The organism is Anabaena lutea FACHB-196, assembly GCF_014698305.1.
GTDB classification, from domain to species: Bacteria; Cyanobacteriota; Cyanobacteriia; order Cyanobacteriales; family Nostocaceae; genus Anabaena; species Anabaena lutea.
In genome coordinates this window covers 56981-114651 of record NZ_JACJST010000014.1, presented here as the reverse complement: position 1 = coordinate 114651, position 57671 = coordinate 56981, and the positions used below count along the sequence as shown (strand labels likewise).

General features: G+C 39.4%; 57 protein-coding genes, 1 tRNA gene and 1 pseudogene (2 of these 59 running past the window's edge). 30 read left to right on the top strand and 29 right to left on the bottom strand.

What is annotated here, in order from left to right; genetic code table 11:
* Positions 1 to 104 carry the start of a peptide ligase PGM1-related protein gene (locus H6G59_RS16165; protein ID WP_190716128.1) on the bottom strand. Its footprint begins 1492 nt before the window's first position, so only the first 104 of its 1596 coding nucleotides appear in the window; its start codon is at positions 102 to 104; its stop codon lies beyond the left edge, outside the window.
* An 824-nt stretch (positions 105 to 928) separates the two neighbouring features.
* On the opposite strand from H6G59_RS16165, the gene H6G59_RS16160 reads away from it, so the two are divergent.
* Complete coding sequence (locus H6G59_RS16160; RefSeq protein WP_190716127.1) at positions 929 to 1786, top strand: SDR family oxidoreductase; 858 nt, start codon at positions 929 to 931, stop codon at positions 1784 to 1786.
* A 158-nt stretch (positions 1787 to 1944) separates the two neighbouring features.
* Complete coding sequence (locus tag H6G59_RS16155) at positions 1945 to 2202, top strand: hypothetical protein (RefSeq protein WP_190716125.1); 258 nt, start codon at positions 1945 to 1947, stop codon at positions 2200 to 2202.
* A gap of 158 nt (positions 2203 to 2360) precedes the next feature.
* On the opposite strand, the gene H6G59_RS16150 is transcribed toward H6G59_RS16155, so the two are convergent.
* The 3 genes from H6G59_RS16150 to H6G59_RS16140 all read right to left on the bottom strand — a co-directional run bounded on the left by H6G59_RS16150 (position 2361) and on the right by H6G59_RS16140 (position 5537).
* Positions 2361 to 3908, bottom strand: a complete 1548-nt coding sequence (locus tag H6G59_RS16150; RefSeq protein ID WP_190716123.1) for a mercuric reductase — start codon at positions 3906 to 3908, stop codon at positions 2361 to 2363.
* A gap of 160 nt (positions 3909 to 4068) precedes the next feature.
* Complete coding sequence (locus tag H6G59_RS16145; RefSeq protein WP_190716121.1) at positions 4069 to 4731, bottom strand: TVP38/TMEM64 family protein; 663 nt, start codon at positions 4729 to 4731, stop codon at positions 4069 to 4071.
* A 116-nt stretch (positions 4732 to 4847) separates the two neighbouring features.
* Positions 4848 to 5537 (bottom strand): TIGR04283 family arsenosugar biosynthesis glycosyltransferase, encoded by a 690-nt coding sequence (locus H6G59_RS16140; RefSeq protein ID WP_190716119.1) that lies wholly within the window; start codon positions 5535 to 5537, stop codon positions 4848 to 4850.
* A gap of 1 nt (position 5538) precedes the next feature.
* Here H6G59_RS16140 and H6G59_RS16135 point away from each other — a divergent pair, with 1 nt between their 5' ends.
* From H6G59_RS16135 to H6G59_RS16125, 3 genes are all read left to right on the top strand, one after another.
* The gene (locus H6G59_RS16135) at positions 5539 to 6156 is read left to right on the top strand and encodes a hypothetical protein (protein WP_190716117.1); all 618 of its coding nucleotides are present in this window, start codon (positions 5539 to 5541) and stop codon (positions 6154 to 6156) included.
* 82 nt (positions 6157 to 6238) lie between these two features.
* Complete coding sequence (locus H6G59_RS16130; RefSeq protein ID WP_190716115.1) at positions 6239 to 7936, top strand: protein kinase domain-containing protein; 1698 nt, start codon at positions 6239 to 6241, stop codon at positions 7934 to 7936.
* Between the two features lie 434 nt (positions 7937 to 8370).
* Positions 8371 to 9207, top strand: coding sequence for an SDR family oxidoreductase (locus tag H6G59_RS16125; RefSeq protein WP_190716113.1), 837 nt, complete (start codon positions 8371 to 8373; stop codon positions 9205 to 9207).
* Positions 9208 to 9239: 32 nt separating this feature from the next.
* On the opposite strand, the pseudogene H6G59_RS27370 reads toward H6G59_RS16125, so the two are convergent.
* Both H6G59_RS27370 and H6G59_RS16120 read right to left on the bottom strand, forming a co-directional pair.
* Positions 9240 to 9320: pseudogene (locus H6G59_RS27370) on the bottom strand (site-specific integrase); the annotation flags it as partial.
* 17 nt (positions 9321 to 9337) lie between these two features.
* On the bottom strand, positions 9338 to 10363 hold the full coding sequence (locus H6G59_RS16120) for a S66 peptidase family protein (RefSeq protein WP_190716111.1): 1026 nt from the start codon (positions 10361 to 10363) through the stop codon (positions 9338 to 9340).
* A gap of 330 nt (positions 10364 to 10693) precedes the next feature.
* Here H6G59_RS16120 and H6G59_RS16115 point away from each other — a divergent pair, with 330 nt between their 5' ends.
* The 3 genes from H6G59_RS16115 to H6G59_RS16105 all read left to right on the top strand — a co-directional run bounded on the left by H6G59_RS16115 (position 10694) and on the right by H6G59_RS16105 (position 12442).
* A complete protein-coding gene (locus H6G59_RS16115) occupies positions 10694 to 11059 on the top strand; it encodes a Lin0512 family protein (protein WP_071191916.1) in 366 nt (121 codons plus the stop codon).
* 128 nt (positions 11060 to 11187) lie between these two features.
* On the top strand, positions 11188 to 11526 hold the full coding sequence (locus H6G59_RS16110) for a hypothetical protein (protein WP_190716109.1): 339 nt from the start codon (positions 11188 to 11190) through the stop codon (positions 11524 to 11526).
* A gap of 382 nt (positions 11527 to 11908) precedes the next feature.
* Complete coding sequence (locus H6G59_RS16105) at positions 11909 to 12442, top strand: hypothetical protein (protein WP_190716107.1); 534 nt, start codon at positions 11909 to 11911, stop codon at positions 12440 to 12442.
* Positions 12443 to 12825: 383 nt separating this feature from the next.
* Here H6G59_RS16105 and recA read toward each other — a convergent pair whose 3' ends face one another.
* Positions 12826 to 13902, bottom strand: coding sequence for a recombinase RecA (recA, locus tag H6G59_RS16100; protein ID WP_190716103.1), 1077 nt, complete (start codon positions 13900 to 13902; stop codon positions 12826 to 12828).
* A gap of 294 nt (positions 13903 to 14196) precedes the next feature.
* On the opposite strand from recA, the gene H6G59_RS16095 reads away from it, so the two are divergent.
* Positions 14197 to 15735, top strand: a complete 1539-nt coding sequence (locus tag H6G59_RS16095; protein WP_190716101.1) for a thymidylate synthase — start codon at positions 14197 to 14199, stop codon at positions 15733 to 15735.
* A 72-nt stretch (positions 15736 to 15807) separates the two neighbouring features.
* Here the strand turns inward: H6G59_RS16095 and H6G59_RS16090 are convergent, their stop codons facing one another.
* The 4 genes from H6G59_RS16090 to H6G59_RS16075 all read right to left on the bottom strand — a co-directional run bounded on the left by H6G59_RS16090 (position 15808) and on the right by H6G59_RS16075 (position 17574).
* The gene (locus H6G59_RS16090; protein WP_190716099.1) at positions 15808 to 16200 is read right to left on the bottom strand and encodes a hypothetical protein; all 393 of its coding nucleotides are present in this window, start codon (positions 16198 to 16200) and stop codon (positions 15808 to 15810) included.
* Positions 16193 to 16537 (bottom strand): hypothetical protein, encoded by a 345-nt coding sequence (locus H6G59_RS16085; RefSeq protein ID WP_199332053.1) that lies wholly within the window; start codon positions 16535 to 16537, stop codon positions 16193 to 16195. The genes H6G59_RS16090 and H6G59_RS16085 overlap by 8 nt, the downstream gene beginning before the upstream one ends.
* A gap of 109 nt (positions 16538 to 16646) precedes the next feature.
* Positions 16647 to 17216 (bottom strand): dCTP deaminase, encoded by a 570-nt coding sequence (gene dcd / locus H6G59_RS16080; RefSeq protein ID WP_199332057.1) that lies wholly within the window; start codon positions 17214 to 17216, stop codon positions 16647 to 16649.
* 285 nt (positions 17217 to 17501) lie between these two features.
* A tRNA-Arg gene (locus H6G59_RS16075) sits at positions 17502 to 17574 on the bottom strand.
* Positions 17575 to 17927: 353 nt separating this feature from the next.
* Here H6G59_RS16075 and H6G59_RS16070 point away from each other — a divergent pair.
* From H6G59_RS16070 to sir, 5 genes are all read left to right on the top strand, one after another.
* A complete protein-coding gene (locus tag H6G59_RS16070; RefSeq protein ID WP_190716095.1) occupies positions 17928 to 18587 on the top strand; it encodes an Npun_F0813 family protein in 660 nt (219 codons plus the stop codon).
* A 141-nt stretch (positions 18588 to 18728) separates the two neighbouring features.
* Positions 18729 to 19607, top strand: coding sequence for a hypothetical protein (locus H6G59_RS16065; protein WP_190716093.1), 879 nt, complete (start codon positions 18729 to 18731; stop codon positions 19605 to 19607).
* Between the two features lie 18 nt (positions 19608 to 19625).
* Complete coding sequence (locus H6G59_RS16060; protein WP_190716091.1) at positions 19626 to 20618, top strand: transposase; 993 nt, start codon at positions 19626 to 19628, stop codon at positions 20616 to 20618.
* Between the two features lie 762 nt (positions 20619 to 21380).
* Entirely contained in the window at positions 21381 to 21917 is a 537-nt protein-coding gene (locus tag H6G59_RS16055) for a porin family protein (protein WP_190716090.1), read from the top strand.
* Positions 21918 to 22279: 362 nt separating this feature from the next.
* Positions 22280 to 24193 (top strand): sulfite reductase, ferredoxin dependent, encoded by a 1914-nt coding sequence (sir, locus tag H6G59_RS16050; RefSeq protein ID WP_190716088.1) that lies wholly within the window; start codon positions 22280 to 22282, stop codon positions 24191 to 24193.
* A 221-nt stretch (positions 24194 to 24414) separates the two neighbouring features.
* Here the strand turns inward: sir and H6G59_RS16045 are convergent, their stop codons facing one another.
* Positions 24415 to 26643 carry a sensor histidine kinase gene (locus H6G59_RS16045; RefSeq protein ID WP_190716086.1) on the bottom strand — a complete coding sequence of 743 codons (2229 nt, stop codon included), beginning with the start codon at positions 26641 to 26643 and terminating at the stop codon, positions 24415 to 24417.
* A gap of 204 nt (positions 26644 to 26847) precedes the next feature.
* On the opposite strand from H6G59_RS16045, the gene H6G59_RS16040 reads away from it, so the two are divergent.
* Positions 26848 to 27813, top strand: a complete 966-nt coding sequence (locus tag H6G59_RS16040) for a hypothetical protein (protein WP_190716084.1) — start codon at positions 26848 to 26850, stop codon at positions 27811 to 27813.
* Positions 27814 to 27837: 24 nt separating this feature from the next.
* Positions 27838 to 28083, top strand: coding sequence for a DUF4926 domain-containing protein (locus tag H6G59_RS16035; protein WP_190716082.1), 246 nt, complete (start codon positions 27838 to 27840; stop codon positions 28081 to 28083).
* 1 nt (position 28084) lies between these two features.
* Here H6G59_RS16035 and H6G59_RS16030 read toward each other — a convergent pair whose 3' ends face one another.
* The 5 genes from H6G59_RS16030 to H6G59_RS16010 form a co-directional block, all read right to left on the bottom strand.
* The gene (locus H6G59_RS16030; RefSeq protein WP_190716080.1) at positions 28085 to 28540 is read right to left on the bottom strand and encodes a HEAT repeat domain-containing protein; all 456 of its coding nucleotides are present in this window, start codon (positions 28538 to 28540) and stop codon (positions 28085 to 28087) included.
* 104 nt (positions 28541 to 28644) lie between these two features.
* Positions 28645 to 29430 (bottom strand): HEAT repeat domain-containing protein, encoded by a 786-nt coding sequence (locus H6G59_RS16025; RefSeq protein ID WP_190716078.1) that lies wholly within the window; start codon positions 29428 to 29430, stop codon positions 28645 to 28647.
* Between the two features lie 149 nt (positions 29431 to 29579).
* Positions 29580 to 30413, bottom strand: coding sequence for a phycobilisome linker polypeptide (locus H6G59_RS16020; RefSeq protein ID WP_190716076.1), 834 nt, complete (start codon positions 30411 to 30413; stop codon positions 29580 to 29582).
* 101 nt (positions 30414 to 30514) lie between these two features.
* On the bottom strand, positions 30515 to 31003 hold the full coding sequence (locus H6G59_RS16015; protein ID WP_127055779.1) for a globin family protein: 489 nt from the start codon (positions 31001 to 31003) through the stop codon (positions 30515 to 30517).
* 63 nt (positions 31004 to 31066) lie between these two features.
* Complete coding sequence (locus H6G59_RS16010) at positions 31067 to 31585, bottom strand: globin family protein (protein WP_190716074.1); 519 nt, start codon at positions 31583 to 31585, stop codon at positions 31067 to 31069.
* A 343-nt stretch (positions 31586 to 31928) separates the two neighbouring features.
* Between H6G59_RS16010 and H6G59_RS16005 the strand changes: the two genes are divergently transcribed.
* The 3 genes from H6G59_RS16005 to H6G59_RS15995 all read left to right on the top strand — a co-directional run bounded on the left by H6G59_RS16005 (position 31929) and on the right by H6G59_RS15995 (position 34578).
* A complete protein-coding gene (locus H6G59_RS16005) occupies positions 31929 to 32630 on the top strand; it encodes a response regulator transcription factor (protein ID WP_190716072.1) in 702 nt (233 codons plus the stop codon).
* 75 nt (positions 32631 to 32705) lie between these two features.
* The gene (locus H6G59_RS16000) at positions 32706 to 33413 is read left to right on the top strand and encodes a 16S rRNA (uracil(1498)-N(3))-methyltransferase (protein WP_190716070.1); all 708 of its coding nucleotides are present in this window, start codon (positions 32706 to 32708) and stop codon (positions 33411 to 33413) included.
* Between the two features lie 85 nt (positions 33414 to 33498).
* Positions 33499 to 34578, top strand: a complete 1080-nt coding sequence (locus H6G59_RS15995; RefSeq protein WP_190716068.1) for a tetratricopeptide repeat protein — start codon at positions 33499 to 33501, stop codon at positions 34576 to 34578.
* A 74-nt stretch (positions 34579 to 34652) separates the two neighbouring features.
* On the opposite strand, the gene H6G59_RS15990 is transcribed toward H6G59_RS15995, so the two are convergent.
* On the bottom strand, positions 34653 to 35057 hold the full coding sequence (locus H6G59_RS15990; protein WP_190716066.1) for a hypothetical protein: 405 nt from the start codon (positions 35055 to 35057) through the stop codon (positions 34653 to 34655).
* A gap of 312 nt (positions 35058 to 35369) precedes the next feature.
* Between H6G59_RS15990 and H6G59_RS15985 the strand changes: the two genes are divergently transcribed.
* On the top strand, positions 35370 to 36038 hold the full coding sequence (locus tag H6G59_RS15985; protein ID WP_190716064.1) for an esterase/lipase family protein: 669 nt from the start codon (positions 35370 to 35372) through the stop codon (positions 36036 to 36038).
* Here H6G59_RS15985 and H6G59_RS15980 read toward each other — a convergent pair.
* Positions 35968 to 36399, bottom strand: a complete 432-nt coding sequence (locus H6G59_RS15980; RefSeq protein WP_190716062.1) for a VOC family protein — start codon at positions 36397 to 36399, stop codon at positions 35968 to 35970. The genes H6G59_RS15985 and H6G59_RS15980 overlap by 71 nt on opposite strands.
* Before the next feature lie 109 nt (positions 36400 to 36508).
* Here H6G59_RS15980 and H6G59_RS15975 point away from each other — a divergent pair, with 109 nt between their 5' ends.
* The 4 genes from H6G59_RS15975 (at position 36509) to H6G59_RS15960 (ending at position 38583) form a co-directional block, all read left to right on the top strand.
* Positions 36509 to 37450, top strand: a complete 942-nt coding sequence (locus tag H6G59_RS15975; RefSeq protein ID WP_190716060.1) for a hypothetical protein — start codon at positions 36509 to 36511, stop codon at positions 37448 to 37450.
* Between the two features lie 153 nt (positions 37451 to 37603).
* Positions 37604 to 37831, top strand: coding sequence for a hypothetical protein (locus H6G59_RS15970; RefSeq protein ID WP_190716058.1), 228 nt, complete (start codon positions 37604 to 37606; stop codon positions 37829 to 37831).
* Entirely contained in the window at positions 37831 to 38196 is a 366-nt protein-coding gene (locus tag H6G59_RS15965; RefSeq protein ID WP_190716056.1) for a PIN domain-containing protein, read from the top strand. The genes H6G59_RS15970 and H6G59_RS15965 overlap by 1 nt, the downstream gene beginning before the upstream one ends.
* A 138-nt stretch (positions 38197 to 38334) precedes the next feature.
* Positions 38335 to 38583 carry a hypothetical protein gene (locus H6G59_RS15960; protein ID WP_242038891.1) on the top strand — a complete coding sequence of 83 codons (249 nt, stop codon included), beginning with the start codon at positions 38335 to 38337 and terminating at the stop codon, positions 38581 to 38583.
* Positions 38584 to 38602: 19 nt separating this feature from the next.
* Here H6G59_RS15960 and H6G59_RS15955 read toward each other — a convergent pair whose 3' ends face one another.
* On the bottom strand, positions 38603 to 39223 hold the full coding sequence (locus H6G59_RS15955; RefSeq protein ID WP_190716054.1) for a Uma2 family endonuclease: 621 nt from the start codon (positions 39221 to 39223) through the stop codon (positions 38603 to 38605).
* Between the two features lie 157 nt (positions 39224 to 39380).
* Here H6G59_RS15955 and H6G59_RS15950 point away from each other — a divergent pair, with 157 nt between their 5' ends.
* The 3 genes from H6G59_RS15950 (at position 39381) to H6G59_RS15940 (ending at position 43759) form a co-directional block, all read left to right on the top strand.
* On the top strand, positions 39381 to 40139 hold the full coding sequence (locus tag H6G59_RS15950; RefSeq protein WP_190716052.1) for a TIGR00297 family protein: 759 nt from the start codon (positions 39381 to 39383) through the stop codon (positions 40137 to 40139).
* A 267-nt stretch (positions 40140 to 40406) separates the two neighbouring features.
* A complete protein-coding gene (locus H6G59_RS15945; protein WP_190716050.1) occupies positions 40407 to 41165 on the top strand; it encodes a foldase protein PrsA in 759 nt (252 codons plus the stop codon).
* Positions 41114 to 43759: a type I secretion system permease/ATPase gene (locus tag H6G59_RS15940; RefSeq protein ID WP_190716048.1), complete on the top strand. Its 2646-nt coding sequence runs from the start codon at positions 41114 to 41116 to the stop codon at positions 43757 to 43759. The genes H6G59_RS15945 and H6G59_RS15940 overlap by 52 nt, the downstream gene beginning before the upstream one ends.
* A gap of 159 nt (positions 43760 to 43918) precedes the next feature.
* On the opposite strand, the gene H6G59_RS15935 is transcribed toward H6G59_RS15940, so the two are convergent.
* The 3 genes from H6G59_RS15935 to H6G59_RS15925 form a co-directional block, all read right to left on the bottom strand.
* Positions 43919 to 45121 (bottom strand): catalase family protein, encoded by a 1203-nt coding sequence (locus tag H6G59_RS15935; protein WP_242038890.1) that lies wholly within the window; start codon positions 45119 to 45121, stop codon positions 43919 to 43921.
* A 57-nt stretch (positions 45122 to 45178) separates the two neighbouring features.
* Complete coding sequence (locus H6G59_RS15930) at positions 45179 to 46807, bottom strand: peroxidase family protein (protein ID WP_190716046.1); 1629 nt, start codon at positions 46805 to 46807, stop codon at positions 45179 to 45181.
* A gap of 81 nt (positions 46808 to 46888) precedes the next feature.
* Positions 46889 to 47896 carry a DUF2235 domain-containing protein gene (locus H6G59_RS15925; RefSeq protein WP_190716043.1) on the bottom strand — a complete coding sequence of 336 codons (1008 nt, stop codon included), beginning with the start codon at positions 47894 to 47896 and terminating at the stop codon, positions 46889 to 46891.
* A 152-nt stretch (positions 47897 to 48048) separates the two neighbouring features.
* On the opposite strand from H6G59_RS15925, the gene H6G59_RS15920 reads away from it, so the two are divergent.
* Positions 48049 to 48207 (top strand): hypothetical protein, encoded by a 159-nt coding sequence (locus H6G59_RS15920; RefSeq protein WP_242038889.1) that lies wholly within the window; start codon positions 48049 to 48051, stop codon positions 48205 to 48207.
* A gap of 12 nt (positions 48208 to 48219) precedes the next feature.
* A complete protein-coding gene (locus H6G59_RS15915; protein WP_190716041.1) occupies positions 48220 to 49116 on the top strand; it encodes a M48 family metallopeptidase in 897 nt (298 codons plus the stop codon).
* Positions 49117 to 49663: 547 nt separating this feature from the next.
* Here H6G59_RS15915 and H6G59_RS15910 read toward each other — a convergent pair.
* From H6G59_RS15910 to H6G59_RS15895, 4 genes are all read right to left on the bottom strand, one after another.
* Positions 49664 to 49924 (bottom strand): hypothetical protein, encoded by a 261-nt coding sequence (locus H6G59_RS15910; RefSeq protein WP_190716039.1) that lies wholly within the window; start codon positions 49922 to 49924, stop codon positions 49664 to 49666.
* A gap of 414 nt (positions 49925 to 50338) precedes the next feature.
* Positions 50339 to 51556, bottom strand: coding sequence for a M20 family metallopeptidase (locus H6G59_RS15905; protein ID WP_190716037.1), 1218 nt, complete (start codon positions 51554 to 51556; stop codon positions 50339 to 50341).
* 45 nt (positions 51557 to 51601) lie between these two features.
* Positions 51602 to 52282, bottom strand: a complete 681-nt coding sequence (bioD, locus tag H6G59_RS15900; RefSeq protein WP_190716035.1) for a dethiobiotin synthase — start codon at positions 52280 to 52282, stop codon at positions 51602 to 51604.
* A gap of 406 nt (positions 52283 to 52688) precedes the next feature.
* Positions 52689 to 54368 carry a serine/threonine-protein kinase gene (locus H6G59_RS15895; protein ID WP_190716033.1) on the bottom strand — a complete coding sequence of 560 codons (1680 nt, stop codon included), beginning with the start codon at positions 54366 to 54368 and terminating at the stop codon, positions 52689 to 52691.
* A 697-nt stretch (positions 54369 to 55065) separates the two neighbouring features.
* Between H6G59_RS15895 and H6G59_RS15890 the strand changes: the two genes are divergently transcribed.
* Positions 55066 to 56082, top strand: coding sequence for a ribose-phosphate pyrophosphokinase (locus H6G59_RS15890; RefSeq protein WP_190716031.1), 1017 nt, complete (start codon positions 55066 to 55068; stop codon positions 56080 to 56082).
* A gap of 63 nt (positions 56083 to 56145) precedes the next feature.
* Here the strand turns inward: H6G59_RS15890 and H6G59_RS15885 are convergent, their stop codons facing one another.
* Complete coding sequence (locus H6G59_RS15885; protein ID WP_190716029.1) at positions 56146 to 56718, bottom strand: HD domain-containing protein; 573 nt, start codon at positions 56716 to 56718, stop codon at positions 56146 to 56148.
* 181 nt (positions 56719 to 56899) lie between these two features.
* On the bottom strand, positions 56900 to 57671 hold the 3' portion of the coding sequence (locus tag H6G59_RS27365; RefSeq protein WP_242038888.1) for a serine/threonine protein kinase. 521 nt of this gene lie beyond the right edge of the window; only the last 772 of its 1293 coding nucleotides appear in the window; its start codon lies off the right edge, out of view — the gene reads right to left on this strand; it ends in the stop codon at positions 56900 to 56902.

Here is a 57671-nt window from a genome sequence, read left to right as displayed (position 1 = left end):
CTGTTGTCAAATAGCTCGCTTGTTTTCCAGCGATCGCGTAAAGTTAATTGTAAATTGCGAAACTTATCAACCTGCTCTAACTCAGAAATATTTATTGTTACCATAACCCATACCCTGACTAGATCCCAATTCTGACTCATTATCTCAGGTATATCCTAAGGAAGAGTTGAGATGCTAATCTGGAGTGTATCTTTTTGTAAATTAATCAAACAAGCCCAGATTAGGCTCTGGGCTGTCAGGTATTTCATCAGCTATTTAAACTATTACCAAAATCTTACCAAAACAGAGGTTTTTACTCTCAAATTCACCTTTTCAATTCCGCCTAATTACTTATACAAAATACATGATTTATTTTTTAGATAACCTACACCTTAAGAGTGAGAAAAATTAGTATTTAATTATTGCTGGCGAACGATAACTTTTTCTATTTGTTCAAATAAATTAAGAGTAGATTTTAGAGTAAATATGCCATTTCTCTAAAGTTGTGTACTTGTTTTCAGGAATTTGATGAAAATCGAGTGTGTAGGTGTGAGGTTAGAGATTAAATATTCATGCATTCATGCACAATTTCCACAAATTAATGCCTTTGGCAAATATCTGAGGTCAAAAAGTCTGAATTTGCAAAGGAGTGGAAGTGAAAGCAAAACGTAGACCTTGGGTTGATTTTTCGATCCAAGGTTTATTTTTACTGATTAGGAAACACCAAAAAATAAATTACCCAAAAATCGTAGGTTAGGACGGTAGTCCGTAACCCACCATAAATTTAGGGGATAATGCTGGGTATAGCTATGCGGGACAGGCTAAGTGCAAAGCACACGCTGTGCGAACGCTAGAGCGTAGCGTAACCCACCCTACACATTGGGGATTTTTTTATTTGGAAGTCCCTTAGTATGTGAGTTCTCAACAGCCAAATTAGGGTTAAATAATTATGCCAAAAGAAAAGAAATTACAACCGCCACAAACACAGAAAGCTCCTGGTATTGAATCAGAAATGAAACCCAAACCTAAAGCTGAGGATGAAGGATATCGGGGTAGTGGAAAATTAGAAAATAAAATTGCTTTAATTACCGGTGGGGACAGTGGTATTGGTCGTGCTGTTGCTATTGCCTTTGCTAAAGAAGGTGCAGATGTAGCGATAGTTTATCTAAAAGAACATGAAGACGCTAAGGAAACAAAAAATTTAGTCGAAAAACATGGACGTAAGGTAGTAGCAATTGCAGGTGATATTACTGATGAAAGTTTTTGCCAGCAGGCTGTACAACAAACCGTAGATGAGTTTGGTAAACTTGATATTCTTGTCAATAATGCTGCTGAACAACACCCTCAAAACAGCATTGAAGATATCACTAAAGAGCAGTTAGAACGAACTTTTCAGACTAATATTTTCTCGATGTTTTACCTAACTAAAGCGGCAATGAAGCATTTACAAACAGGCAGTTCTATCATTAATACAACTTCGGTAACTGCTTACAAAGGCAATGCAAATCTAATAGATTATTCCTCTACCAAAGGTGCAATTGTGGCGTTTACACGTTCCCTATCAGCGAATTTAGTATCTAAGGGAATTCGTGTCAATGCTGTAGCACCGGGTCCGATTTGGACACCTTTAATTCCCTCAACCTTCCCCGCAGAAAAAGTAGCAGAATTTGGCAAGCAAGTCCCAATGCAAAGAGCCGGACAACCCGAAGAAATAGCACCAAGTTTTGTATTTTTAGCTGCTGATGACGCTTCTTATATGTCTGGTCAAGTGTTACATCCAAACGGTGGAGAAATAGTCAACGGATGATTTTCATCATATGGACATAATATAGAGGAGAAGGGGAAAATTCCTAATTTCTATTTTTATCCCCATCTCTTGAAAGATCTATTTAATTAGAGGGATGAATCGATCTTCAATGCCTGTTAGGGTATCAATGTAAATAGTTATATGTAATAACTACGTTTATGGTATCCTTAACACCATTGCATGGTACAGAACTCGTAGATTGTGCTAGAGCCAATGCCAATCTGGGAATAGAAACTGCGGCTTATCAATGTGGCTATGGCGATAATCTAAAAAGATTTGCTCAAGAACTACGCCAAGCTTGTGAGAAAATGAATTTAAAAGTTAAAGAACTCAATGAACTGATTACCGACCAGGACATGATTTTAAAATTGGGTACTGGAGAAATTATTGCTCCTGATACGGCTTCAGAACTTTAAAAATTAAAAATTGAAAATTGAAAATTGAAAATTGAAAATTGAAGACAGTTGGAGTCGGGGAAACTTACCCCAACTCAACTGAGACTACGTGTAGATATAGGGGTCTTAAACCCTAGAATTTACGATAAATATTGGCAATTTGGGTAAAAATCGCCCAATCAAGAAAATCTGGGTAAAAATCCTAAGATTTTTTTACTATTTGGTGTCAGTAGTGTGCGTCGATAAGTATCCGCTGCTTTTTTAATCGCTTCGGCTTGAGTTGGGTAAGGATGAATCACACTACTGAGTTTGCTAAGACCGATTTTATTGACCATGGCGGTGGTTATTTCCGAAATCATTTCCCCCGCATGACTAGCGACAATAGTTGCACCGAGAATTTGATCTGAACCGGTTTTGTAATGGATTTTCAGAAATCCTGATTCTTCACTATCTGCGATCGCACGATCTACACTACTAAAAGGAATCTTAATAGTCGTGATCTCAATACCCATTTTTTGAGCCTCATCTGCATACATCCCCACATGGGCAATTTCCGGGTCAGTATATGTTACCCAAGGCATCACCAGCTTACTGAGTTGAGCGCGTCCCACACCAAAAGGAGAAAATAGGGTATTTTTAATCACAATTCGCGCCGCAGCATCTGCTGCATGGGTAAACTTCCAATCCATGCAGATATCGCCAGCCGCATAAATTTTAGAATTTGTAGTTTGCAAATAATCATTTACCTTCACACCTTGGTGTTTGTCATACTCCACACCCACTTTTTCTAAATTCAAACCTTCCACATTTGGCGCACGTCCAGCACCTACTAAAATTTCATTGACTGTGACAGAATCTCGATGTCCATTCACAGAAAAATAAAGCCGTTTTCCTTCTGTAACTGTCACCACTTCTTCTATCTTACAATTCAGCACTAAGCGAATACCTTCAGCCATCAAAACCTGTTGCAAAATTGCTGCTGCTTCTCCATCTTCTTTATTTAAAATGTGAGAACCACTATGAAATAATGTCACTTCACAACCCAATCGACGGAAAGTCTGCGCCAATTCGCAACCAATCGGTCCGCCACCAATTACCGCTAACTTTTCTGGTTTTTGAATTAGGGAAAAAACCGTTTCATTAGTTAGATAACCCGCTGCTTCTATGCCAGTAATTGCAGGTTTAACTGCTCTTGCACCAGTAGCAATCACAGCCTTTTTAAACTTAAGAGTTTTGCCACCAACCTCCACGGTATTGTTACTCGCAAACCTACCATCACCGAAAAAGACATCAACACCTAAATTTTTAAACCGATCTGCTGAATCATGATGACTAATACTAGACCTAATTCGCCGCATTCTTCCCATAACTGTAGCAAAATCAATCTCAATATGTTGGGGAATATTAATACCTAAATCCTTAGATTTCCACATTTCCCCAACTGTACGAGAAGACCGAATTAAAGATTTAGATGGTATACAACCCACATTTAAGCAATCTCCACCCATGAGATTCTTTTCAATTAATGCTATTTTTAAACCCAAATCTAAACCCGCAGCACCCGCAGCCACAACTAATCCTGCTGTACCTGCACCAATTACTACCAAATCATAGTCATCAGCGGGTTGAGGATTAACCCAATTTGATGGATGAACATTAGCAACCAAATTTTGATTATACTCATCCATTGGCAAAACTGTAACTCTCTCAAATTCTGTAGTAGACATTATGTATTACCTCTAAAGGGTGAAGTATAAACTATGTTTTTGATTCTAGTCTTCACTTAATCTGTTATCTTTACCATGAATATACCCTCAGCAATATTTTGTCAGTTTTGTATTTAACAATTCCCATATAAACTAATAAGATTTATAAAATCTATAAAATCTATAAAACTTCTTCCTCTAAAGCTTTCTTGGCTACACTGGTAACATAAATGGTGACAGCCAATGTGGCTATAAAACTCAAAATTTTAATCACCCATGTGAGAGTCATATTTGTAGGTTGGGCTTCTGTGCCAATCAGTGCGATGTTTCCAGCGAATGAACCAATGTAAACATACATAATTGTTCCCGGAATCATGCCGACAGAACCGAAAAAATAGTCTTTGAAAGAAACTCCTGTAATTCCCAAGGCGTAATTTAATAAATTGAAAGGAAATAGCGGCGAAAGTCGTGTTAAAAAGACAATTTTTAAGCCTTTCTTACTCACGGCTTTGTCAATAGCAGTAAATTGTTTGTTATCTGCAATCTTTTTGTCCACCCAATTTCTAGCTACATAACGTCCTATTAAAAATGCTGCTATAGCACCGAGAGTTGCACCAATAAACACATAAACAGAACCCCAAAATACACCAAAAACAACACCAGCACCTAAAGTGAGAATTGCAGCTGGTAAAAAAGCAATAGTAGCAATAATATAGATGATAATAAAAGCTATTGCTCCTATTGTACCCAGGCTATCAATCCAATATAATGCATTTTTTATAATTTCTGTAAGATTAAAATCAGATGAATGAATAGATTCTTGTAATAAAAGTTGAATATTCATAATTCCCAAAATTTTGATGTATTTAATAATGTGAAATTTAATCGTAATTATGAAATTTTTAACGATTAATAATTACTATCTTAGTGCGAAATACCTACAATTTACCTAAATTTTTCTTACCGATACCAACTGCGAATTCGCTGTGGTGAAACACCAAGTAAATATGTAAGAATGATGATTTGATTAAGTATAGTAATTGTAAGAATTCCCTTTTTTAGCCATTTACGTGGAGATGTGATTACAGGCACGGAAACAATAGCAATTTTACCCAAGCGTTTTAGCCGTCGGATAAGTTCAAAGTCTTCCATAATCGGCAAGTCAGGAAAATTACCAATTTGCTTAAATGTGGCTTTAGTTAAAAAAATAGCTTGGTCGCCGTAGGGTAGTTGCCAAAAGTGCGATCGCCATTTCACTCCCCATTCTACCAAACGCAGTCCCCCATGCGGTGCATCTATCCGTAAAGCAAAAGCACCAGCTACAACTTTTGGCTTTTGTAATGTAGTGCGAATCATCACATCAAAACCATTGGGTAAACGAGTATCTGCATGGAGAAACAAAACAATTTCTCCACTAGCAATTGCTGCACCAGTATTCATTTGTACAGCCCGACCGGGAGGAGAGGAGATAACTGTTATACCTAATGATTGAACTATTTTCTGTGTATTATCCTTTGAACCGCCATCAACTACGATGATTTCTACATTAGTGCTGGGTTGAATACTAGCTAATGTTTCTGTGATATTACTGGCTTCATTAAGTGTGGGAATAATAATAGAAATTCTGTCCGTGGTGATATTTTGATTCACGATGTTTAAATTGTATAAAATGAATGCGGATAATAATGAATCTTCAGTAAAATCGGGAAGCACTTATGTAGTCATACCTCAAAGTTTATATGAAGAGGTGATCATGAAAATTTTGATATTAACTGACGAAAAATTGGTAATGAAACACCAACCTACTAAGGACTGGTTTTTAGCAGGTTTATTAATTGCCTTTTTAGTTTATCAACTCTGTGCTTATCTGTATAAAGTATTTTTTATACCAGGTTCCCTAACTCAACAAAATGCACATTTAATTTACGGTACATTTCTGATTTTTTTAATTGCTGTGGCCAGTTCTGAAGTCTCAACTCCTGAAGTGACTTGTAGTTTCGACAAAAGCATGAGTCAGGTAGTTATAGAATACAAAAGTTTAGGCAGTAGCACAGTTATAAAGTACTCATTTGCAGATATTCAGCGTGCTGATATTGAACAATATTACGATCGCTTGGGTCAAGTTGGCCGTCTTGTCCTAATTTTGAAATCTCTAAAAACTATTCCAATTCACACCGACTATATCAAAGCCCAAGATATTCGACATGATATCTACACTATCAATAAATTTATCAGACAATGTGTGGGGGAAGAAAACTTTCAAGGTTGAGACTGATTTTTATCGTAACTCTGATATTTTTCCTTCCCTAACCCTAAAGAAGCGCTAAAATCGATCCAGCCTTTGTATTTTCGTGGTTTTGTCCCAGATAAATCAGAGTGCGGTTCACTGCATAAATCCTCATTGTCAACGTCCTTACCCCCAACCTTGGGGAAACAAATTTTGTAACAGTTGTGGCGCACCGCTACAGTTGTTAGACCGTTATCACTCACTCGAACCCCTAGGATCGGGTGGATTTGCTCAAATTTACACTGTTTGGGATGAAAAGACCCAGACAGAAAAAGTGCTGAAAGTCTTGGTGGAAGATTCCCCCAAGGCGCTGGAATTGTTTATCCAAGAAGCGGAAGTTTTAAGTAATTTCCGTCATCCTGGTGTCCCCAAAGTTGATGCTGACGGGTATTTTCAAATCAATTTGACTAGTCCTAAACCGCACCAGTTGGCTTGTCTGGTGATGGAAAAAATTGATGGGCAAAATTTAGAAGAAATCCGCAAAAATTATCCTCAAGGATGTCCAGAGGATTTGGTGCTAAATTGGTTCGCCCAAGCGGTAAAGATTTTGCAGGAACTGCACAAACGCCAAATTATTCACCGGGACATCAAACCTTCTAATTTAATGCTGCGTCAACCTTCGCCAACTGCACCTCTTCAGGCGGAACAATTGGTGTTGATTGATTTTGGCGGGGCTAAACAATTTAGTGGGGCGATATTGCGATCGCACATCCCTTCTACGCGGTTATTTTCTTCTGGTTACAGTCCACCAGAACAAGTGATTGGCGGTAATGTTGGGCCTGCTGCGGATTTTTATGCCTTGGGAAGGACGATAATTGAATTACTTACAGGAAGATATCCCCAGGATTTAGAAGATCCCATGACTGGGGAGTTACGCTGGCGCAATCGATGCAATATTAACCCCCGTCTGGCCGACTTATTAGATGAAATGGTACAGAAGGAAGTGCGATCGCGTCCCGCCCATGCAGGTATTATTCAAAAACGGTTACTGAAAATTGTCCCCGCTGGATCACAACCAGGATTCTTTACCCGACTGGGAAAATCTGTCCGCCAAACAGTTACCAAATTTACCCAAACTGTAAGTAATACTACAGCATTCACCATTAGGACGATATTTAAATTCTTACTAGCTTGTCTAGGAACAATTTGGGCGATGATTTTGGGCAGTATCGGCGCTATGTTAGGTACAATCGTCGGTTTTATTTTGGCTTATCAGACAAAATTAGGCGCAGGGGTTGTGGAATTCATCTCCCGTCAACTAGTTGAACTCTCACAAAATTATCAACCTGCTTCAGCCCCAGAAATTTTAGTATTTGCCATAGCTGGTTTTGGAACCGCTTGGGGACTCACCCTATCTGGGAGTTTTGGTCAAAAGCGACGATTTTTAGTAGCATCACTTATGGGTTTAATTGGTTATAGTGCGGGCTGGATAATTTGGCAATTTATCAAACCACATAATAGCGCTGAGGGTTTGGTAGCCTGGATTTTGGTCTCAGTTTCCTTACTCACCTTGGGTTTAGGTCTTCGCTCCCATTACCTAGCTTACGCTTTTCTAGCTTCCTTTGGCAGTGCCAACATCCTCGCAGCCTTGATTAATTTAGGGGTTCCAGCGCCTATCTTCCATTTTTCCAGTCAACCTAGCTGGGTTGAATTATTCCTACCCATAGTTTTTTTTGGTTTAATGGGTGTTTTAATCAGTTTGTGCTTAGGGTTGAGTTACTACCTTATTGTTCCTTGCTTACGTTGGTTAGGGTGGCGATAATTGTTATATAGCAATTCCCATTGTCATGAGGTACAAGCAGTAACAATTAAACGCAGATGGACGTAGATAATTTTGTACTTCATTAGACTAGGAAATGCTATATTCTGTTCGGTTAAAGACTTAAAACCCACATTGAGGAGACTAAAGTATCTGAAATCAAATCTAATAAAAAAGATCATCAGAGGTTGTTTGAAAAGAGGTTGTTTGAAAACTTTTTCGTGTTGGATCTGACACCCGCAGATCCCCCTAAATTCCCCTTTCTAAGGGGGACTTTGAAGAATTTAGCCCCCCTTAGAAAGGGGGGTTGGGGGGATCTCGATTAATTCTGATACTTTTCAAACATCCTCTCAAAGTGTATTCTATTCATTTAATCTACTATTATCTACAAATCACAACTCATATAGAACTGCTGTACTTTAATAAAGAGGGAAAATATGTTATCAAAATTAGCAATCGTTACAGGTGGAACTCGCGGAATTGGTTGGGGTATATCGCAGCAACTAGCCAAGAACGGACATAACCTTATACTTGGCTTTAATGCTAATGAAGAGGCTGCATTAACTGCAAAAGCTACTCTTGAATCTACCTATGAGATAAAAGTTGACATTGTTAAAGGTGATGTAGCTCAAGAGTCTACTATTGAAAGAATATTCCAATCTGTGGAAGATAATTTTGAAGGCAAGCTAACAGCCTTTGTTCATAATGCTGGACTCTATGTTGGGGTGACAACATCTGCTGAATCAAAAGAGGCAAATTTAGCTGGCAATCTTCACACTCAGTTATTGGGGAATGGTAGCTTTACTAGCTTTGAGCAGTATGACTATTATCAGAATGTTTATCCTAAGTGCTTCATTAGATGTGTGGAAAAAGCACTTAATTACATGGAGGATGAAAACGGTTATATAGTAGCAATATCTTCTCCTGGATGTAATAGTAGCCAAAAGCCACAGTTGCCATATGCAATGCCAGGACAAGCTAAGGCGGTTGTGGAGTTTTTAACAAGATACTACGCCAAGACATTAGCACCACGACGAATTACAGTCAATGTAGTTATTCCTGGTTATATTAAGACCGAAGCCTGGAATTTTGCCACCTCTAAATGGGGTGGAGTAGAGAGTGATACTATAAAAAATACAATCAAAAATACACCAATGCAACGTTGGGCATCACCGATAGAGATAGGTGAAGTAGTAGCATTTTTATGCTCTCCTAAAGCAGCATTTATTACTGGAGTAGCACTACCTGTTGATGGTGGACTACATCTGAGTTAAGAAAATACTACAAAACAATGTAATTTCACATGATCCTGAATCACTCTAAACGGTATACCCGCGCTACTCATCTGGGTTAAAGCAGTACGTCGGAAGTTGTGGGTGCTAACTCCTGTGGTGCAACTTCACATTAAATTGGTATTACAGCCGCTTCTAACATTTTGATTGTTCCATTCTCAGCATCTATTTCTACTTCTACACCGATTGGTACTGTAAATTTATCTTGAATATGACCAATCATCGAACCATACCAAGCGGGAATATCTAAAGGCTGAATGTGCTGTTTTAATATTTGCATTAATGTAAATGATGGTTCATCTCCCAATTGACAATTAGTACATTGTGCAAAAATAAAGCCCGTAATTTGCTGTAAAATACCTGCATTTTTTAATTGCGTCAGCATTCGGTCTATGCGATAAATATCTTCGCCAATATCTTCGAGAAATAAAATACTTTTCCGCCAAGATGGTAAATAAGCTGAACCCACCATTGCTGCTATGACGGACAAGTTACCACCAACAATTTTACCCCTAGCTTTTCCCGGTGCAATTACTTCTATTTTCCCGGCGCTATTTTGGTTATTTTCCATGATTACAATTTCGGCATTAAATAATATCCGTTTAAAATAATCAACTGTAAATTGATTCCAAGTTGATGTAGCAACTGCACCATGAAAAGTAATTAATCGACTGCGGGCATTAATAGCTAATAATAAAGAAGTAATATCACTATATCCCATAATAATTTTGGGATGAGAACGGATTAGAGGATAATTAAGTAAAGGTAAAATTCGATTACAGCCCCAACCGCCACGCATGGCAATAATGGCTTTTACCGATTTATCGGCAAACATTGTATTAATATCTTGGGCGCGGTCTGCATCTTTTCCTGCTAAATATCCATCTCGATCTAAAATATGTAAACCTGTTTTTACTTTCAGTCCTAAATTTATAAAAGTTTGTTTTGCGTCTTCTATATCTTTAGCTTCAACAATACCCGCCGGGGAAATTAATCCTAAAGTATCGCCAATTTGTAAACATGGCGGTTTGATAATTATGTTTGGTGAAAGTGCATTTTTGGCAATAACTGGGGGCATTTGGGTTGCTAAAGTAGTTACTCCCAATGTGGTGATAAATTGACGACGGTTGATGTTCATTAGAGAATATATAGAAAGAGTTAAAAAGAAGGAGCCAAACCCCCTTTATACTTAATTTTTGGTTTAAATACTGAAAATTAAAATATGGCTGATACCAATTTTATGTGAGGTTGCACATAATTCTGAAATCCATTGATTTATCTGTCTTTATCCGCGTTTATCTGCGTGCATCCACGTTAAATTATTCTATGCAGCTTCATATTAATCTGGTATTACGCCATGCGGTCTTTTAAGCTGGAAAAGCCGTGTGGGAGATTTATACCCCAGCGACTTATACAGAATACCACTACAGAGATAAAGTAAAAGGTGCAGAATTCAGAGTATCTACCAATGGCACTAAAACGCTTTATCATCGAAATGGGAATGGGCATAGACCAGCACGGACAGGAACCGACTGTAGCCGCAGCGAGGGCGGTCAGAAATGCGATCGCTCACAATGCCTTACTTGGTATTATGGAAATAGCCGGGTTAAAAGACCCAAATGACATGATTGTGGAAGTCAAGGTAGCAGTACCCTACCCCGAACAAGTCCGAGAAGCAGAGGTATTAGCTGTTCTTCCTTTTGGTCGTAAATCTCTCACCGTAGAAACTGGAGGAATGGTAGTTGATGGTTTAGCAATACCTTCTCTCAACGATAAAAATGACGAAATGTTAATAGCAGTTGCAGCGGTTACAGTTTTAGTGGAAGTAGCATAATTACTTCACAATTTCCTAATTATCAGGTCAGTAACGCTGGCCTTTATTTTCTGCGCTAAACTAGATTTGTGGGCATCATCTCTGGCAGTAAGTTCCATCAACCAACTATCTTCATCACTTCAGTTACAATGCCTCCAGAGCCTAAGAAATCACTCGAAATTCAAGATATCATCGGACTCAAACCGCAACACTTTGCTGATTTAATCAGAACTGCACAATTAGTTTTTGATCCCACTGCGGGAGTTATTGGTAGAAACTTCACAGTTAACTGGCAGGAGCTTGGTATTCCTGGTAATGTATTAGATAATCTCAGAATACTTGGTCAGGAATATCAGTATGATTCTCCACATCTTCCCCCTGAAGTTGTCTGGAGTCAGTTAACACCAGAAACTCGTATTTGGTTCATTGAAAATAAAGATACCTTGTGGCGGTTTGAAGAATTTTTTCCTGCACTTGACGAAGATTAAATAATTCGTAATTCGTAATTCGTAATTCGTAATTCGTAATTCGTAATATTTCCTTCGGAAACGCTACGCGAACGTAATTCGTAATTCGTAATAGTGCTTCCAGCCGGCTACACCAACGTAATTAAGTTTTGCAACAGGGATTTAAACCCTGCCATGAAACTTAAACCCACGGAACTCGATTAAAAAGCGGAACTGTTCTCAGCAATACAGTTTGAAAAGAGGATGCAATATATTTGTATCCTCTTTTCTATTTTCAGCATTTTAGTGAATTATATTCTAGGCTATATTTATACTTATTTTCACTGATTGATGATTTTTGGATCTCAACCCGGAACATAGCTAACATTAAGGGAATTAAATACTAATATCTAACAGGAAGATAATGCAGATGAGAATTTGGGCTGCTAGGCTTTTTCTAACTTCTTTTTGGTTGATATTGGGCGCTATAACTGCGGATTTAAATAATACTAGTACTGTTTTAGCGGAAGCACCCCTAGAATATTCTCAGTCAATTAATCGTCAAAAGATTACTGTTACTAAATCAGAGTTTGGGGTAAGGATAGTTGATGGTGAGGGTAAAGTTAATTTTTTTCCCACTACTAAAGTACCCTTAAAGAAAGGTGATGCCTATGGTTGGCAGATTAAACTTCAGAACTATCGAGGTAAAGTGAAATGGCGCGAAGTTCTACGTTTACCCAAAGCACCGGAAACTTGGACTACACAGGAATCTGAGAATTTTTCCATATCATCTGATGGAACTACAGCCATTACCAAGCGCACAGAAACACCTGTAAATGGTGTGATTAAAAATTTTTGGAAGATTGCTCCTGGTGATCCTCTTGGTAAACATAAAATAGAGGTATATGTCGAGGAACGTTTAATTGCAACTTTTGAGTTTGAAGTAGTAGAATTTTAGTAGATTTTTATTGATATAAACCCAATATCAGCAAAGTCCAAATATTTTGGACTGACCGAAGAGGACACTCCAGAGTGGGAGACGCGGTGAGGGGAAGAAGAGGACGCGGTGAGATTATCCCCGTGTCCCCGTGCTGACAAGGGTAGGTTTTTAATATTATCTGTTAAGGCAGGACTAGGAAGACAAGGAGGGAAAGTAGACAAGGAAGATTTTCTCCGCACAATGGTCTTTTTGTTACCAAGAGAATATAATTTTGTACTGGTTTCCTCCCTTGTCCACTGTCCTTCCTTGTCCCCCAAGTCTTGCCCTCACGACAATGTAAAATACCTACCCTTGTGAAGTGTCCCCGTGTCCCTCTTTCTCCGTGTCCCCGCTTTTCTTGTTTACTCTTCCTCTAATTCGATTTCTTCCTCTTCGTCTTCTTCGCTGACCTTAGCTACAGAGTTAGCAGAAACCACAGCCCCCTTGTCTAATTTTTCACGAACTTGCTCTTCAATTTTGCTGGCAAATTCTGGCTTCTCTTCTAGATATTTGATGGCGTTATCTCGACCTTGAGAAATGTTTTCACCGTTGTAGCTGTACCAAGCACCTTTACGTAGGAGAATGCCTGTTTCTTCTGCTAAATCAACTAAACAACCCAGGGTAGAAACTCCTTTACCAAAAATGATGTCAAATTCGGCAATTCTAAAAGGTGGTGCTACTTTATTTTTTGCGACTTTGACTTTGACCCGATTACCGAATTCATCTGTACCTTTTTTCAAGGTTTGAATCCGGCGAATATCGAGACGTACTGACGCGTAAAACTTCAATGCATTACCACCCGTTGTCGTTTCTGGGCTACCGTATGTAACACCAATTTTTTGTCGCAACTGGTTGATAAAAATGACTGTGCAACCAGATTTACCAATATTGCCAGTGATTTTACGTAGAGCTTGGCTCATTAACCGGGCTTGTAGACCAACGTGGATATCACCCATATCCCCTTCAATTTCAGCGCGGGGTACTAGTGCGGCTACGGAGTCTATAACTACAATATCAACTGCGGCAGAGCGCACCAACTGATCGACTATTTCTAAAGCTGATTCGCCAGTGTCCGGTTGAGAAACAAACAAGTTTTCTATATCTACACCTAATGCAGCAGCGTAAGTAGGATCAAGGGCGTGTTCAGCATCAACAAAGGCAGCGATACCGCCATTTTTCTGCACTTCGGCCAGGGCGTGTAGGGCTAATGTGGTTTTACCAGAACTTTCCGGTCCATATATCTCTATCACTCGCCCTTTGGGTAAACCGCCACCCAATGCTAAATCTAAGGTGAGCGCCCCTGTGGAAATAGTCTCTACACGCATTCGGGTAGCATCACCCAGGCGCATGATTGCTCCTTTACCAAAACTGCGCTCAATCTGGTTGAGTACCATATTCAGCGCTTTTTGCTTGCCTGCATTCTCAGTGTTGATTGCCATTAGAGCCTCTAAATATATGGATTTATGGATTGTTGCGTTGGGAGTTTCAGTAGAACAGATATACTATTTTAGCTGGAAAATGTGAAAATAGAACTTTTCCAAAAAGATTGTGAGAAGATCGTAACGCGATCGCGCCATGATTAGGGTAATTGAACTGGATAATTTTGGAAAGAGGGTGATTTTTTTAACGCCAAGGTACGCGGAGGGAAGCGCGGAGGTACGCTGAGGTGTTGAATAAAAATTTGTGATCCTAGTATTGATGCTAAATTATTAAAATTTGACTTTTAACAAACCATGACAGGAACGAGTCACGCAACTGAATTTCGTTACGCGGCACAGCACAAGCCCAACCAGTTGATTTACGGTTATGGGCAAACGGCAGTGATTACAGGATGGACGGTGAAGCAAGCGATCGCAAAACACCTACAACCATCAGAGTACGCTGTAATTGGTCAGTTATATTCACCCACTAGGGGTATAAATTTACTAATACGCAATTTGTTATTAAATCCCCATGTTCGTCATTTAGTAATTCTCAACGCTACCAAAGAAGATAAAAATGCAGGTGCTTGTCAATGCTTGCTCGACTTTTTTCATAATGGTGTTGAAGAAAGCATTAGCGATACAGGGCGTAAATCTTGGATAATTCTTTCTCCGATTCCTGGTTATATTGATATTGATATTGATATAAATGCTTTAGAAAAACTCAGACTTTCTATAGAAGTTCAAGAAGCCAAATCAATTACTGAAGCAGTTGCACAAATTAAGCATTACGCCCAAAAAGAAATAATTGATCCTTGGGGAGTTCCTTTAGAATTTCCTATGGCTACCGTTGAACCCACAGTTTTACCAGGAACACGCTATGGACATAGAATTGAAGGTAAAACCATAGCCGAAACTTGGGTAAAAATCATTCATCGCATTAAGACAACTGGAACAATTAGACCAACTGGTTATGATGGCAAATGGCAAGAATTAATAGATTTAATGGCAGTTGTCACCAATGAACCTGATGATTTTTATTTTCCTGAACCCAATTATTTACCAATTGATAGAAGTTTTTTATCAGAATATATTTCGCAAATTTTAGATGATGCACCGAATCGAGAAGGCGTGAAATATACTTATGGGCAACGTTTACGTTCTTGGTTCGGACGCGATCAAATTCAACAAGTAATTGATAAACTAGTAGCTGATATTGATTCCGCAAGAGCAGTAATGTCTTTATGGGATGCTAGTCATGATGCTAATGATAGTCCACCTTGCCTAAATCATATTTGGGTAAGAATAGTTGATAATGAACTATCTTTAACAGCAACTTTCCGCAGTAATGATATGTTCTCCGCGTGGCCTGCAAATGCTATGGGATTACGGGAGTTACAAAAATATATTTATAATTCTATTACTCAAAAATCTAATCATGCTTTAAAAATGGGTTCATTAATTACCATTAGTCAAAGCGCCCATATTTATGATGACTGTTTTGAAAATACTGAAAATGTAATTACATCCCAATACGCCAAAATTTGTCAACAACGAGATTACGCTGATCCTGCGGGTAGTTTTGTTATTTATATCCAGGATGGCATTATTATTGTGGAACATACAACTCCTGGTTCTGGAGAAGTAGTTAATTGTTATTCAGGTAAATCAGCAAGTCAACTTTCTCTACAAATAGTAGCAGATTGTCCAGGTTTGCAAGTTGAACACGCGATTTATTTGGGTGGGGAGTTGCAAAAAGCTGAAATGGCACTGTCAAGCAAGCAAGAATTGATTTATGAGCAAGATAAACCTTTGACAATTAAGACAACTTTATACTTATCAAATGTCTAAATTTGTCCGGTTGCAATCAAAAATACTATAGCGATTGAATTGATAATAGTTATAGAATTTGATCTTTAGCTTTTAAACAGACTGCAAATATTCTAACAATAACAATCTCAAGTAATCCAAAGTTCTAATATAATCCTTCATCTGTTCATACTTACCATTATTGTTAAAGTAAAATTTCCCAATTTGGGTAATACTAAAAACTCGCATTGCTTGTAATTGAGAAATTACCTGCTCCTTGTTAACTATGTCACCTGTAGCTGCAATTTGACTGGCATAACCTCTTAAATTTACCGTTAAAAGTTCAATTTCTTCTAGCAGTGAAAACTCTTCATTTTCTGGTGGAAACTGAGTAGCAATTTCTTTTCTCTCGCTGCGGGTGTTTTGATAGATATTTGTCAACTGTGACAATAATTGAGCAATATTTCTCTTAATCAATTCCTGCTCATTTAAAATTGCTTCAGTCATCGTTAACTCCATAAGTAACTATCTTTTCGCTACCATATTTGTCTGGTCTGACAATCAGATATTCATTACCTTTCCGATATACTGCTGAACTATCTCCACGATATCCAGTTTTTGGAACTCTGATAGCTCCTTTTTTATTAAAGTTATGAGCTTTGCGTAAATACTTTAAAGGGTCAATATCTTTTCTAGCTGCATGGTCTAATATACTCTGAGCAACACTGCTATAAGTAGCAGCATCCCACTCGGTCATATATTTTTCAATCTCAGCCACCTCTGTTAAATTATACCCTTCTAATAGTTGAATCAAAAATGGATCTGAGATTGGTTCTTCTGACATGATTATCTAATTGGACACTTGTAAAAATTAAGCGATAGCTATTGCCATTCTCAAAACATAATTATCAAGTTGTTTTATGAAGAAAACAGCTTTGTCACAAGTACTTGGACTATACGCGAGCAAGAGTCACAGTTTCCATTTGATCCTGATATTTACCCTGACGAGCTTCGTAACTAATAGCGCAGGGTTCGCCTTCTAAAAATAGTAATTGTACGACACCTTCATCAGCGTAGATGCGACAGTCAGCACTGGAAGAATTGGAAAATTCCAAAGTGAGATGACCTCGCCATGCAGCTTCCGCAGGAGTTAGATTTGCTATTATACCGCAACGAGCATAAGTAGATTTACCAATACAAATTACTGTGATATTTTCTGGAACCGCCAGTTTTTCTAAAGCAACTCCCAGTCCATAGGAATGAGCAGGTAAGATAAAATAGCTACCACTGGCATCTGTGTGTAGTGCTGTTGGTTCTAGATTTTGAGGATTAAAGTTTTTGGGATCTACGACAGTTCCGGGAATGTGGCGAAAAATCCGAAACTCAGCTGATGAAAGGCGGATATCATAGCCATAGGAAGATAAACCATAGCTGATTACAGGTTGAACTGCTACAGATGTGTCTTTTTGCACTTTTCGGACTAAGCTTGGTTCAAAAGGCGAAATCAGCCCTTTTTGAGCCATTTCAGTAATCCAAATATCGTTTTTAATCACAAGTTCACGGGTAATTCAAATCGAATTAATAGAATATCGTAAATTGGTATCTTCTTTCAGGTTAACGACTAGGGATAATATCTCAATACAATAATACGCTTTTATACTTATTAGGATGAAAATATCTAAAGCATACACCAAAAGAATTCCCGGACAGATCCGCACTTATGTGATGAGATGCATCAAAAATAACCCTCAATTAGCAAATTCAGTATATTATTACTTATGACCTTGAGGGTTTATATTGAGTTAAAACGAGCGCGGCAGGGTTCGAACCTGCGACCGATTGCTTAGAAGGCAATTGCTCTATCCACTGAGCTACGCGCCCAAGACTGATGTCTGGCTTCTCAAAAAGTCATCATACACCATTATATCGATTCTTTCTAGTCATAAGCAAGATAAAATTGAAAATTTCAGAATATCAAGACTAAAATCCAAGTCACTAGTGAGTCGATGTACACTAAAAACGAAATAGATGGGATATTCGGATATATTGTGATGTCAAGGGGGAATTTGCCTATGAAAGCTGATGCCCTATAGGGCGTATGCTGGTAAAGCGTTTGGCAAATGCCTAATTCTCCCCCAAAATAAACTAAATAATTATACTTTTGGCAATCTTGCCCAAGTCCATGACAGATCCCTTATCAAAACAGCCCCTGTGAGGAGTTATTTGCTAGTGCCATGTTTATTCTCAAACGCCAGGATGTTGAAATATCAAGTATTCAGCACCCAACGCGGGATCAGCAGGTGCCGATCCTCCATTATCAGGGGCAAACCTTTCGCCTGATCAGTGTCTTCAAAGCTAGTCAAGAGATCGAAGCTAAAGCTTTATGGAGATCTCTCACCGACAATCGTGGCAAAGCTTGTGTGTTGCTTGAAGAACCAGAGCGCTATAGTGTCTGGGGGAAAATCCGCTTAGAACAGCTAGATAATGACACAGGTAGCCATAGCAACACGGAAATTTTGACTTTAGCTAGTATTTTATTGCTACAAGCCGTTTATCTAGACATTGAGGATTTATTAGGTAATCGGCAAGCCGGTTTATTTGAAAAAGACATAACAGGGATATTACAGCAAAAGCAATTTCCCCAAATATCTTCCTCAGAGTCAGTCAAATCATTACTAAATGTTGAGCCTTCACAAATGACCAAATTGCCTGTTTGGCAAGAAACTCATGTGATTATTCTCCTGGAAGAACTCCATCGACTAGGAAAAACATATTTTGGTGATACTAATTTTGCCCGTCAATTAAAGGATCGGTTACAGGATATGCCAGAAGAAGAGCAATTGGTGTTTATCGGTTGGTTAAGTCAATCTCCACTAAGTAAACTTTGGCAGTAGCATGGATATTATTTGATTACGAACCGTCCATTAGCACTTGCCTTCGGTGTTAAATTGTGTGATGCCTGATAGGTCAACTCCTGACCACATAATCAATTGCGCCAAAAATACTGCTACAGTGCATTTACCTAGTTGAGACCTATGAGTAACTCTTACAACAATTCATACCGTTCTAAGTCCATTTTTACTACTCAAAACATCATCTTGATTAGCATGGGCTGGGCTTTACTAGCGCTGCTATTCTTTTTGTTGTTTAGTGCCAAAATCCCCGGACAAAATGGCACAGAAATTCGTGAAGATTGGTATGTAGTGGGGACAAATATTTTTGAAGCTGCCGCTTACTTGGGTGCAGGTGTTTTATGCTTAAGAAACTGGCAGAGTAGCCAAATTGTCAGTAGTCGCAAGGTATGGCTCTTAATTGGGCTAGGTATGGTTGCTTATTGCATCGGAGGAATATTTTTCGGTTATGTAGAAGTAATCTTAGGACAAGACCCGGAAGTATCTCTAGGGGATGTGTTTTTTGTACTGAGTTATCTGTTTCTGGGCATAGGTATGGCTTTAGCTTTGTTCTCCCGGCGAATTCATCTAGAACAATGGCAGTGGCTAATTGTCGCGTCAGTTGCAGGGATAGGCAGTTTTGTCGCCTGGTGGATTTCTCAGCAAACAAAAGCTCCCTCAGTAGAACTAGATGCAATTGTTCAGCAACTAGCCTTTGTTCTCAATTGGTTTTATGTAGTTAGTGATTTGCTGCTGTTAATTATCGCCACGATTATGCTGCTGGCTTTTTGGGGAGGAAAAGTTTCTCTCTCCTGGAGAATGATTGCAGCGGCAGCATTTTCGCTATACATTGCAGATATGTGGTTTAAATACGCCACTAATTATCTTCCCGATTACCAAAGTGGAGACATACTAGAAGTATTTTGGGTCTTTAGTGGAGTTTTATTTGGTATGGGCGCTGCTTTAGAATACGAAGCATCATTGAGCCTCAAGCGACGTACCAGTGGACGCAAACGAACTTAACAAATTTTGGTGTCTACCGTGAGAAAATTAACAGATTCCGACAAACAAGAAATTCTCAAGTTATATAGAGAGACTGCCCAAACAACCTCGACTCTGGCAGATCGCTATGGTGTCAGCAACTCAACAATTAGCCGACTGCTCAAGAGTACTTTACCAGAAGAAGAGTACGAATACCTCGTTTCTTTAAAACGCGCTGCTAGAACCCCTGAAGGCAGAGCGCAGGTAAGCTATGAGCAGTTACCTCTATTGAGTCAACCACAGCTAGAAACAGAACCATTCAGCAGCCACAGCCCTAGTTTGGAGTTTCCCAAGGTTGAACCACAACAGCCAGCAATAGAAGAAGTATCTCAGTCCGATTTGGAAACTCCACCAATTCCGGCTATTAGAAGGGTAAAAACACGCTCCTCAGCGGTGGAAAAACCTAAACCAGTAGTCAAGGAAATAGAAATCGTCAGACACAAGTTGTCAGAACCCAAGCCCCTAGAAATTCCCAGTCTACCCACTCGACTAGTTCTAGACAATGAACATCCAGTAGTAACCGCCATAGATGATATCTTCGACGAGGACTTGCTAGATGAGTCTGATGATTTGGACGATTTAGATGAAGATTTGTACGACGATGAGGAGGACTTTGAGGATGAAGACTTTGAGGAAGTACAACCCTTAGTGGCCAAACGCCGACCAGGGGAAGCACCAGTTCAAGTTTTACCATTGTCAGTGGCGCATTTGCCAAAAACTTGTTACTTGGTAATTGACCGCTCGGCAGAATTAATTACCAGACCACTTAAGGATTTTGGCGACCTGGGTCCCATTCCCACCATTGAAACTCAACAAAAAACACTGCCAGTATTTGATAATCACCGAGTAGCCAAGCGCTTTTCTACCAAGCGCGATCGCGTGATTAAAGTTCCTGACAGTAGAATGCTACATAAGGCTAGTACTCATCTACAAGCCAAAGGCATCACTCGACTGTTGATTGATGGTCAGGTTTACTCTCTGTCGCTGCTTTAAGGTGGATGTAAATCGCTCTCTGGGGTAGGGTGCAGGGGGCAGGGACAAGAGGACACGGAGACACTGAGACACGGGGACGCGGAGATATGGGAAAAGAAGACACGGGGATAGGGGGAAAGAGTTGACTGTCAGAAGACAATCTCTCTTTCTCACCGCATCTCCCCATCCCCCCATCCTCACAAGGGTAGGTATTTTACATTGTCGTGAGGGCTAGACTTGGTGGACAAGGAAGGACAGTGGACAAGGGAGGAAAACCGTACAAAATCATATTCTCTTGGTAACAAGAACAGTCCGTCAAAAGACCATTGTGCGGAGAAAATCTTCCTTGTCTACTTTCCCTCCTTGTCTTCCTAGTCCTGCCTTAACAGATAATATTAAAAACCTACCCTTGTCAGATCCCCCCATCTCCCCATCTCCGCGTCACCCCATCACCCCATCCTCGCGTCCTCTTCGGGGAACTCTACAGGCACACCCAGGGCATCACCAACACATACACCCATCAAACCCGATTATGTTTTTGCAGACTTTACCATAATTCAATTTCAATCAAAATTTTCAAAACTTAAATTTAAAATCTGGAATTAGAGGATATCGCTGTGCAATTATAACTACGGGGGCAAAAATTTGCTGACTCACTTAATCCTCAATAGATTGCATCAATGGCAACCAGGATTTCAGCAAATATAAAAATTATCTGGAACATTTTTGTCAGATATTCGACCTGTAATTTAACAGTAAAACTTCTAAAATTTGGTGAAAATTATGAAAAGCTTACTCAAGTCTTTAGTCGCTATTTCTGCCTTATCTACCTTAGTAATTACTCCTGTATTTTTCACCGCTGGTAAAGCATCTGCCGAAACACAAAAGGGTACTGATGCTAGTTATGTTGGTGCGGGTGTGGCTGCTGGTGTTACCAATGGCGGAAAAAGCGGCGATGCTGCTACCTTGGGTGGTAATATCACAGGCCGGGTGAAGTTGGGCAATACTCCATTCTCAGCCCGTGGTAATGTCCTCTGGAGCGATGAAACAACTGCTATCATCCCCGAAGTTTCTGTAGACGTTCCTATTGCTAATAAAACAAATGCCTTTATTACTGGTGGTTATTCTTTTGTAGAAAAAGATGGCAAACCTACACCTTTGGGTAACAGAGATTCTGTCGTTGTAGGTGCTGGTGTGGAATCAGAAGTAGGAAAAAACTTCCTGATCTACACAAACGCCAAAGTTGGACTGGGTGCTTACCAAAATAGTGATGCTTCCGCTGTTAGCATCAATGGTGGTATTGGTTATAGCTTTAAGTAGAAAGTTACCTGGATTGCTAACTTTGTCTGACGGAGGAAGAAAATTGGCAGATGAGACTAATACAATAATTTCAGTAAGCTGGTGCAATTCCATTTGATCGCCGCTGTTGACATTAATGACCGATATATGAATATGTCAACAAGCTAGAACAAAACTATGTCGTGGTTAATTGCACCTATTTACTGCCAATGCTGGTTTTATGCAGTGTTTAATCACTGATAAAGCCAGCATTTTACCGTGTTAAGATAAAATTATTCTTCATAATTACGACCGAAATTTCGGTGTTTTAATAGCTGAACAGGTACTGTAAAATTGCTAATTCGGCTCAAACTGATGCATTATTGACAAACATAACTACTGAAATGGTTAACTCTGCTGCTTCCTCTCTCACAAACCGCAAGCCTTCCAAAGTAGAAGGTATCAAAGAAAATAGTAACTTTTTGCGTGAACCTGTAGCCACTGAGATACTTCAGGATACAACTCATTTTAGTGAAGATGCCATACAAATTCTGAAGTTTCACGGATCTTATCAACAGGATAACCGTGATAACCGTGCTAAGGGACAAGAAAAAGATTACCAAATGATGCTGAGGACAAAAAATCCGGGTGGGTATGTACCTCCTGAGCTTTATTTGGCTTTAGATAAGCTGGCGGATGAATATGGTAATCATACGTTAAGAGCTACTACCCGCCAAGGTTTTCAGCTACATGGTATTCTCAAAAAGAATCTCAAGAATGCGATCGCTACAATTGTCAAAAATCTAGGTTCAACCTTGGGTGCTTGTGGTGACATCAACCGCAACGTCATGGCTCCCCCAGCCCCATTTAAAAATCGCCCAGAATATCAGTATGCTTGGGAATATGCCCAAAATATCGCTGATTTGCTCTCCCCCCAAACCGGGGCTTATTATGAAATTTGGCTAGATGGGGAAAAGGCCATTAGTGCCGAAGAACACCCAGATGTCAAAGCTGCTAGACATCGGAATGGTAATGGCACAATTGTTCATGACAATGAGGAACCAATCTATGGTACTCACTATATGCCCCGCAAATTTAAAGTTTGCGTCACGGTTCCAGGTGATAATTCCGTTGATTTGTATTCCCAAGATTTGACTTTGGTAGTGATTACCAATAAAAAAGGTGAACTCCAAGGTTTTAATGTTTTTGCGGGTGGTGGTTTGGGAAGAACCCACAATAAGGAAGAAACCTTTGCTAGAGTAGCCGATCCTATATGCTATGTAGCCAAAGATGATGTTTATGATATCGTCAAAGCCATTGTTGCCACTCAAAGAGATTATGGCGATCGCACTGACCGTCGTCACGCTAGATTAAAATATTTAATCAATGACTGGGGTGTGGACAAATTCCGTACTCAAGTCGAAGAATACTTTGGTAAAGCAGTCGAACCTTTCAAAACCCTACCCAAATTCAAATATCAAGACTTTCTGGGTTGGAATGAACAAGGTGACGGTAAGCTATTTTTAGGGATTTCCATCGATAATGGTCGGGTAAAAGACGAAGGTTCCTTCCAACTCAAAACCGCTTTGCGGGAAATTGTGGAAAGATTTAACTTACCAATTCGTCTCACAGGCAACCACAACGTCATTTTTTACGACATTGCACCAGAGAACAAAGAAGCAATTCAAGAAATTTTAGACATTCGCGGCGTTGTCTCTGACCCTGGTAAAATTGAACCCTTAACACGGTATGCTATGGCTTGTCCGGCCTTACCTACCTGCGGTTTAGCCATTACAGAATCAGAAAGAGCAATTCCCGGAATTTTAGAAAGAATCCGCGCTTTATTAGATAAGCTGGGTTTACAAAAAGACCATTTTGTGGTCAGGATGACTGGTTGCCCTAACGGTTGCGCTCGTCCTTATATGGCAGAATTAGGTTTTGTGGGTAGCGCACCAGAATCTTACCAAGTTTGGTTAGGTGGTTCACCAGATCAAACACGCTTGGCGCAACCTATCATTGAAAAGCTGCACGACAATGATATAGAAAGCTTCTTAGAGCCGATTTTTGTCTTTTTTAAGAAGTCACGGAAAGGTAAAGAAGGTTTTGGTGATTTTTGCGACAGAATCGGTTTTGATGCTATCCGCGAATTTTCAAATACCTATACACCTGGAACTCCTACCAGTAGCGGTAAATCACGTCATCGGGTCAGCTTACGGGATGATGTTTATTTACATCTGAAAGAAACGGCTGAAAAACAAGATCGGCCTATGACTGATTTGGTACATGAGGCTTTAGATAAGTATTTCCAAGGTCTGTAGTCAGTAGGGTGGGCAATGCCCACCTTATATTTACAAAAAAAGGGAACAGGGAATAGGGAATAGGGAATAGATAAGAAACTTTAGTTATGAGTTTAAAGCTCAGTCAAAAAAACAGTGCGGAGCCGCTCCGCCTCCGGTCATTATTTCAATCTCATGTTTTTAAACATGAGTTTTTTCTGTTAAGAGTTGCCCGTTAAGAGTTCCCTCTGAACGCAGATTATTTATATCAGAGGCAATATCACAGTAACAGTTGTACCATTACCGGACTCACTGACAATTTTCAAACTACCTCCGTGTAAATCTACGCATTTTTTCACAACCACTAAACCTAATCCTGTACCGGGAATATTACGGACATTTTTACCTCGATGAAATGGTTCAAATAATTCATTTTGGTCATTTGTGGGAATGCCAATTCCTTGATCACAAATTTTAATTATTACTTCCCTTTCCTCAAAGATGAGATAAAAATCAACTTGAGTATTTTCTGGTGAATATTTAATGGCATTTGATAACAGATTTCCTAATATTGAGCGCAATAACTTTTCATCTAAATATGCCTGTTCCCAGTTGCCTTCACAAATAAAAGTGAGTGTATGTTGAGAGGCATCACTAAGACGGATTTCTTCCACAAACTGACGACAAAATTGTTCTAAATCTAGCCATTTGGGGTTAAATTCCAAGTTACCAGTTTCTGCCCGATTGATAGTTAAAATATCATCGAGAAGCTGCACCATATTTTTTACAGAATCTTGAATGCGGTGTAAATTGCGAGTTCTTTTTTGGTCATCTTGCCAAGCATGGGGAGAATTTTCTAGTAATTGGGCAGCAGCTAAAGTAACGCTTAATGGTGTCCGAAATTCATGGGATGCCATGGAGAAAAACCGAATTTTCATGGCGCTTAATTCCTTTTCTCGCTCCAATGCTATCCGCACTTCTTCTAATCGTTTGCGTTCGGTAATATCACGAGAATTGACAACAATGCGCGTCAGTTCAGAATCATCGACAAATTTCTGACTAATGGCTTCTAAAGTTCGCCAAGAACCATCTTGGTGACAGTAGCGAAATTCTACAGGTAGGGGAACATCTGGATTTTTAATTGCATTAGTAATGTGATAACAAGTTGTCACAAAATCATCAGGATGAATAGATGCAAAAAAATTTTGATTAATCAAATTAGCAGATTGATAACCTAAAACTTTTTCTACCGATGGACTAATATAATGAATAGTTCCATCTGTATCTAGAATTGTAATCACATCAAGAGCATTTTCGATTAGTGAGCGAAATCTTTCTTCACTGCGTCGCAAAGCCTGTCCAATTCTTTTCCGTTCAGTAATGTCTGCGACAACTGCCACTATACCACTAATTATTCCCATACTGTTGCGGAGGGGAGCGGCTGAGAAAACAATATCAATTAATGAACCGTCTTTTTTATATCGACTTACTTCCAAGCTAGGCGGTGTGATACCTTCAGCTACATTTTGTTTAATTTTTCTATATTCTTCCAAATCTTCAGACATGATAGGATTAGGCTGATCTAATACTTCTATTTCAGTCCAACCAAACATCCTTTCGGCTGCTGGATTCCAGATTTTGACATTGTTGTTTAAATCTAAAGTAAAAATAGCACGGGGTGAAGCAGCAATCAGAGATTGAAGGGTTTGATTGGTGTGATTTAAAGCAACTTCAGTCCGTTTGCGTTCAACAATTTCTGCTCGTAAAGAATTATTGGTCTTAGCCAGTTCTTGTGTGCGTTGTTGGACTCGGTTTTCTAGTTCAATATTCAGTTCTTGTAATTGTTCGTAGAGTTCTGACTGTTGAATTGCGATCGCAACTTGATTGGCTAATTGTACCATCAATTCAACTTCCCAAGGTTGCCATTCACGGGTATGACTACATTGGTGAGCAATCAACAAACCCCAAAGATAAGGTTGAGAATGGGGGAGAATTTCCCGAACTTCCTGCAATATCGGAACTACCAATTTAGCTTTGACACCAAACTGTTTGACAAATTCTGCCAAACACTGCTCAATATCACCGTTATTAATATCGGTAATAGTGCTAGTTTTTCCTTGAGTGTAGGCTTGATGATATTCTTTAGGAAAGACTTCTGGTGGAAATGTTTCTCCCAAAATACAAGGATAATCAGGTGATACGGTTTCGGTAATTGCGCTACCGGTTCCGTCTTCCCAAAGCCGATAAATCAGCACTCTGTCAGCTTGGAGAAACTGTTTTACCTCTGCAACTGTGGTGACTAGCACTTCGTCTAAATTCAGAGATTTGCGAATGTGGTTAGCTATTTGACTAACTAGACGTTCTCTTTCTGTTTGCTGTCGGAGGATATTTTCTGCTTGTTGTCGTTGAGTTATTTGTCGTTGCAGAAGGTAGTAAGTTGTGAACAGGGTGATGATAAATAATCCAATTGCAACACCTAATGGATTGAGCATGGGAAAGGGGTTTAGAACTAGGATAACTCGGCTGGAGAATTGTTAGAGGATATTTTAAAAGTATTCTATGATAATATTTAGAAATATAGTCTTCAAATATGGATTATTTTCATATTATTGATAAGGTAAAATAATTTATAATTTATTGGTTGATTTTGCATTAGATTTTTTTGAATTGTTAATGGAGTATTGTTGGAGAGTGAGATGAATTCGAGACAAATTGAAAGTTGGGCATTGAGAGTTATTGATTGTGTTAAAAGTGGTCAACCTAACGAAGATTTTTTGGTTGAGCTAAAGCGAGAATGGATACAAGAATATAAGGCTGCTCGTCGAATTGCGGGTCATGCTAATGCTGCACGAGGAGAGAATATACTTTGGCTAATAGGTGTTGATGAAGAAAAAGGTGTTGATTGTGTTATTGGAGCTAATGCTGCTGATATCGCCAGTTGGTATCCTACTGTAGAGTCATTTTTTAATGAGCTTGCTCCAAGAATGATTCCATTGAACATTCCTGTTGATAATAAAACGGTTGTAGCTTTGCTATTTGAAACTGATCGCGCTCCTTTTGTTGTGAAAAATCAAGCTTATGGCTCTCCAGGAGGGGGTTCTGTTGAACTTGAAGTTCCTTGGCGTGAAAATACGTCAATAAGATCCGCACGTCGTTCTGATCTTATTCGATTACTTGCTCCACTCGAACTTTTACCGGAAATTGAAATTCTTGGACACATCGAACTGACAGCAACAATTGCTGGAAAAGATGTCTTGGGAAATCCTTATCCCGATGAATTACGGTTAAATTCAGAGTTGTACATTGTTCCTAAAAGTAGGGAGCGTGTGATCATTCCATTTCATCTATGTCGGGTAGAGTTTGAAATTTCTGGAATTCCAACATTTGAGTCTAATTGGATTAGTTTAAATCCTGCTGGTGGTATAAGTATTGGAAGAATGACTAAACCTGGCTCTTTAACAATTGAAAGTACAGCACACGAAATTATAATTGATGGTTCTGGTAAAATTTCACTTCAAGCAACAGCACAAAGACCTTCTTTGCCGGAAGATGCAAAAAATTGTGATATTCGTATATCAATTTATCTCCTGCCAACTGGTGCTAATCGTCCAGTCGTGTTAACAAAGACTTTACCTTATCCAATAGAAAAATTACCGTCTTAGTGCGATCGCAAATCTCGTAAATTAATGAATTTCACTCTTTACTCAGATGTAATATTATTGCATGATCTTCCCGAAGAAAATGTATATGCTGGAGATATTGGCACAGTAGTTGAACAACATGATATTCCCGGACTAGAAACAGGCTACAGCGTTGAGTTTTTCGATATGCTTGGCAATACTGTGGCGATTGTAACATTACCAATGAGTTGTTTTCGCTTGCCAACTCGTGCCGATAGACCCGCCGTCAGGTTAATGGCTAATATTGCGTAGTTTACACATTCAAAATCATCCGAATCCGTTCTTTAACTACCTGGTCTGATTCTTGCATCATAGCGTGGTAAAGAATAGTATTGATTTCAACTGTAGCAATTCCTCCCAGAGAAACCGCAGCCGCATAACGGAGCGCCCAATCTTCAGCGTTTAATAATGCCCAAGAAAGCTTATCAATTGCCCTTTGTCTTTTTTCTGGGTCGGTAGTGGAAATAACCATCTGTTCTAAGCCCCTAGCTGCCACTCGACGCACATTTCCTTGGCAGTGATTAGCAACTTCTACTCCCACAACATCTACCAGCAAATCTAAGGCGATATCATCACCAAGCTCGGCAAGAATGCTGATAATTCGTGCCTGTATATTCTGATTTGGGCAAATGTGATAAGCCTCTATCAAAGATTCCACACTTAGGAATACAAGTTGGTCTAATGTTATGTCTGTTTGCACATTTATCATAATTGGTAGTTACAAAAATTTTCAGGTAAACTAACTAATTTTTTTCTCACGCAGAGGCGCAGAGGCGCAAAGAAAGAGAGAAACAAGAGTGTCTGTGGATGTTATTAAAGCTGCATTAAGAGTTCATCAATTATTTTAAATAGGGTTTGAGTGGCTTGTTGTTTTTCTAATTCTGATTTATCGCTTTCTAATACTGTTTCTAAAATCCGTTTCAGGTTTAACAGTTTGAGACTATTACCAACTTTTGCTTGTACGATTGCTTCAGCCGCTTGTATGTGACCAATTGCCCCTAAATCAAAGGCAGCAGCCCAGCGCAAATAGGGATTGTCATGGTTAAGATTTTCAATGATACGTTCTATATATTGCGGTTTTTGGGTGATGAGATAGAGATAACGCGCCGCAGCACATTGGACTCGTTCTGAGGAATGCTGTAAAAATGGCTCAACTAAAGGACGTGCTTCTATTACCCGCAATTCTCCCAAGGCTTCAATTAGAGCTTCGTAGGGTTGGGATTTACCAGATTGTAAAAGTTTTAATAGGGGAGAAGCAGCAGTAGAATCGCCAATTTTTCCTAAAGCCTCAATAACAACTTCCCGAAATTGCTCATCTTCATCACAGTTTAGTGCATCTAGTAATGCGGGTACTGCTTGAATATTTTTGAGTTGTCCTAAAGCGCGAGCAACCTGGCGGCGTAAGGGATAGCCTCCCTGAACTGTGCGATAGCGGACATCTTGGAGTTGGTGACAAAGTGCTGCACAGGCTGATTGAATTTGATGTTTTCCTAACCACCAAGCAGCATAATATCTAATTTGATTATCCTCTGCATCTAGAGCAGCTATAGCTGTTTCAGGTGAGAGAATGGGTTCAGTAGAAGAAGTAGTAACAACCATGTCAGATTTGGCTAACGCCTCCCGTAAGGGATACAGTATTTACAGGATTAAAGGATGAACAGGATGAATTTGAAGATGATTAATTTACCCTGTTCATCCCATTGGTAATTTGACGAATTACGAATTACGAATTACGAATTAGTAATTAGTTACACAGGATTTATGCTGATAATTTTGCCGCCCCGTTTGTGAATTTCCTGATACTTCTGGGAAAGTTGATCAAACGGCACGGTGTAAGACTGTCGGCTGCGACGGACTGCCACTTTTGTTCCAACACCACCGGCGATGACTTCGATGACATACATCCGATTATCTCCGCGAGCAGGAGAACTATTTAATTGTCCCACACCAAGAGCAGATGCAAATCGGATAGATGTGGTGGGAGGAATGATAGTATTTGGCAGATTCATTGCCAGTTGTTGCCGTAACCGGGGGCTTTTTGAGCCGGCATTATCGCTATTACCATTACCTCGATACAGTGTAAACAAGCGGTTGAATCCTACTTGTTTCATGCCAGGAATTGACTTGAACCCCCGGAAGTAGGGAACTGTGTTATCACCAAAGGCGTTATTATACTCTGGGCTATCAATGTAAGAATCTATTTCCGCATCGTAGCCACTAGAAGCATAGATATCGGTATGATAAGCGATTTCTGACTGATCGTAGGGAGCGCGTCCCAAGAGATGTTTGTAGTTTAGTTCAATGAAGCGAATTTGAGAGTTGTTATAAAAAAATCGCTCTTTGTAAAATTCGGATTTTGCTAATGTTTGCACAAATTGGCGCACACTAATTTGACCATTACGAAGCATGGATTCCTGATTAGCAAAAATTCCGCCAACATAAACCCGCTCACGTCCAAAAATGTGTTCGTAAGCGGCTTGAAATACTTGTTGCAATCTGTCTTCACTCCAGTTAGGGCGCAGTTCCAATTTCTGGTCTACAACCGCACTGATGCCTAACCGCTCTTCCATTGAAAGGGTCATGGTTTCAACTCCGTTAAACAACTTCGGGCAGGGGAAAAAGAAAAAGGGGAAAAGGACAAATCATCAATTTTCCCCTTTCCCCTTGCATCGGTTAATAATTTTTAGCTCAATGCGTTGATGGCATAGTTGAGGTAAATATTGGCTTCTCCAGCTACATCACCTGATAGGCCGTTGTTGTCGCGGACGAATTCCAATGCTGCTACATACCAACTGGGAGATAAACCCAAAGCAGCATTAAATTCTTTTACACCTGCAACTACATACTCATCTAGTGGGCCTGTGCCACCAACCACACAGCAATAGCTGATGGTGCGGAGATAATGGCTGATGTCACGAACACACTTAGATTTACCTTCTGGGGTGGAAGCGTATTGAGGACCCTGCATTTGAGTGGTGTAGGGGAATTTCTTATAAACGTGATTAGCAGCAGCTTCTGCCCATTTTTGACCGTTTTGGTTAAAGGCTTTAGCAGCTTCTAGTCCAGCTTGAGCGCGGCTGAAACGACCAAAGATAGCTTGCATTTCGGTGTTGCTTAGGTAAGCACCACGAGAATCAGCAGCAGCAATTGCCTCGGTTAGAGGGGTTTTCATGGCTAAAATTTCTCCCTAAAATATGTATCGACTCAAGCAAAATGAATTTAAAACTTGATGTTATTAAGCAACGGCTGCTGCTGCACGATCAAAGTAACTAGCTAGTTCAGATATTAAGTTGCTGCAATCACCACGGGTAATGCCATTGCTGTCGTTAGCAATTGCGATCGCTGCATCTTTCATTTTACCAATGCCGGAAGCTACGGTATTGCCTGGTGTTCCTAATGCTTGGTAGGTTTCGCGCAAACCATTTAAGCAACGATCATCCATTGTGCTGGCATCTCCTGTCAATACAGAGTAGGTGACATAACGCAAAATGAAGCCTAAGTCACGAATACAAGCTGCTTGGTTACGGTGGTGGAAACAAGCACCGCCAGGTCCGAATACATTGGGTTGTTCAGCTACTAATGCCCGATAAGCATTGGCTGTAATTGCTGAAGCATTGCTGGTTAAACGATTTACTACATCTAACCGTTTGTTGCTGTCTCCAACTATTGCAGAGAGAGCGTTAATTTGATCATCGCTCAAATATGCACCTTGGCGATCGCTTTGTTCAACTACTCTAGAAAAAGCATCAAGCATCTTCAATTTCTCCTAAATTTTTAGGTTTTGACAGGGTTTTGGTAAGGAAGGATTTACCTTTACCCGCCTTGATTTAGAAGGTTAATGGGTCAGGTGTAAATAAATAGGTAAGAAAATTGTAAATAAATCGGAAAGATTAGTATAAAAACCGAAATCGTTACAATTCGCAATTGGATTTGTAAAGAAGTATTGCAGATTTAGAAGAAGTATTTTGTTTCTCTCAGGGAAAAAATTCAGTGTTTTGCCGATTTTATGGCTAAAATACGCCCATTTAACCGCTAATAAACCTTGTTCTTTTCCTGTAAGGTATGACTAAGATTTGCTCTCTAGTCATCTACTAGCTATGAGAATTCTTTTAGTTGAAGACGATATTCGTTTGGCAGAAACCCTGGCAGAGGCACTCACAGACCAGCTTTATGTTGTTGATATTGCCACAGATGGAGAAGCAGGTTGGGATTGTACCAAAGCTCTAAACTATGACCTGCTGCTGTTGGATCTGATGTTACCGGAAATTGATGGTATTACTCTGTGCCATCGGTTGCGATCGCATGGCTATAAAATGCCTGTCCTGATGATCACCGCCTGTGATACAATCAGCGACAAAATCACTGGCTTAGATGCCGGCGCAGACGACTACATCATTAAACCTGTTGACTTGGGCGAATTATTTGCTCGGATTCGCGCTTTGTTGCGCCGAGGGAACACAGTTTCCCCTCCGATTCTAGAATGGGGACATCTGCAACTAAACCCCAGTACTTATGAGGTAAGTTACGATGGTAATCCTGTCCATTTCACACCCAAAGAATACAGTTTAATGGAATTGCTGCTGCGAAATGGTAGACGAGTCCTGAGTCGCAGTCTGATTATTGAACATATTTGGAGAACGGAAACATCTCCTGATGAACATACTGTAAAAGTTCATCTCAGAAGTGTACGACAGAAACTCAAAGCAGCAGGCGCACCTGAAGATTTTATTGAAACCATGCATGGTATGGGCTATCGTCTTAAATCTTGGGCTGAAAAGCCATTTATTAAGCAGTGTTGATTTAAGAAAGGTTAATCAACGGAAGATTGATTTTAGATCCAATCCCAAATTTAAAATCCCCAATCTAAAATCATCATGTCTCAACTCCAACGCATTACTATTCATCCTTCCCAACTTCAAGAAAGCCAACTTTTATTAACACCCCAACAACAACACTATTTATTGCGGGTATTGCGCTTGCGTGATGGGGATAAATTTATTGCTATGGATGGAATCGGGAAATGGTGGTTAGCGCAGTTAACAGGAGAACAAGGACAGGTTTTAGAATTACTGGAAGTGAAAACAGAGTTACCTGTATCGATAACTTTAATGCTGGCTTTACCGAAAGGAAATGGCTTTGATGATGTTGTCAGGTGTTGTACAGAGTTAGGAGTAACTTGTATTGTACCGATTTTGAGCGATCGCACTTTACTCAATCCCAGTCCCCAAAAATTAGAACGCTGGCGGCGCATTGCCGCAGAAGCCGCTGAACAATCAGAACGGGCTTTTGTCGCCACGATTTTAGAACCTCTAGCTTTTAGCAATGCCATCAATGAATATAAAATAAATCACCGTTATATTTGTGAAGCACGTGGAGATTATCCACATCTCAAAAATGTGATTTCTCATACCTCTTCTGAAATAATTATCGCTATTGGTCCAGAGGGAGGATGGACAGAAAAAGAATTAGAACTAGCGATAGATCAAGGATTTCAACCCATTTCTCTAGGCCGTCGTATTCTCCGCGCAGTCACAGCGCCAGTTGTTGCATTATCCTTGATTGCTGCTACTTGTGAAGTATAAATGATATATCTCACGCACAACAATAACGCTGCTTTTGCGTCTTTGCGTCTTCGCGCGAGACATTCATTCAAGTTCATTAAAAGTCATGCTGGAAGAAGTTATCGCCGCCTTTGAACGCAAAGACTATAATACAGCCGCTAAATTAATTAAACATTTACTCAAAGAATCGCCAGAAAATCCTTGGGTACAATTCTATTTAGGACGCTTACATGAAGTTTCTGGAGAACGTCACCGAGCCGAAAAAATTTATCGACAACTACTACGGCTAACTACCCATAACAAAATTTTGTCACAAGCACGGCAAGGTTTACAGCGATTAGAAGAAATTAAGCAAGAAGAAAAACAAAGAGCTATTTCTCAAGCTACAGAAAAACCCACTAACACCGAACCAGGAATATTAGTTTTAGAACCAATTAGTAACGAACTAAAAGTTAAAGCCGCCCTAAAATTTGCCCAAATTATGCAGGTAGATTCCTACACAGCCAGACTAATACTACCAAGTCGCAGTTGGAGAATCTACCGCACCGGAAAAGTGGGCGAACTTGAATTTTATGGAACACAACTACAACAAGCTGGAATTCCTTGCTTCTGGTTGAGAATCCCACAAATTCAACAAATTCAAGTATTTCAAGTTAAATATTTCTCAGAATCCCAACCCAAACCTACCGTCGTTTGTCGCAATACAGAAAATCAAATTGGTTCTCTCAGCTTTGATTGGTCAGAAGTTACAGCCAGGGTTGTAGGACTATTGCCAATTTTTGAACAAGTTGTAGATGTTAACGCTCGTCGTCAACTAGAACGCAAAATCCAAACTCAAGATTATGCCCAATTTTGTGATTTACACTTGCCAGGAAGACGGAGTATTTTAAGAATTTATGACCAAGGTTATGAATTTCAGCAAGGTTTAGAAATTACTCCTCAACCCAGTCAAAATACAGTGAGAATTAATTGGAATGGTTTAATAAATTGGCTTGAGCAGCAAATACCATCAGTCAAGGCTTGGTCAGATTTTAAGCCTTTTGCGGAAAAAGTTTTAGATCAAACAGATGTGCTGAATCAAATTCCCTCTCACGTTGACCTATTTCAGAGAGAAAAGAGCAATTGGGATTCAGCATTTCAGTTATATAGTGGAATTATTTTTCTAAAACATGGGGTGAAACAATAAATAATAAATTAAGTAGAGACGTTGTATGTAACATCTCTACATTCTTTTCCGGAGATTTCTAATGCTCGATTAATTTACCCAGGAGTTTTTACCTGACTGGCCATATCTAAGAAGACATTCATATTTGCTCCTGGACGACGACGAACATTAGAAGCTGAAGGAACTAGATACTTAGGTGCAAAGGTAGTTTCAGTTGGTACTGCTGGTTTAGCAGGTTCTGCTTTGGGGGCTGGTGCTTTCGCGGGTTCTGTTTTGGTTGCTTTAGCTGATTTTGCTTTAGCAGGTTTTTCTTTAGCAGGTTTTTCTGTCGCTGCTGGTGCGGATGTTGTTACAGTTGCTGCTACTGGCTTAACTGGTGCTGGTTTGGTTTCAGTTGCTTCTTCTTTTAGTTCTAAGTAGTAACTGTTATCTTTTTTGCGAAACAGTCCAGTGATAAAGCCCAGAATTCCACCGATTAAATTTTTGATAAACCCAAACATGACAATTTCTCCCGTTTTTAATATCTTCCAATATCACCGTAATTATTAATTATTACAGCATAGTGTTACATTTTGTTGAGCTAGTTGTTTCTGCTCATAACCACTAGGGGTTTTTACTCATGACAACTACTGACAATCGCTGAAGACTGCGAACTAATTATTAAATTTTACTGTCCCTAGGAGCAAGATTCTGAGACTTCACTTAACAAAAATTTACAATAACTAGTGAGCTACAAAAACTGTCATAGCCTAGTTGCTGCTGAAAATGATACTCGGTTAGATTTTCTACAGAGTTGAGACATCAGAACATCCATGAATACTGAACAGCTACAACGCCATCCCGTTTTATTAGTACATGGTCTTAATGACACCGGCGCAGTTTTCAATAAAATGGCGCGTTACCTCAGACAACGGGATTGGTCTGTACATACCCTAGATTTATCACCTAATAATGGTGCTGGAGTTTTGGATAAATTAGCACAGCAAGTAGCTGATTATGTTGCAGCAACCTTTGAACCAGAACAACCATTAGATGTGGTGGGATTTAGCATGGGTGGAATTGTCAGCCGTTATTATATTCAAAGATTGGGGGGAATCAATAATGTGAAGCGGTTTATCACCATTTCATCACCTCATCAAGGAACTGTTTTAGCTTATGGTTCTTGGCTTCCCGGTTGTGTGCAAATGCGTCCCAACAGTCCTTTGCTTCAGGATTTGAATTCTGATGTTGAGATGTTGCAACAGTTGAATTTTACATCTATCTGGACACCTTATGATTTGATGATTGTACCGCCTCGGAGTTCACAAATGCCTGTAGGTAAGGAATTTACTTTACCAGTTGCACTTCACCCTTGGATGTTGACAGATTCTCGGACTTTGGCAATAGTAGCAGATGCTTTGGTAGAACCGATTACACCCTATCCCCAATCTGGGTATGTTCAGAATTCTCAAAAATCGCTTCTGAATGTCGATAATACTTAAATTCCATTAAGTTATAAAAAGGATCTTCTAAAAAGAAAGTGTGATGTTCGAGGGGAGAACCAACAAAGCGGCTTTTCGGTTCTTCTCTAAAATTTAGCTGTTTGATTTGTGCTTTTTCTAGTAATTCTTGCCAATCTTGTTCATAGGTAAAAATTAGTCCAAAATGCCGAGGATAAATATTTTTCTGGGGTGTTAGAGGTTCTTTTGTTGTATGTGCTACTAGTTGATGACCGTAAAGGTTGAGAATCAAAGCGTGGGGGTTTTCTCGTCCGGGTATGCAGCCTAAGCCGTCAACATAAAAGGCTTTGGTTTCGGGGATATTGGTGACGGGGAAAGCGAGGTGAAATAAGGTTTTGTTCATAGTGGAGGTGGGTTGGATAATAAAAGTAGGATGTGAATATTATGCCAAATTGGGTGTTAGATCGACAGTGTTATATAGTTTACTTATACTCTGTGCTAAAATCACCGTAATGGCTAATATCCAACTATTTCTAATGCTGTACCAGATAACAGTCAAAGTTGAAGCTGATTCTATTTACCATCATCCATATAAACTAGAGGTTGATCACTTTATCCTCGACGTAATACTTAATCAAGATAAAGTAGTAGAAGCATTAAATATTGCTATGAGAGTGAATAATTACCAAGGCTTTTTACCTGCGATTAGCTCAGATATAGAGAGTCAAATCACTCAGATAGAGTTGCGAGATTCATCTTTATACTTTTTACTAATTGATCTTGCACAGCACATTGAAGCTCTTGGTAGTTTTTGGTTCGGAATCGGGAAAATATATTGGGAAAATCCAAGGAGAGCTTGGGTAGCAGAAACACCAGAAGAAGAACATGATTTAGATCTTTCACTAAATCACTTTCAGCAAGATTCTTATGAAAATAAATGCTATATAGAAATGGAACCAGAAATGTTATATTCTTTAATAAAAAACCGCCACATTCACCGCAATCTAGTTTTGCCAATGTCATTTTATCGTGAAGGATGTAATGAATTTACCTCTAGAAGATATACAACTTCTTTCATCAACTTTTACTTTTATCTGGATGACTTGTATGGGCAAGGTAAAACAAAAAATAGGGAAGTAGAAAATTTATTTAAGTCATCAGAGCATATTAGAAGTGCCGTTGAAGAGACGATGCAGATTTTTCAAAATGAGAATTCTGAAAACTGGGAAGAATTAAAAGAATTTCTGAAAATGGAAAAAAAAGACTTCACAGTTGATGGGCTAATTGAACTCATTGTGCAAATTCGTGGTAACTTATCGCATTTTTCCCAGAAAAGTTCTAAGAAGAAAGGACATCCTTTGAATCAGAGGGATTTTAGAAGTGTGGCCTTCTTAATGAAATCAATTTGCGTATTAACATTCACGAAGCTTACAACTGGTGAGCAGCCAAAATAGTGCGATCGCTAATCTTGTAGCTACTGTCTTGATTGTCAAGTGATTCCTACGGTGCGCTTCGCTATCGCATTTTCATAAAAAACCCACTTTATTACCTATAATAAATACATAGGATGCAGCAGACATAGTGCTATATATTTAGAGATAATTATTATGACGTTACATGAACTTCAAGATCAAGCACTGAAATTATCTGTTGAAGAACGTAGACAATTAATCAATGCCTTAACTCGCTCGCTCCCACCAAAAACATATTCAGCAGCAAAACCAAAAGGTTTAGCCGCAAGTTTAATTGGTATTGCCAAAACAGACACACCACCACCTACAGATGAAGAGGTGAAAGCTTTGCTAAATGAAAGGTTGGTGCAAAAATATCTATAATGAAAGTTCTATTTGATACTAATGTTTTATTAGATGCCTTGTTAGCACGTGAACCTTTTGTAACGGAGGCTGCATTTTTGCTGGAAGCAGTTGAATCAGGACAAATTGAAGGTTTTATGTCAGCAACAACGGTGACAGATGTGCATTACTTGGTTGGGCGACAGACTAAAAGTGCTGAAGTTGCAATTACAGCAGTCACTAAATTGTTGGCATTAATGGAGGTTTGTGCAGTAGATCGCGGAGTGCTTGAGCAAGCAATAGAATTAAAATTAGCTGACTTTGAAGATGCGGTGCAAGTAGCATCTGCAATTAATTGGAACTTAGAAGCAATTGTTACTCGTGATACGAGTGGATTTGAGGGATGACCAATTTTAGTGCTTTCACCTCAAGAACTAAGAAATCAGTTAATTTAACAATAGTGAGGTAGTGAGAAGTTTCAGCAGTGAGACATTGTAAACTTACAGAAGTTCACACTCTGCTTCTAACCAAATTTAGTAGAAAGGATGCTCATTTATAAGTTTTCAACCTATAGCCGTCAGGAGTTAGAAGCGATGTTTGGATTAACAGAATGGCGACAAACTCGATTTTATCAAGAAGTTCAGGAAGAAACTCAACTAAAAACTAAGTTAGAAACAATACCTCGTCTTTTGAAAATGGGTTTAAGTGTACAACAAATTGCGGAAGCACTAGAATTAAACATTGAAGTTGTACAACAAGCAATAAAACAGCAAAGTAAAAAAGAATCTGAATAACTTTATATTAACTGCAAATCTAAACTATTCCAGCTTGAAAAATCTGATTTGCAGTTAAATTCAATTCTGGAAAAGTTTGAGAAATAATCCTGTCATTTTCTCGAAACTTACTAATCTGATATTCTCCTTCAACCAAATTACAAACACAAATTGTCGGTTGTTTAGGATTACCAATAAAATTACGTCCACCCAAGGACGCATAATCTACAATCCAATATTCAGAAATTCCCATCTCTTCATAATCAGCATATTTTATATAATAATCATCCCGCCAGTTAGTTGATACAATTTCAATTACCAAAGGTATGGATGCACCTAAACTGATAGTTGATTGTTTTTTCCATAATGGTTCATTGGCTAAATTTGCCCGGTTTAATACCAACACATCTGGAAAATAACCAGAATCTTTGCCTTCAGGTCTAACTATAACTTGATTGGGGATACCATAGGGTAATCCAAGACGTTTGATTTCAAAAGGAATTTCCACACCCAGAAACCCTTTAACTTCTTCATGATCACCTACTGGTTGTGCCATTTCAACAATATTCCCATTATGTAGTTCATAACGTACCCCGGAATTTTCAGGTAGCCAATCGACAAATTCCTCGAAGGTAACAACTTTGGCTAAGGCTTGGGTCATGGCTTTTGAGAATTACTGATTATAAATATTTTATATGTAAATTAAGTGATTTGACAAATAACAATGGAGAGGTAAAATTACGATAAATCTGTGGTAAATGAGTATAAAATCATCTTGTTACCATAAAAACCCTAAAAACACTCACAATTTATCACCAATGTTATCTTTAATTGAGTCTTTAAATCCCTGGCTAGTAGGTGTAGGTTTAAATGCGATTTTGTTGGGGATAGTGGCGATTATTCCCAAGAAATTGCTCACTCCGGCGGGTATCTTCCATGCTTGGTTATTGGGTGTAATTATTTGGGGAACGCTAGGTTGGACAGGATATCTAGTGGTAGTGTTTTATTTTATTGTCGGTTCTGGGGTGACGCGTATTGGTATGGCGCAAAAGGAAGCAGCAGGAATTGCGGAAAAACGTTCTGGTGCTAGAGGCCCGGAAAATGTTTGGGGTTCGGCGTTAATTGCGGCGCTGTGTGCTGTGGGAGTGTTGCTTGTACCTGATTTGAAGTTTTTACTATGTTTGGGCTATGTAGCGAGTTTCAGCACTAAGCTATCGGACACAACAGCGAGTGAAGTGGGTAAAGCTTATGGTAAAAGTACCTTTTTGATTACGACGCTGCAACCTGTAGCTAGAGGTACAGAAGGAGCGGTAAGCTTAGAAGGAACTTTAGCGGGTGTAGTCGGCTCAGTTGCGATCGCACTTGTGGCTTGGGGTGTTAATTTAATTGATATCTTAGGAATCGCTTGGTGTGTCTTAGCGGCATTTATTGCTACAAACTTAGAAAGTGTCATTGGTGCAACATTGCAATCTAAATATACTTGGCTTACTAATGAAGTCGTAAACATCATCAACACATTTATCGGTGCGGTTTCTGCTATTAGCCTCGCCTTGATTTGGAAAAATATATTTGTTTGAATTGTTACTAAAACCTAGTAAAACATTTACAGCATATTTGCTGTTTTTTTTATATTTACTGCCTCAAAACATACTAAATATTATGTCGATCATTACCTTTACTATTGAGAGAATTCTCGGTAAGTTGGGTTAATTTTATGATTATTTATTTTTTACCTATCTAATTCACAGAATCTTTATCATTATGAACCGTAATTTCCTACGGTTTTATCTATTATTCAATAGAAAAGTTGTATAGATTCTTAGTGGTTTCCTCATATTTATTTCATGAAATCTTCATCATTTTTTACTGTTAATGACGAGCAGATTGATCTTTCTCAAGTAATCAAGTACTTACAAGTCTCTGGTAAACTGAATCAGTTTATTAGTGATGTAATCCGTCAATACGTCATCGAACAAGAACTACAGACCAGAACAGATATTGATATCAGTCCGGCATTAATTGAACAAAAAATTATTGATTTTCGACTGAAAAATCAACTAACTGATCCTCAAAATTTTCAAGACTGGTTAAGAAATAATGGCACTGATTACACCACATTTCATGAATCAGTTATTTTTAGTTTTCAATTAGAAAAACTGAAAGCTTTAGTTGCAGAAGAAAAACTGCCAGAACACTTTATTGAACACAAGATTTATTTAGATCGTGTGGTACTCTCTCGGATTATGGTTGATAGCCGAGAACTAGCTGAAGAACTACAAACTCAAATTGAAGAAGGAAGTAGTTTTGAACAATTAGCAAAAGAGTATTCATTAGCAGATGAGCGAATTTTCAACGGCATGATGGGACCAATTAGTCGGGGGAGTTTACCCGATGTTTTACGGGCAGCTATAGATGCTGCAAATCCTGGACAAATGACAGGAGTGATAGAACTTGAAGGACGTTTTAGTTTGTTTCGAGTAGAACAATTTCTGCCCGCATCTTTAGAAGATACTCAACTAAAAAAATCACTCGAAAATGAGTTATTTGATAAATGGCTAGGGTCGAAAATTCAAAATCTGACAGTAAAATTACAAGTGAGCTAAAAATTCTGGATAATAACTCTTTACAAGCAAATGTGCTAGATTCTTTACCCTGGAATCAACCACCACTATCCTGGCTTACAGATGTACAACAAACCCAATTAAAAAATCAGTCAGAAATCCGTGAGTACAAACTTGGGGAAAAAATTTGGTCACAAGAATTAGGCGGTTATCAGTTTTTTATCCTTACTGGTAAAGTCCGCTTACGCACCGAAGATATCAGCCAACCTGTAGCAATTTTACAGAAAGGAGATTGGTTTGGCGATTGTCAAAAGATATTCGCTGATTGTAAAGCTGTAGCTGCTAGTAAGGAAGTGGTAATTGTGTGTTGGAATTCAGCACTGTGGACAAAGTTTTCCACTTCTCAAATAGATGAATTTTGGGCGGGTTCAGCAAATAAAGAAACTTTTTCTTCATCTCCCAATCTCCCAATCTCCCCACCTCTCAATCTCCCCACCTCTCAATCTCCCACACCTGTAATTTCTAACTATCCTTTTGTCGCGAGTGGGAATACTGGTGCGGCTTGTTTAACAATGGTGGCGCAACATTTAAATAATGCTGTACAACTGGAATGGGTGCAACGTCAACTCCGAGGACAACGCCCCAAAAATATTGTAGAAGCAGCAGAGAAAGTAGGGTTAGTTTTGCGTCGGGTGCAGGTAAGTTGGAATGAATTGCGACAGTTATCATTTCCGGCTTTGTTGCAGTGGAAATCTGAATCTATCAGTAGTTGGGTTGTAGCTTATGGGATGAAAGGTAATTGTTTAATTATTGCCAATCCTCTCAATTTTGAATGTGAATATTTAACCCAATCAGTAGTAGAATCCTGTTGGGATGGTAAATTATGGCAAGCAGAACTGGTTTCCAAACAAGAAAAATTTAACCTTTCTTGGTTCACTCCCGCAGTTTGGAAATATCGAGTTTTGTTAGGTGAAGTATTGCTGGCTTCCTTTACTTTGCAATTGTTGGGGTTAACGACACCGTTAATTACCCAAGTCATCATTGATAAAGTGATGGTACAGGAGAGTCTAGCCACTCTTGACGTAATGGCGATCGCACTTTTGTTGGTTGCTATCTTTGAATCTATCCTGGGTATGCTGCGGCTATTCATCTTTACCCACACCGCACGGCGTTTAGATTTGAGTTTATCGGCTCAACTTTTTCGCCATTTGATGCGTTTACCCTTGGCTTATTTTGAGTCGAGGAGAGTGGGAGATACAATTGCTAGAGTTCAGGAATTAGAACAAATTCGCCAATTTCTGACAGGTACAGCTTTAACAGTTATCCTTGATAGCATCTTTGCGGTTGTGTACTTGGGATTGATGTTTTATTACAACATTCCCCTTACCTTTGTGGCGTTAGCGGTATTACCTTTATTTGCGACTTTGACAATTGTCGCGACACCGATTTTGCGGAATTGGTTAAATGAAACTTTCAACCGCAGTGCTGACAGTCAATCATTTTTAGTAGAGACAGTCACAGGTATACATTCAGTCAAAGCCCACGCCGCAGAACCAGTAGCTAGAGAACGTTGGGAAGGCTTATTTGCTCGCTTTATTCGCACCAGTTTTAAAGCTTCCACAACATCTAATATTAGCAGTAATATTGGTGACTTTCTCACTAATTTTTCTACATTGCTAATACTTTGGTTTGGGGCAAAATTAGTAATTGATCATCAACTCACAGTTGGTCAATTAATCGCCTTTCAAATGTTATCAGGGAGAGTTACAGGACCACTTTTACGCCTAGTGCAATTGTGGCAAAATCTCCAACAAGTGCTACTATCTGTAGACCGCATTGGCGATATTCTCAACGCCGCCCCAGAAACCGAAGCGGGAACAGGTTTAGTGTTACCACCACTTAAAGGTGAAGTTAGTTTTGAGCAAGTATTTTTCCGCTACAATCCCAATACAGAACCTGTATTAAAAGGAATTTCTTTTAATGTCGAACCTGGACAATTTGTGGGAATTGTCGGACGTAGCGGTTCTGGAAAAAGTACCCTTTCCAAAATTTTGCAACGCCTTTATCAAATTGAATCAGGACGCATCCTCATTGATGGGTTTGATATCAAAAGTGCTGATTTAGCATCTTTGCGACAACAAATCGGCGTAGTTCTCCAAGAAGACTTTTTATTTAATGGTTCTATCTTGGAAAACATCAGTTTAGGAAATCCAGATATTACTGCTGAACAAGTTGTAGAAGCTGCGAGATTAGCCGTAGCCCATGATTTCATCAGTCAATTACCTTATGGTTACGAAAATAATGTTGGTGAAAGAGGTACTGCTTTATCTGGTGGACAAAGACAACGTATAGCCTTAGCGCGGTTGTTTCTTTCTGCTGCGCCAATTTTGATTTTAGATGAAGCTACTAGCGCTTTAGATAGTGAAACCGAACAGCAAGTATTACAAAACCTGCAAAAAGTTTCTGCTAACCGCACTGTGTTTTTAATTGCTCACCGTTTCGCACCGTTAAAACGTGCTGATTTAATATTAGTAATGGAAAAAGGTGTAATTGCGGAACAGGGTACACACGCGGAGTTATTAAAACAAAAGGGTTTGTATTGGTCACTTTATCAACGACAGCAGGCGAATATTTAAGCCAGTTCGAGCCAGTTTGAGGGCGGGGAAACCCCGCCCCTACAGAGATATGAAAACCACTATATTCAATCACTTAACTACTGAATTCATGGATTTCATCATTCTGTACAATTTTAGATAAAATTGCTATTTCTTCGGTTCTTGAATTGCTGAGAAAAATCAGACAGTGGGTTCTTGGTATTTGACTCCTCGTTTACTATGACGGGACTCAGCAACAATAGGATAAACAATGCTGCGTAACCGATTAATCGCACCGATAGGACGATGCACTGCTAGACCATTTCCTGGAGAAAAACTGAGATTTTCCCCAAAGTCATTTTCTAGGGGAGAATCAACTTTCTGATGCTTAACTGTCAGACGACCAACTGTAAAGAAGGGTGATTCTTCTTCATTCCAAGGAATGGTGGTATCGTCAATAGACATTTCTGGTTTAGTTTGAAATTGGATTTGAAAATCCCAAGTATACTCAGCATCAGGCTTTGCTAAAGCTTGAATGATATCCTCTCGGTAGTAGTTATCCTCTGAACCTAAAGCTTTGGCTTTTCTTAGTTCACTTTCTGGTCTGGACTCTAGAGGAAGTTGTTGATGAGGTGGTTGACTGGAAACTGGAGTAAATGCATATTTAATCACAACTGGATATTCCACAGGAACTCGACCTGGTTGGGATGGATCAAAATCAGATTTGAGTCCTATGGAATACGCCGAAGCACTCCAATAGCGTTCTATCAGCAAAGTCTTGGGAAACCGTTTGAAACTAGTTTTTAAAAGATTGAATTCGTAGGGATGTAAGTTTAGCCATAAAAGCACTAACAGCTTAAAAAGTGGAAACAGTCCTGCTCGATAAATCGCCAAGAAAAAGCCGTAGAAGTCTTTAATGGTTCTTACAAAAAAGAGTTCGGTATTGTGGACAATAATATCTTGGGTTTTTAACTCGTGACTTTGTGGTAGTCGTTCTCCTTCTACCCCTATTACTTTGACGGCCATAGAGCGCGTATCGCCTTCATAATCACCCTTGACTGAGAACGCACCACTTGCAAATCGTAGCCAAACTGGATATTGTTTCGGTTGGGCAAATAAACCTTGTTTTAGGGAAATTGCTTGCAGTTGAGCTTCAGTTAATGAGGCGTGTTTGCTCAATTCTTGCTTAATTGCTGCTTCATCAAAGTCAAAGATTTCTAGAGTACCTTGAACAGCCGCGTGGGTTTTTGAGTGAGTATCTCTCTTGGCAATTTTTTTCTTTTCACCTCCGTAGAGGTTGTCCATGTTCTTTTTGACTAGCTCTCTCATGAGATCGTAATATTTGAGTTCGTCTTTTTCTGGGTATTCAGTAAATAGTTTCATGTTTTCACCAGTAGATGTCATAATTGTGGCGATCGCTCTTGCAAACAAGCGATCGCATTAAAAGCCGGGAATATCTTCTTAAAGGTCAAAAGTAACTTTGTACTTTTTGGCTGATGGAGGAACGTTACGATTAACTAAATCTGAGACGGTCTTGGTATTTTGAATAATATCCCAACCCACAGGAGAGAAAGTCTCTTTATTGAAAATATTGGGTGATAGTATCGGATTAGTTAGCGCCTGAGAAAAGGCATCAATCCCAATTAAGCGGGCTACGAGGGAAGGGATAGTTGAATTTTTTCGCCCATCCTCGGCGTAAAGTCCCACAAAGAACTCAATCTTATCAACATGACCATATAATTCTTTGAGTTTCTTTTGAGCAAATTCATCGCTGGTAATTTGCTCAAATCTAGTCACTCTGGGGAAACCACACATTTGGCGATAATCGTTGTAGCTTGCTAATTGCAGTTGTCGTCCTAGTTTGATTGAGGGTAACTCTGTTAACTCAACCAATATATCAGGGGTGTTGAATAAACCAATTTTTGTCCCTGGTTGGGAACAAGTTTCTTCCATTAATGCCCCTAAACCTTTGTCAATAAACAGCTTATTGTTCCAGAGAGTGGTAGCAATATGGGTTGGTTTGCCGTTGTAGTTAAAGGTTTCTGGAATTGCACTATGCCAGCGATAAACAAAGTCAAACTCAATTGCCATCCAATTGGTACGATACCAACTTTCTTTAGTAAAAGCTTCAGGATCAGCAAACAACTTAAAGTGATAAGGAGTGATGTGATTAATGTACTCTTCCATAATGATTTTAAGAATCATCGCCATGAGAATATTTCTCGAAGTTTGGAAGAGGCGTTCATCATCCCAATCTGGATAATTGCTGGCTAATACATCACAAAGACGATTATGTTCCCGGATACATAGAGTATTGAGCATGACGTAGCCAATTTGCACATTGGCTCGTTCTACTCCCATCGCAAACATATATTGTTTTTTATCTGGGGGCTGTCTTTTCTCATCATTGATTGGTTCATAAAGTCCCTCAAATTGAGGGTCAACTATACCTTGTTCTGCATCAGCATAATAAAATAAGGGATAATCTTCTTCCACACCATCTTGGCGTTTAAGTTTTTGAGTTTTAAATTTACCTCCTTGAAAACTTCTTAAAAGATGTGTTTGTTTTCTGGTTAAACCATAAACATTACACAAATCAATTTCATGGTTGGAAGTATTTTTTAATTTGTTGTGGTGATCAAGACGGAGAAAACTATCAGTAAACCACTGCACCCAATAGGGAAACAGCATAGTTGATTTGTTAGAATAAATTGTTTTACCATCTCTTTTACGGAACAAAACAGCCAAGTCTTCAACTTTAGGTAAATTACCTTCAGAGTTTAACTTTGGATCGGGTGGTAGATGTCTTCCTGTATAAGTGCGATCATTGAGCGATTCCCAGGAAGTATAAGCATCGGTTTTTTTAGGAATGTTAGTACCAGGAATATGCTCATCTAAGGTCATCGTACTGTAGGGATTAGGACGAGTAGGAATTTTGTAGATGAGACTATTGATTAGAGCTTTGTTAACTTTACGTTTTAGAAATTCATTGCTTTGAACAAGTTGCCAAATGCCTTTAAAGTTGGTTAAAACAAATGTCTGAAGCTTGTTATTCAACCCGTCTTTAGATGTGTCTCTTGTTGCAGTCATAATTATTTTTACCTTTTTTTAAAACTGACGTATTCAATTTACACTGAATTCTCTGATTTACTTAACCTAAGTTCATTCAACTTAATCTAGTTTGGAGATAATCTTTTGTAGATTCTTGGGTCGATAGTCCTTGCGCTTTTGCAGACGGTTGATTGCGCTTTCATGAATATCTTCAATCACATCGCTGACCTCACGAAGCTTGATTCCTGCTAATTTAAAGAATCCAACATTGTTCTTAAAGTCACATTCATAATTGGGGTTAATACCTGTGGGAATCACACTTGGATCGAGGTCAAGCCCCAATCCTAGATTCTCGATGGAATCAATCATCCACTGTAAGGCAGTATCTGATAATCCACTGTGTTCTTCCGTTCCACCACCAACACAACCGTGTTCTCCTGGAAACCACTTTTGAATTACCCGCTGGTTTTCAGCCTCAGGATGTTTTTTCATGGGAGTGACATCAAAGATTTCGCGGATTTCGTCGATGGCCACTGCGTGCAATGCATTACCAATAAATTTGTTTAACGTGGTGTCATGGAATCTGTACCGCTGATTTAGCTGGTTGCTAAACCTTCGGAAAGCGGGTATCCCAGGAATACCAAGAGCGCCAACGGTGTCAAAACAACCAAGCAAGGTGATAGGGACGCGATCGCCATAAATTTCACGGTATTTTGTTGCTACTCTATCTTTGGGTTTAATACCCCGGTTACGATAAAGCTCGTAAGCTTCATGTGCTTTTGTGACATGGGGACGCTCTAGGAGACCGGAGCAATAGATCATCCCCGCTAGACTCCTAACTGTGTAAGCACCGCGACTGAAACCGAATAGATAAATTTCGTCACCAGGAACATAGTTGAGGCTAAGAAATCGGTAGCCATCTTCTATATTTCTATCGATTCCTAATCCGGTAGCTCCGCCTAAAATTTTGAGCGTTTCGGTGCCAATGCCTGCGTCATAGAAAACGATTTGTGCAACCCCGTCACTGGCAATCGGTTTCACAGATTGAGCCAGCTTAACCACATTGCTTGGGTAAGAACTCGTTAACTGTTGCCAAGTTCCATCACAACAAATGACTAGACGTTTCATAGTTATATTTCAAAGCCTTTGAGTAATTAAATAGGTATTTGATCAAAATGCGGGTTCGTCATCCTCTAACAGGATTTTGAATTTTGGATTGACCCCACGGATAAATAAATTCCCTTGCTCTGTACCATTAAAGAATGATTGGTCATAGAGTCATGATAATTGTTTTTAAGGCTAGTCTCATAGGAATACTCAGTTTACTAACTTGTGTGATGGTGCAGGAAATACTATATGGTAAAGAAATGATGCCATTGTCACGCGATCGCATTTTAGATAGTTTAATAAGTTTGGTACTCGCCCACATAACCAAATGAGGCAAATATCCCTTGACCAGAAAAATTTTAACTGGACTTAATTCAGAAACCTACGAACACCCCTTTGACCGGCAAGCTTTAGCTTCTTTACAAAAAATGCCGGGAATTTCTCCCCTACTCAAAAAAATTAACGAATATAGTATTGATCGTTTACTGAGATTACAAAGCCTTGGCAGTGAAATTAGAGTCACAAATCGTAATTTTCCTAAATTATATGCAGCATTGGTAGAAACTTGCCAAATTCTTGATGTTTCTTCATTGCCTGACTTGTATCTGTTTCGAGGTACAGGTTACATTCAAACTTACGTTATTGGCGTAGAAAAACCCTTGATTGGCATTAATTTAGAGGCAATGGAATGGTTAAATGCGGATGAATTACTTTATGTTTTAGGATACGAAGTTGCTCGGATTAAGAGTCAACATATGATATATTATCAAATGGCAATTGTGATGCCAATTTTAAAAAATTTATTGAGTAGCACTACATTGGGGATTGGTGGCTTAGTTGCCAGTGGAGTCGAACTAGCTTTATATAATTGGGTGATGATGGCCAAGTTAACTGCTGATCGCGCTGGTTTATTAGCGTGTCAAGATATTAATATCGCCACAACTGCACTGATGAAACTTGCCGGTTTACCCAATGAATACTTGACGGATGATGTCATTGAAGATTTTATCATTCAGTCCCGTGAATTTGGAACTCATAGCTTTGATAGCTTGGATAATGTGACAAAGATATTGAGCTATACAGAACATAGACTTTCTTGGATAGTGATGCGAACTGGGGAATTATTAAAATGGGTTGATTCTGGTGAATATGATAAATTGATTCAGGACGATTTAAAATCAAAAGCGCCCGAAGAAGATAATCCACAACAAGAGGGTTGGAATTTTTTATCTTCCTGGTAATCAGATTGCAATCATCAATGATATCTAAAAAATTTTAAGTCCCGTAGGGTGGGCATTGCCCACCTTAGAGGATGTTTGAAAAGTATCAGAATTAATCGAGATCCCCCCTACTCACAAGGGTAGGTATTTTACATTGTCGTGAGGGCAAGACTTGGGGGACAAGGAAGGACAGTGGACAAGGGAGGAAACACGTACAAAATCATATTTTATTGGTAACAAAAAGACCATTGTGCGGAGAAAATCTTCCTTGTCTACTTTCCCTCCTTGTCTTCCTAGTCCTGCCTTAACAGATAATATTAAAAACCTACCCTTGTCAGGATCCCCCCTACCCCCCTTAGAAAGGGGGGCTAAATTCTTCAAAGTCCCCCTTAGAAAGGGGGATTTAGGGGGATCAGCGGGTGTCAGATCCAACACGAAAAAGTTTTCAAACAACCTCTTAGAATCAAATATTATTTCTATATCCCTGACGTTCTGAGATGATATTTAAATATTCATAACCTTTTATTTACCAAAAAACCTCTCTCCGACAAAAAGAGAGGCATAGTAATCAAAATGTAGGATTATGTTGATAATCCCAACATTTATCATCACGCCAAACTTTCCCAGTAGACAGACATTTGTCTTGTTTAATACCAGGAATTGAGGTAGGGTGAATAGTGTTTAAGCTGGATGTAACATAAGAGATCATGAAAGAACCTGTATAGAAACCACCACAGATTAAAGTTCCAAAAAAAAACGTAAAGCTGACAAATTTAACAGCAGCGATAAGAGAATATTTGTCTTTTCTTCCATAGGGACGATAGCGCATAAATTTCCTTTGTGTGGTGTTTGCGGCAGATAACACCTTGGGAATGCTTAGGCGCAGATAATTAGGACTTACAAAATTATTTATGTCAGAAAATAGCAGATATTTCTGTTAGCTGCTAACTCCGTGTAGCGGGTGATATAGCAGGTGACAGTGCTAGAAGCCTTTTATTGTCTAAGTTTTAGCATTGGTTGATGTCCTAAACGCCTTGTCCGTTGCTATATCATGTTCAGCAAAAAGTAAATAAAATACAAATATTAATATTCAGAGGGAACTCTTAACGGGCAACTCTTAACAGAAAAAACTCATGTTTAAAAACATGAGATTGAAATAATGACACTGTTTTTTGAATGAGCTTTAAACTCAGCAACTAAAGTTTCTTATCTGTTCCCTGTTCCCTGTTCCCTTTTTTTGTAATTAACTAAAAAACCTTTCCACACATCTGACAAACATCTCCACACCCATGACTAAAGCTGTTTCATCAAAATCAAACCGGGGATGATGATGAGGATAATTTAATTTTTTCTCTGCATTTGCAGAACCTAAAAAGAAATAACAACCAGGAACTTCTTGGAGGAAAAATGACATATCTTCACCACCCATAGTTTGGCATTCGGGAACAATACCAAGAGGAGTTTCTATGACTTCTGCGGCTACAGAACGGACTAATTCTGCTATTTGTGGATGATTAATTACAGGTGGATAAAGATGGATATAATCAAATTCATAACTTGCGCTATGACTTTGGCAAATTCCTAAAATAATCTGCTCAATTCTGTGTTTAAAAAAGTCTGCTAAATCAGGATTAAAATATCTGACAGTACCACCCATTCTGGCAGTATCTGCAATCACATTTACAGCCGTACCGGCATGAAGTTCCCCAATTGTCACTACCGCTGAATCAATGGGGTTAACATTGCGTGAGACAATCGCTTGCAAGGCGTTGACTATTTGGGCAGCTACTACAATAGAATCAATGGTTTGTTGAGGTATTGCACCATGTCCACCTTTGCCGAAAATGGTGCAACGAAATAATTCGACAGCTGCCATTAATGCACCTGCACGGACTCCCACTGTCCCCAAGGGTAAATTATTCCATAGATGTAAACCGATAATGGCATCAACATCAGGATTTTTGAGTACCCCTGCTTCTATCATCGGTTTTGCACCACCTGGCCCTTCTTCTGCGGGTTGGAAGATAATTTTTACGGTTCCTGAGAAGTCTTGACGATGGTGGTGGAGGTAGTATGCTGTTCCTAGAGCGATCGCTGTATGTCCGTCATGTCCACAAGCGTGCATCACCCCATCATGCTGGGAACAATAGGGAACTTCATTCGCTTCTAGAATTGGTAAAGCATCCATATCAGCACGAATCGCTAAAACTTTACCAGTCCCAGATTTTTCACCTTTGATAATCGCAACAATGCCTGTTTCCGCAATCTCGGTTTGATGTTCAATTCCCCAACTTTGCAGCTTTTGGGAAATAAATTCAGCCGTGAGTTTTTCTTGAAAACCTAACTCTGGCTTTTGATGTATGCGTCTTCGCCATTCTACCAATTGCGGTTGTAATGAGCGAATTTCTAACCGCACATTCGTTAAATTTACAGTGGATGAATTAGGAAAGGTAGAAACCATAATTGCTAATTGGTAATGGGTGATTAGTGATTGGGAAATATCTTTCTACAACCCCAAAGTTTCCCAATCTAAATTAGATGCAATTTGAGCGAGTTGATCCAAATCAGTGGGATTCTCTAAATAGGGTAAACAACCCAAAACAGGTATATATGTAAATGAGCGAATTAAATCGGGTGGTGTTAAGTCAGCAATTTCTGCTTCAGTTCGGGATTGTGTACAATTAAGGACAATGCCTTGTAAATTAATCTTTTTTTCTCTAGCTAATGCTACATTAGCCACAGCTTGTGCGATCGCTCCCAATCTCACAGGTACAACCAACAGCGTTGGTAATCGCCATTCACCCGCTAAATCAGCTACTGTCAATTCATCAGTAACCGGTGAACCTAAACCACCTAAAGCTTCAACCAACACAAAATCCCGCCGCTTTTGTAAATCTAGCAAAGCCTTCCAAACCGTTCCTAAATCAACAAAGCGATTTTCCTTAGCCGCCGCGATGGGTGGGGCTAAAGGTGCTTTAAAATACAAAGGAGTAATTTCTTCTGGAGACTGTTCTAGTGTAAACAGACTTTGATATAGTTCTCTGTCTCCCTCCCCCGATTGAATCGGTTTCATGATCCCCAAGCTGCGGTGGGGGTAATATTTCTGAAAATAAGCTGCTAGGGCTGTTGTCAAAACAGTTTTACCAGCCTCAGTATCAGTTCCTGTAATAAGTAGTGTGTTTAACAATTTTTTTGCGAATAATTACTGTTTATAATTGACATTTATCCGTGGCAATTTTTCCAAAAAGAACCTTTGACATCAATTCACTTAATTTAATTAAAGCTACAAATGAATCTCCTTCCGCGCAAGAGCGTCTACACGTCTGTCCATTATTTGTATCAATTTTCAAGTGAAACGGTAAGCTAATAATCATTCAAATAGCATCCCCGTGTCTCCCCTTCTGGAGCATAAGAGCGTCTTTCTAAGGCTAGGGATTATGCAACTTAAAGACGGATACGGGGAGAGGGCTATAAAACCCTGACTGCATCTCTCTTTTAGTTGCACAGGTTTCAGGTGGAATTTCCAACCAGAAACGCTTTCTGCGTAAGAGTGTCTTTTCTTCATTTAATGCCGGGACTATCCATAATTTAGCCTAAAATCCAGGTGTTGGTGTTGTTTCAGGTAGTGGATTATTTTCGCCTGTATCAGTAGTGGGAGTTTCCGTGGGTGTGGGAGTTTCCGTGGGTGTGGGAGTTTCCGTGGGTGTGGGAGTTTCTGTGGGTGTGGGAGTTTCTGTGGGTGTGGGAGTTTCTGTGGGTGTGGGAGTTTCTGTGGGTGTGGGAGTTTCTGTAGGCGTTGGTGTAGGATTAATGGCGTTTTCTAAAGCAACAATCAAAGTATAGTCACTGAAAGTAACTCCCTCAGCCAGACTTAACTGGATAGTATATCTACCATTATTCTGCAATACTTCTTGAGATAGATTATTAAGGGGTTGACCATTGGGAGCTAATACAGATAGCACAATGCTATTTGCTTGATCAACAGTAACACTTAATATTTGCCCAGCCTTACCCACAAAACTATACTTAAGAATTTGATTTTCTTGGATAGAATCTTCTACTTTAGCTGGATTAGATGGGTCTAATTGGAGACGCTTATTCAATACAACAGGTTTAGTAATGGTAGGTGTAGGTGTAGGTGCAAAAATTGTACCACCAGTAATCACCGGGGAAGGAAAATCTTGTGGCGTTTTGATTGCTTCTGGTGGTGTCTTAGACTGATTGCGGAAGGAATTTACCACTGCCCAGGAACCGAATCCCGCTAAAATAACTACAGCACTACCGATAGCCCCAATTGCCAATGGACTATCTAAGATAGAACTAGTTTGCTTAGGTGAAATTACAGGCTCAGGTTTCTTGGATGGTGGTAGGATGGGGTCAGGACGACGACCAACAGCGACAGTCTGCACATAGGATAAATTGGGCTGAGGGATATGGGGCTGATTTAGGGATTGCAATGCTGATCGTACTTCCGCCGCACTTTGATAGCGATCGCCTGGAATATAACTCAACATTCGTTGCAAAACCTCAGCAAATCCCGGCTGAACTTGTACCCACTGCTGCCAATTCCAAGTTAATTGTGTTTCGTCAAATAAATCTGCTGGTTCTTTCCCAGTCAGTAAAACTATCGCCGTCACCGCCAGTGCATACAGGTCACTACTCGGATAAGCTCGTCCTGATTGCATTTGCTCACTAGGAGAATAGCCTAATTTACCCACAGTAGTCGCTGGAGTCTTAGTTGGGGAGTGTAGCGTTGCTAGTTCTTTCACTACCCCAAAATCAATTAATACAGGTTTGGTGTCACTATCCCGTAAAATCAAATTATCAGGCGATATATCTCGGTGAATAATTCCCAAACCGTGCAGATGCTCTAACACTGGCAACAAAGCCTGTAGTAACTCTAACACTTCTGCCTCTGTGAAAGTTTGACCTACAGCTTGGCGTTCAGCTAACAGCATTTGGTAAGTTTTACCTGAAACGTAATCCTGTACCAAAAAAAAGCGTTGGTCTTGTTCAAATTTTTCCCTAAACTTGGGGATTTGAGGATGCTCGATTTGATATAGGGTCGCTGCTTCTCGCTGAAACAGTTCCTGCGCTTTCTTTCCTGCGTAAACGCCTGTAGCCGTGAGCATTAATTCCTTAATCGCGCACAGTTCGTTAAAACGCCTGTGGTCTTCTGCAAGATAGGTTCTACCAAATCCCCCCTGTCCAAGGACGTGAATTATCCGGTAACGATTTTGCAGGATAGTACCAACTGTAATGGGTGCTTGCATGATCGATATATGAATATATTGAATTTAAAAGCAACTGAGCTATAGCAATCCTAATTTGATTTGTGAGAAATTTTTTCTTCAGGAGTCTGCAATTATCTGAACTACAATCAACATTCAGAAACATCCTCTGTCAGGATGCGTCGAAAATAGGGGACGCTCTTATTTAGGGTACTGTGCCTTAAGAAATATCAGCAACCTCAGCCAGACTCTTACCCGCGCCACAGGCCACATCTGTGATAGCTTGAGAATCAGCGCTGTCATATCATCTCTCAATACAAATTCTCAAAATTTATAAATTTGGCGCTAGTATCATAAGATAGTCAATTGCAACCTCGATTCTTACTCAAAGGAGTTCTACTGCCGGAGAGCAAATTTAAATATGATTTTATATTCTGTAAATAATTTTTTTTCTCAGTTATAAAAGAAGCAGGTAGAATAAGTAATCTACCATACCAAATTTTCAAATATTGGGCGGTCTCTCTCCTCCCGAAAAAACTTGGAACTCTGAAGCTATTGGCAAGAATAGAGATCAGTAAAATCCTCAGTGGTGCTTTTCCCAGAAGAACTAGAAAATTAGTGAATGTAATTCTATGGAGAAATATTGCTTTCTTTGTATGAAAGCTTCAACAAAACTTACAAATGTTTTGTTTAGTCTTATGTCGGTTAAATCTGCTAAATTTCTGATGATAATATCGCCATGAATGCACATCGAGGATCTGCTGTGCTTACTTCCGCAACTTTAAAAATGGAACCAGCCGCAACAGGAATGACTGAAAATCATCGTCTGCGTCTGTTTTCTGGGTCTGCCAATTTACAACTATCTCAAGAAGTTTCTCGTTACCTGGGAATGGAATTGGGACCAATGATTCGCAAAAGATTTGCGGACGGTGAACTTTATGTTCAAATCCAAGAATCGATTCGCGGTTGTGATGTCTATTTAGTCCAGCCAAGCTGTCAACCGGTTAACGACCACTTGATGGAATTACTGATTATGATTGATGCTTGTCGTCGGGCTTCCGCACGACAGATCACAGCAGTACTTCCATACTATGGTTATGCTCGTGCCGACCGCAAAACCGCCGGACGAGAATCAATCACTGCCAAGCTAGTTGCTAACTTAATCACTGAAGCAGGTGCTAACCGTATTCTGGCCATGGATTTGCACGCAGCGCAAATTCAGGGCTATTTTGATATTCCTTTTGATCATGTTTACGGTTCCCCCGTTTTACTAGATTATTTAGCGAGGAAAGGACTACAGGACATTGTCGTTGTTTCCCCTGATGTAGGTGGTGTAGCACGGGCCAGGGCATTTGCTAAAAAGCTGAATGATGCACCATTGGCAATTATTGACAAACGTCGTCAGGCTCACAATGTGGCTGAAGTTTTGAACGTCATCGGTGATGTCAAAGGCAAAACAGCCGTGTTGGTAGATGACATGATTGATACAGGTGGCACAATTGCCGAAGGAGCTAGGTTGCTGCGGGCTGAAGGTGCAAGTCAGGTATATGCCTGTGCTACCCATGCAGTATTCTCTCCACCTGCAATTGAGCGGTTGTCAAGTGGGTTGTTTGAAGAAGTGATAGTCACCAATACCATTCCCATCCCAGAAAACAATCGTTTTCCGCAACTTGTAGTGCTTTCAGTTGCGAATCTGCTTGGAGAAGCCATCTGGCGAATTCACGAAGATAGCTCATTAAGTAGTTTATTTCGCTAATCTACAAAAAACATCCTCTTTAAGGAGTAAATATGAAGGATGAAATGTTCTAATTTTTATCCTTCATTTTTTATATGCTGCTAAAATTTCTAACTCTGTCACTACTCGTTCTAATTCTTCCACCAAGGAAGTCGTTTTGGTCTGCTTAAAGGCATCCACTAACGCGCGATAATACCAAAGTGTGCCTTGTCTTCCACCTTGAAACCGTTCCCAAAGCGATTCACCTAAAACTCGATAGTCTTTAAGAATTGATTGAGCATTATAAAGTTTATCGGATGTAGAAACCAGTAACACTGAGGGGGAAGCGGTGGCAATATGGGCAATGTATGTTTCTTTACGTTGCTTCCAAGGGGGTTTGGGTATGGTGTCTGCGTCTGTACAACCATCAACAATGGCTGTGACATTATCCCCAAAACGACGACGAATTTCTGCTCTGGTGGCTGTTCCGCCTTGGTCTTCTATGGCATCATGTAATAAGGCTGCGATCGCTTCATCTTCGTTTGCACCATATTCTAAGGCTATGCTGGCTACTCCTAATAAATGGGCAATATAGGGAACTCCTGAACCTTTTCTCACTTGTTTAGCGTGGAGTTCGTGTGCGTAGGTTAGGGCTTGGGTAAAGCGTTCTGATAGCATTGATGGTTAATTTTAATCTTTTGGTTTGGTGTTGAGGTTAATAATAAATGAACCGCGTATCCCTTACGGGACCGTAGGGATACGCGCGTTCACGTTCGCGGAGCGTGGCGTTAGCCATAGTGTCCCGTAGGGATAGGACGCGAAGGAAGAGAAAGAAAGATGTTAGTGCTTTGAACTAAAACTAGTATTTTGCACTCTGACAAGCTTTGTCCATCATTTCTTTTGCTAATGGATGATAACCATTGTTATTGAAAAATGCTAAAATAGACTCTTTCACTTGATAACTAATCGCTTCTCCTGTTGTTACTAATCTAGCAAAGTGTTCACAGTTCCAACCTAATAATCCATAATCCCAAGTTTTGAATAATTCATAAGCTATTAAACATCTATCAAGGACTTCTTTTTTAGGCAATAATGTCACTGATTCTACGCTATATGATACTGTCGGAATTCGGAATACAGCAAATCCATTTCCACCAAAGTTAAAAGCATGGGTATCAGAGATAGTTATATGATAATGCAATGCTAGGTCTGAGCTACTTTCTTTATGATGAATTAGCAATCCTGCTTTAGAACTTTTATAATCAACATGAGTTTTAAATTCACGTATAATCTGATCTTCTATAATTGGTTTGGCTGGTATAATAGCAATATTGCTAATTTTTTCGATATTTAAAAGAGATAACCACTCATTTATTGACTGAGGACGATTTTCAGGCTTTATTTCCATTCCTTTAATTATCGCCTGATTCACTTTATCACTAATATGAGAATTTATCTTTTTCGCTTCTTCTAATTCTGTACCAATTGCTCTCATTGGTGCTATAGTTGGTAATTCTCCAGTTAACAAAGAATACAAAGTTGCAGCTAAAGCATAAACATCTGTAAATGCTCCCCGTTTTGCTCTTGCATCATATTGTTCAATTGGTGCAAAACCATCAGATAATATTTTC

Bases quoted from the DNA above. Each gene is read 5' to 3' on its own strand.
- H6G59_RS16160 (WP_190716127.1), top strand. From the start codon at position 929: ATGCCAAAAGAAAAGAAATTACAACCGCCACAAACACAGAAAGCTCCT.
- H6G59_RS16155 (WP_190716125.1), top strand. From the start codon at position 1,945: ATGGTATCCTTAACACCATTGCATGGTACAGAACTCGTAGATTGTGCT.
- H6G59_RS16150 (WP_190716123.1), bottom strand. From the start codon at position 3,908: ATGTCTACTACAGAATTTGAGAGAGTTACAGTTTTGCCAATGGATGAG.
- H6G59_RS16145 (WP_190716121.1), bottom strand. From the start codon at position 4,731: ATGAATATTCAACTTTTATTACAAGAATCTATTCATTCATCTGATTTT.
- H6G59_RS16135 (WP_190716117.1), top strand. From the start codon at position 5,539: ATGTTTAAATTGTATAAAATGAATGCGGATAATAATGAATCTTCAGTA.
- H6G59_RS16125 (WP_190716113.1), top strand. From the start codon at position 8,371: ATGTTATCAAAATTAGCAATCGTTACAGGTGGAACTCGCGGAATTGGT.
- H6G59_RS16120 (WP_190716111.1), bottom strand. From the start codon at position 10,363: ATGAACATCAACCGTCGTCAATTTATCACCACATTGGGAGTAACTACT.
- H6G59_RS16115 (WP_071191916.1), top strand. From the start codon at position 10,694: ATGGCACTAAAACGCTTTATCATCGAAATGGGAATGGGCATAGACCAG.
- H6G59_RS16110 (WP_190716109.1), top strand. From the start codon at position 11,188: ATGCCTCCAGAGCCTAAGAAATCACTCGAAATTCAAGATATCATCGGA.
- H6G59_RS16105 (WP_190716107.1), top strand. From the start codon at position 11,909: ATGCAGATGAGAATTTGGGCTGCTAGGCTTTTTCTAACTTCTTTTTGG.
- recA (WP_190716103.1), bottom strand. From the start codon at position 13,902: ATGGCAATCAACACTGAGAATGCAGGCAAGCAAAAAGCGCTGAATATG.
- H6G59_RS16095 (WP_190716101.1), top strand. From the start codon at position 14,197: ATGACAGGAACGAGTCACGCAACTGAATTTCGTTACGCGGCACAGCAC.
- H6G59_RS16090 (WP_190716099.1), bottom strand. From the start codon at position 16,200: ATGACTGAAGCAATTTTAAATGAGCAGGAATTGATTAAGAGAAATATT.
- H6G59_RS16085 (WP_199332053.1), bottom strand. From the start codon at position 16,537: ATGTCAGAAGAACCAATCTCAGATCCATTTTTGATTCAACTATTAGAA.
- dcd (WP_199332057.1), bottom strand. From the start codon at position 17,216: ATGGCTCAAAAAGGGCTGATTTCGCCTTTTGAACCAAGCTTAGTCCGA.
- H6G59_RS16070 (WP_190716095.1), top strand. From the start codon at position 17,928: ATGTTTATTCTCAAACGCCAGGATGTTGAAATATCAAGTATTCAGCAC.
- H6G59_RS16065 (WP_190716093.1), top strand. From the start codon at position 18,729: ATGAGTAACTCTTACAACAATTCATACCGTTCTAAGTCCATTTTTACT.
- H6G59_RS16055 (WP_190716090.1), top strand. From the start codon at position 21,381: ATGAAAAGCTTACTCAAGTCTTTAGTCGCTATTTCTGCCTTATCTACC.
- sir (WP_190716088.1), top strand. From the start codon at position 22,280: ATGGTTAACTCTGCTGCTTCCTCTCTCACAAACCGCAAGCCTTCCAAA.
- H6G59_RS16045 (WP_190716086.1), bottom strand. From the start codon at position 26,643: ATGCTCAATCCATTAGGTGTTGCAATTGGATTATTTATCATCACCCTG.
- H6G59_RS16040 (WP_190716084.1), top strand. From the start codon at position 26,848: ATGAATTCGAGACAAATTGAAAGTTGGGCATTGAGAGTTATTGATTGT.
- H6G59_RS16035 (WP_190716082.1), top strand. From the start codon at position 27,838: ATGAATTTCACTCTTTACTCAGATGTAATATTATTGCATGATCTTCCC.
- H6G59_RS16030 (WP_190716080.1), bottom strand. From the start codon at position 28,540: ATGATAAATGTGCAAACAGACATAACATTAGACCAACTTGTATTCCTA.
- H6G59_RS16025 (WP_190716078.1), bottom strand. From the start codon at position 29,430: ATGGTTGTTACTACTTCTTCTACTGAACCCATTCTCTCACCTGAAACA.
- H6G59_RS16020 (WP_190716076.1), bottom strand. From the start codon at position 30,413: ATGACCCTTTCAATGGAAGAGCGGTTAGGCATCAGTGCGGTTGTAGAC.
- H6G59_RS16015 (WP_127055779.1), bottom strand. From the start codon at position 31,003: ATGAAAACCCCTCTAACCGAGGCAATTGCTGCTGCTGATTCTCGTGGT.
- H6G59_RS16010 (WP_190716074.1), bottom strand. From the start codon at position 31,585: ATGCTTGATGCTTTTTCTAGAGTAGTTGAACAAAGCGATCGCCAAGGT.
- H6G59_RS16005 (WP_190716072.1), top strand. From the start codon at position 31,929: ATGAGAATTCTTTTAGTTGAAGACGATATTCGTTTGGCAGAAACCCTG.
- H6G59_RS16000 (WP_190716070.1), top strand. From the start codon at position 32,706: ATGTCTCAACTCCAACGCATTACTATTCATCCTTCCCAACTTCAAGAA.
- H6G59_RS15995 (WP_190716068.1), top strand. From the start codon at position 33,499: ATGCTGGAAGAAGTTATCGCCGCCTTTGAACGCAAAGACTATAATACA.
- H6G59_RS15990 (WP_190716066.1), bottom strand. From the start codon at position 35,057: ATGTTTGGGTTTATCAAAAATTTAATCGGTGGAATTCTGGGCTTTATC.
- H6G59_RS15985 (WP_190716064.1), top strand. From the start codon at position 35,370: ATGAATACTGAACAGCTACAACGCCATCCCGTTTTATTAGTACATGGT.
- H6G59_RS15980 (WP_190716062.1), bottom strand. From the start codon at position 36,399: ATGAACAAAACCTTATTTCACCTCGCTTTCCCCGTCACCAATATCCCC.
- H6G59_RS15975 (WP_190716060.1), top strand. From the start codon at position 36,509: ATGGCTAATATCCAACTATTTCTAATGCTGTACCAGATAACAGTCAAA.
- H6G59_RS15970 (WP_190716058.1), top strand. From the start codon at position 37,604: ATGACGTTACATGAACTTCAAGATCAAGCACTGAAATTATCTGTTGAA.
- H6G59_RS15965 (WP_190716056.1), top strand. From the start codon at position 37,831: ATGAAAGTTCTATTTGATACTAATGTTTTATTAGATGCCTTGTTAGCA.
- H6G59_RS15960 (WP_242038891.1), top strand. From the start codon at position 38,335: ATGCTCATTTATAAGTTTTCAACCTATAGCCGTCAGGAGTTAGAAGCG.
- H6G59_RS15955 (WP_190716054.1), bottom strand. From the start codon at position 39,223: ATGACCCAAGCCTTAGCCAAAGTTGTTACCTTCGAGGAATTTGTCGAT.
- H6G59_RS15950 (WP_190716052.1), top strand. From the start codon at position 39,381: ATGTTATCTTTAATTGAGTCTTTAAATCCCTGGCTAGTAGGTGTAGGT.
- H6G59_RS15945 (WP_190716050.1), top strand. From the start codon at position 40,407: ATGAAATCTTCATCATTTTTTACTGTTAATGACGAGCAGATTGATCTT.
- H6G59_RS15940 (WP_190716048.1), top strand. From the start codon at position 41,114: ATGGCTAGGGTCGAAAATTCAAAATCTGACAGTAAAATTACAAGTGAG.
- H6G59_RS15935 (WP_242038890.1), bottom strand. From the start codon at position 45,121: ATGACATCTACTGGTGAAAACATGAAACTATTTACTGAATACCCAGAA.
- H6G59_RS15930 (WP_190716046.1), bottom strand. From the start codon at position 46,807: ATGACTGCAACAAGAGACACATCTAAAGACGGGTTGAATAACAAGCTT.
- H6G59_RS15925 (WP_190716043.1), bottom strand. From the start codon at position 47,896: ATGAAACGTCTAGTCATTTGTTGTGATGGAACTTGGCAACAGTTAACG.
- H6G59_RS15920 (WP_242038889.1), top strand. From the start codon at position 48,049: ATGATAATTGTTTTTAAGGCTAGTCTCATAGGAATACTCAGTTTACTA.
- H6G59_RS15910 (WP_190716039.1), bottom strand. From the start codon at position 49,924: ATGCGCTATCGTCCCTATGGAAGAAAAGACAAATATTCTCTTATCGCT.
- H6G59_RS15905 (WP_190716037.1), bottom strand. From the start codon at position 51,556: ATGGTTTCTACCTTTCCTAATTCATCCACTGTAAATTTAACGAATGTG.
- H6G59_RS15895 (WP_190716033.1), bottom strand. From the start codon at position 54,368: ATGCAAGCACCCATTACAGTTGGTACTATCCTGCAAAATCGTTACCGG.
- H6G59_RS15890 (WP_190716031.1), top strand. From the start codon at position 55,066: ATGAATGCACATCGAGGATCTGCTGTGCTTACTTCCGCAACTTTAAAA.
- H6G59_RS15885 (WP_190716029.1), bottom strand. From the start codon at position 56,718: ATGCTATCAGAACGCTTTACCCAAGCCCTAACCTACGCACACGAACTC.